Source organism: Streptomyces sp. 17_S59 (assembly GCF_056930295.1).
In genome coordinates this window covers 3887501-3943015 of the sequence record NZ_JBXOWD010000001.1, presented here as the reverse complement: position 1 = coordinate 3943015, position 55515 = coordinate 3887501, and the positions used below count along the sequence as shown (strand labels likewise).

General features: G+C 70.5%; 56 protein-coding genes and 2 rRNA genes (2 of these 58 only partly in view). 35 read left to right on the top strand and 23 right to left on the bottom strand.

Translation table 11 applies throughout. The annotated features are described in order from the left end of the window. From AC1Z4A_RS17665 to AC1Z4A_RS17645, 5 genes are all read right to left on the bottom strand, one after another. Positions 1-222 carry the 5' portion of a hypothetical protein gene (locus AC1Z4A_RS17665; protein ID WP_483679968.1) on the bottom strand. It extends 198 nt beyond the left edge of the window, so only the first 222 of its 420 coding nucleotides appear in the window; it begins with the start codon at positions 220-222; the stop codon falls past the left edge of the window. Positions 223-444: 222 nt separating this feature from the next. After that, positions 445-1470 (bottom strand): LacI family DNA-binding transcriptional regulator, encoded by a 1026-nt coding sequence (locus AC1Z4A_RS17660; RefSeq protein ID WP_483679967.1) that lies wholly within the window; start codon positions 1468-1470, stop codon positions 445-447. A gap of 24 nt (positions 1471-1494) precedes the next feature. Then, complete coding sequence (locus AC1Z4A_RS17655; RefSeq protein WP_483679965.1) at positions 1495-2328, bottom strand: response regulator transcription factor; 834 nt, start codon at positions 2326-2328, stop codon at positions 1495-1497. 488 nt (positions 2329-2816) lie between these two features. After that, positions 2817-4715 carry an ABC transporter ATP-binding protein gene (locus AC1Z4A_RS17650; RefSeq protein WP_483683629.1) on the bottom strand — a complete coding sequence of 633 codons (1899 nt, stop codon included), beginning with the start codon at positions 4713-4715 and terminating at the stop codon, positions 2817-2819. A gap of 110 nt (positions 4716-4825) precedes the next feature. Further along, positions 4826-6559: an ABC transporter ATP-binding protein gene (locus AC1Z4A_RS17645; RefSeq protein ID WP_483679963.1), complete on the bottom strand. Its 1734-nt coding sequence runs from the start codon at positions 6557-6559 to the stop codon at positions 4826-4828. Between the two features lie 226 nt (positions 6560-6785). On the opposite strand from AC1Z4A_RS17645, the gene AC1Z4A_RS17640 reads away from it, so the two are divergent. The 7 genes from AC1Z4A_RS17640 to AC1Z4A_RS17610 all read left to right on the top strand — a co-directional run bounded on the left by AC1Z4A_RS17640 (position 6786) and on the right by AC1Z4A_RS17610 (position 11804). After that, complete coding sequence (locus AC1Z4A_RS17640; RefSeq protein WP_483683628.1) at positions 6786-7073, top strand: MoaD/ThiS family protein; 288 nt, start codon at positions 6786-6788, stop codon at positions 7071-7073. Between the two features lie 10 nt (positions 7074-7083). Further along, entirely contained in the window at positions 7084-8508 is a 1425-nt protein-coding gene (locus AC1Z4A_RS17635) for a hypothetical protein (protein ID WP_483679962.1), read from the top strand. Between the two features lie 557 nt (positions 8509-9065). Continuing rightward, positions 9066-9773, top strand: a complete 708-nt coding sequence (locus AC1Z4A_RS17630) for an LmeA family phospholipid-binding protein (RefSeq protein ID WP_483679961.1) — start codon at positions 9066-9068, stop codon at positions 9771-9773. Positions 9774-9975: 202 nt separating this feature from the next. Continuing rightward, positions 9976-10056, top strand: coding sequence for a putative leader peptide (locus AC1Z4A_RS17625; RefSeq protein ID WP_356454418.1), 81 nt, complete (start codon positions 9976-9978; stop codon positions 10054-10056). Positions 10057-10239: 183 nt separating this feature from the next. Then, a complete protein-coding gene (locus tag AC1Z4A_RS17620) occupies positions 10240-11082 on the top strand; it encodes a sulfurtransferase (RefSeq protein ID WP_483679959.1) in 843 nt (280 codons plus the stop codon). Between the two features lie 46 nt (positions 11083-11128). Further along, complete coding sequence (locus AC1Z4A_RS17615; RefSeq protein ID WP_483679956.1) at positions 11129-11419, top strand: DUF1416 domain-containing protein; 291 nt, start codon at positions 11129-11131, stop codon at positions 11417-11419. A 52-nt stretch (positions 11420-11471) separates the two neighbouring features. Further along, positions 11472-11804, top strand: coding sequence for a DUF3099 domain-containing protein (locus AC1Z4A_RS17610; RefSeq protein ID WP_483679954.1), 333 nt, complete (start codon positions 11472-11474; stop codon positions 11802-11804). Between the two features lie 73 nt (positions 11805-11877). Here AC1Z4A_RS17610 and AC1Z4A_RS17605 read toward each other — a convergent pair whose 3' ends face one another. Beyond that, entirely contained in the window at positions 11878-12243 is a 366-nt protein-coding gene (locus tag AC1Z4A_RS17605) for a DsrE family protein (RefSeq protein ID WP_483679953.1), read from the bottom strand. 304 nt (positions 12244-12547) lie between these two features. On the opposite strand from AC1Z4A_RS17605, the gene AC1Z4A_RS17600 reads away from it, so the two are divergent. The 3 genes from AC1Z4A_RS17600 to ygfZ all read left to right on the top strand — a co-directional run bounded on the left by AC1Z4A_RS17600 (position 12548) and on the right by ygfZ (position 14713). Next, on the top strand, positions 12548-13153 hold the full coding sequence (locus AC1Z4A_RS17600; RefSeq protein ID WP_483679951.1) for a heme-binding beta-barrel domain-containing protein: 606 nt from the start codon (positions 12548-12550) through the stop codon (positions 13151-13153). A 125-nt stretch (positions 13154-13278) separates the two neighbouring features. Beyond that, positions 13279-13716 carry a Fur family transcriptional regulator gene (locus AC1Z4A_RS17595; protein WP_483679950.1) on the top strand — a complete coding sequence of 146 codons (438 nt, stop codon included), beginning with the start codon at positions 13279-13281 and terminating at the stop codon, positions 13714-13716. A gap of 19 nt (positions 13717-13735) precedes the next feature. Continuing rightward, positions 13736-14713 (top strand): CAF17-like 4Fe-4S cluster assembly/insertion protein YgfZ, encoded by a 978-nt coding sequence (gene ygfZ, locus AC1Z4A_RS17590; RefSeq protein WP_483683627.1) that lies wholly within the window; start codon positions 13736-13738, stop codon positions 14711-14713. 64 nt (positions 14714-14777) lie between these two features. Here ygfZ and dtd read toward each other — a convergent pair whose 3' ends face one another. Beyond that, the gene (dtd, locus tag AC1Z4A_RS17585) at positions 14778-15203 is read right to left on the bottom strand and encodes a D-aminoacyl-tRNA deacylase (RefSeq protein ID WP_483679948.1); all 426 of its coding nucleotides are present in this window, start codon (positions 15201-15203) and stop codon (positions 14778-14780) included. Positions 15204-15443: 240 nt separating this feature from the next. Here dtd and AC1Z4A_RS17580 point away from each other — a divergent pair, with 240 nt between their 5' ends. From AC1Z4A_RS17580 to AC1Z4A_RS17555, 6 genes are all read left to right on the top strand, one after another. After that, complete coding sequence (locus tag AC1Z4A_RS17580) at positions 15444-16019, top strand: RsiG family protein (protein WP_483683626.1); 576 nt, start codon at positions 15444-15446, stop codon at positions 16017-16019. Positions 16020-16083: 64 nt separating this feature from the next. Then, positions 16084-17118 (top strand): asparaginase, encoded by a 1035-nt coding sequence (locus tag AC1Z4A_RS17575; RefSeq protein ID WP_483679947.1) that lies wholly within the window; start codon positions 16084-16086, stop codon positions 17116-17118. Positions 17119-17228: 110 nt separating this feature from the next. After that, positions 17229-18470, top strand: a complete 1242-nt coding sequence (locus tag AC1Z4A_RS17570; protein WP_483679946.1) for a GNAT family N-acetyltransferase — start codon at positions 17229-17231, stop codon at positions 18468-18470. Between the two features lie 146 nt (positions 18471-18616). Continuing rightward, positions 18617-19210 (top strand): NADPH-dependent FMN reductase, encoded by a 594-nt coding sequence (locus AC1Z4A_RS17565; protein WP_483679945.1) that lies wholly within the window; start codon positions 18617-18619, stop codon positions 19208-19210. Between the two features lie 30 nt (positions 19211-19240). Beyond that, a complete protein-coding gene (locus AC1Z4A_RS17560; protein WP_483679944.1) occupies positions 19241-19642 on the top strand; it encodes a winged helix-turn-helix transcriptional regulator in 402 nt (133 codons plus the stop codon). A 139-nt stretch (positions 19643-19781) separates the two neighbouring features. Continuing rightward, positions 19782-20663: a putative protein N(5)-glutamine methyltransferase gene (locus AC1Z4A_RS17555; RefSeq protein ID WP_483679943.1), complete on the top strand. Its 882-nt coding sequence runs from the start codon at positions 19782-19784 to the stop codon at positions 20661-20663. A gap of 333 nt (positions 20664-20996) precedes the next feature. On the opposite strand, the gene AC1Z4A_RS17550 is transcribed toward AC1Z4A_RS17555, so the two are convergent. From AC1Z4A_RS17550 to AC1Z4A_RS17535, 4 genes are all read right to left on the bottom strand, one after another. Beyond that, positions 20997-22076: a pyridoxal-phosphate dependent enzyme gene (locus tag AC1Z4A_RS17550; RefSeq protein WP_483679942.1), complete on the bottom strand. Its 1080-nt coding sequence runs from the start codon at positions 22074-22076 to the stop codon at positions 20997-20999. Between the two features lie 103 nt (positions 22077-22179). Continuing rightward, positions 22180-22590, bottom strand: a complete 411-nt coding sequence (locus tag AC1Z4A_RS17545) for a VOC family protein (RefSeq protein WP_483679941.1) — start codon at positions 22588-22590, stop codon at positions 22180-22182. 34 nt (positions 22591-22624) lie between these two features. Continuing rightward, positions 22625-23008 (bottom strand): helix-turn-helix domain-containing protein, encoded by a 384-nt coding sequence (locus AC1Z4A_RS17540; protein ID WP_483683625.1) that lies wholly within the window; start codon positions 23006-23008, stop codon positions 22625-22627. Between the two features lie 112 nt (positions 23009-23120). Next, positions 23121-23888: a MerR family transcriptional regulator gene (locus AC1Z4A_RS17535; RefSeq protein ID WP_483679940.1), complete on the bottom strand. Its 768-nt coding sequence runs from the start codon at positions 23886-23888 to the stop codon at positions 23121-23123. A 173-nt stretch (positions 23889-24061) separates the two neighbouring features. Between AC1Z4A_RS17535 and AC1Z4A_RS17530 the strand changes: the two genes are divergently transcribed. The 3 genes from AC1Z4A_RS17530 (at position 24062) to AC1Z4A_RS17520 (ending at position 25503) form a co-directional block, all read left to right on the top strand. Next, entirely contained in the window at positions 24062-24457 is a 396-nt protein-coding gene (locus AC1Z4A_RS17530) for a helix-turn-helix domain-containing protein (RefSeq protein ID WP_483679938.1), read from the top strand. Positions 24458-24474: 17 nt separating this feature from the next. Continuing rightward, complete coding sequence (locus AC1Z4A_RS17525; RefSeq protein WP_483679936.1) at positions 24475-25053, top strand: hypothetical protein; 579 nt, start codon at positions 24475-24477, stop codon at positions 25051-25053. Positions 25054-25158: 105 nt separating this feature from the next. Continuing rightward, positions 25159-25503, top strand: coding sequence for a DUF2516 family protein (locus AC1Z4A_RS17520; RefSeq protein ID WP_483679935.1), 345 nt, complete (start codon positions 25159-25161; stop codon positions 25501-25503). Between the two features lie 7 nt (positions 25504-25510). Here the strand turns inward: AC1Z4A_RS17520 and AC1Z4A_RS17515 are convergent, their stop codons facing one another. Both AC1Z4A_RS17515 and AC1Z4A_RS17510 read right to left on the bottom strand, forming a co-directional pair. Further along, positions 25511-26764, bottom strand: a complete 1254-nt coding sequence (locus AC1Z4A_RS17515) for a PP2C family protein-serine/threonine phosphatase (protein WP_483683624.1) — start codon at positions 26762-26764, stop codon at positions 25511-25513. Between the two features lie 219 nt (positions 26765-26983). Beyond that, positions 26984-28138, bottom strand: a complete 1155-nt coding sequence (locus tag AC1Z4A_RS17510) for a C40 family peptidase (protein ID WP_483679933.1) — start codon at positions 28136-28138, stop codon at positions 26984-26986. Between the two features lie 321 nt (positions 28139-28459). On the opposite strand from AC1Z4A_RS17510, the gene pstS reads away from it, so the two are divergent. The 4 genes from pstS to pstB all read left to right on the top strand — a co-directional run bounded on the left by pstS (position 28460) and on the right by pstB (position 32596). Continuing rightward, the gene (gene pstS, locus AC1Z4A_RS17505) at positions 28460-29590 is read left to right on the top strand and encodes a phosphate ABC transporter substrate-binding protein PstS (protein WP_483679931.1); all 1131 of its coding nucleotides are present in this window, start codon (positions 28460-28462) and stop codon (positions 29588-29590) included. Positions 29591-29730: 140 nt separating this feature from the next. Further along, positions 29731-30705, top strand: coding sequence for a phosphate ABC transporter permease subunit PstC (gene pstC / locus AC1Z4A_RS17500; protein WP_483679929.1), 975 nt, complete (start codon positions 29731-29733; stop codon positions 30703-30705). Next, a complete protein-coding gene (gene pstA / locus AC1Z4A_RS17495; RefSeq protein ID WP_483679927.1) occupies positions 30702-31784 on the top strand; it encodes a phosphate ABC transporter permease PstA in 1083 nt (360 codons plus the stop codon). Before pstC ends, pstA begins: the two co-directional genes overlap by 4 nt. A gap of 32 nt (positions 31785-31816) precedes the next feature. Beyond that, a complete protein-coding gene (gene pstB / locus AC1Z4A_RS17490) occupies positions 31817-32596 on the top strand; it encodes a phosphate ABC transporter ATP-binding protein PstB (RefSeq protein ID WP_483679925.1) in 780 nt (259 codons plus the stop codon). A 213-nt stretch (positions 32597-32809) separates the two neighbouring features. Here pstB and AC1Z4A_RS17485 read toward each other — a convergent pair whose 3' ends face one another. Continuing rightward, positions 32810-33808, bottom strand: coding sequence for an anion permease (locus AC1Z4A_RS17485; protein WP_483679923.1), 999 nt, complete (start codon positions 33806-33808; stop codon positions 32810-32812). A gap of 6 nt (positions 33809-33814) precedes the next feature. Beyond that, the gene (locus tag AC1Z4A_RS17480; RefSeq protein WP_483679921.1) at positions 33815-34435 is read right to left on the bottom strand and encodes a DUF47 domain-containing protein; all 621 of its coding nucleotides are present in this window, start codon (positions 34433-34435) and stop codon (positions 33815-33817) included. A 289-nt stretch (positions 34436-34724) separates the two neighbouring features. Between AC1Z4A_RS17480 and AC1Z4A_RS17475 the strand changes: the two genes are divergently transcribed. Continuing rightward, positions 34725-35105 carry a metal-sensitive transcriptional regulator gene (locus tag AC1Z4A_RS17475; protein WP_483679920.1) on the top strand — a complete coding sequence of 127 codons (381 nt, stop codon included), beginning with the start codon at positions 34725-34727 and terminating at the stop codon, positions 35103-35105. A gap of 125 nt (positions 35106-35230) precedes the next feature. Here AC1Z4A_RS17475 and AC1Z4A_RS17470 read toward each other — a convergent pair whose 3' ends face one another. Then, on the bottom strand, positions 35231-35383 hold the full coding sequence (locus AC1Z4A_RS17470) for a hypothetical protein (RefSeq protein ID WP_483679919.1): 153 nt from the start codon (positions 35381-35383) through the stop codon (positions 35231-35233). A 194-nt stretch (positions 35384-35577) separates the two neighbouring features. After that, positions 35578-36621, bottom strand: a complete 1044-nt coding sequence (locus AC1Z4A_RS17465; protein WP_483679918.1) for an SCO4651 family lipoprotein — start codon at positions 36619-36621, stop codon at positions 35578-35580. Between the two features lie 90 nt (positions 36622-36711). On the opposite strand from AC1Z4A_RS17465, the gene AC1Z4A_RS17460 reads away from it, so the two are divergent. Beyond that, positions 36712-36897: a hypothetical protein gene (locus AC1Z4A_RS17460; RefSeq protein ID WP_483679916.1), complete on the top strand. Its 186-nt coding sequence runs from the start codon at positions 36712-36714 to the stop codon at positions 36895-36897. A gap of 87 nt (positions 36898-36984) precedes the next feature. Here the strand turns inward: AC1Z4A_RS17460 and AC1Z4A_RS17455 are convergent, their stop codons facing one another. Together AC1Z4A_RS17455 and AC1Z4A_RS17450 are read right to left on the bottom strand one after the other, a co-directional pair. After that, complete coding sequence (locus AC1Z4A_RS17455; RefSeq protein ID WP_483679914.1) at positions 36985-37719, bottom strand: phosphatase PAP2 family protein; 735 nt, start codon at positions 37717-37719, stop codon at positions 36985-36987. Between the two features lie 207 nt (positions 37720-37926). Next, positions 37927-38937, bottom strand: a complete 1011-nt coding sequence (locus AC1Z4A_RS17450; RefSeq protein ID WP_483679912.1) for a C40 family peptidase — start codon at positions 38935-38937, stop codon at positions 37927-37929. Between the two features lie 131 nt (positions 38938-39068). Between AC1Z4A_RS17450 and AC1Z4A_RS17445 the strand changes: the two genes are divergently transcribed. Together AC1Z4A_RS17445 and AC1Z4A_RS17440 are read left to right on the top strand one after the other, a co-directional pair. Then, a complete protein-coding gene (locus AC1Z4A_RS17445; RefSeq protein ID WP_483679911.1) occupies positions 39069-39710 on the top strand; it encodes a hypothetical protein in 642 nt (213 codons plus the stop codon). Between the two features lie 110 nt (positions 39711-39820). Next, positions 39821-40156 carry a hypothetical protein gene (locus AC1Z4A_RS17440; RefSeq protein WP_483679910.1) on the top strand — a complete coding sequence of 112 codons (336 nt, stop codon included), beginning with the start codon at positions 39821-39823 and terminating at the stop codon, positions 40154-40156. Here AC1Z4A_RS17440 and AC1Z4A_RS17435 read toward each other — a convergent pair. Beyond that, entirely contained in the window at positions 40153-41349 is a 1197-nt protein-coding gene (locus tag AC1Z4A_RS17435) for a serine/threonine-protein kinase (RefSeq protein WP_483679909.1), read from the bottom strand. The two genes, AC1Z4A_RS17440 and AC1Z4A_RS17435, sit on opposite strands and share 4 nt — an antisense overlap. 331 nt (positions 41350-41680) lie before the next feature. Between AC1Z4A_RS17435 and AC1Z4A_RS17430 the strand changes: the two genes are divergently transcribed. From AC1Z4A_RS17430 to AC1Z4A_RS17400, 7 genes are all read left to right on the top strand, one after another. Continuing rightward, positions 41681-41989 carry a hypothetical protein gene (locus AC1Z4A_RS17430; protein WP_483679908.1) on the top strand — a complete coding sequence of 103 codons (309 nt, stop codon included), beginning with the start codon at positions 41681-41683 and terminating at the stop codon, positions 41987-41989. Positions 41990-42193: 204 nt separating this feature from the next. Next, the gene (locus tag AC1Z4A_RS17425; protein ID WP_483679907.1) at positions 42194-43072 is read left to right on the top strand and encodes a DUF8175 domain-containg protein; all 879 of its coding nucleotides are present in this window, start codon (positions 42194-42196) and stop codon (positions 43070-43072) included. Further along, positions 43062-44465 carry a hypothetical protein gene (locus tag AC1Z4A_RS17420; protein WP_483679906.1) on the top strand — a complete coding sequence of 468 codons (1404 nt, stop codon included), beginning with the start codon at positions 43062-43064 and terminating at the stop codon, positions 44463-44465. The genes AC1Z4A_RS17425 and AC1Z4A_RS17420 overlap by 11 nt, the downstream gene beginning before the upstream one ends. A 2-nt stretch (positions 44466-44467) precedes the next feature. Continuing rightward, complete coding sequence (locus tag AC1Z4A_RS17415) at positions 44468-46021, top strand: SCO6880 family protein (protein WP_483683623.1); 1554 nt, start codon at positions 44468-44470, stop codon at positions 46019-46021. A gap of 10 nt (positions 46022-46031) precedes the next feature. Beyond that, positions 46032-47447, top strand: coding sequence for an ATP-binding protein (locus tag AC1Z4A_RS17410; RefSeq protein ID WP_483679905.1), 1416 nt, complete (start codon positions 46032-46034; stop codon positions 47445-47447). A gap of 1 nt (position 47448) precedes the next feature. Beyond that, complete coding sequence (locus AC1Z4A_RS17405) at positions 47449-49047, top strand: DEAD/DEAH box helicase family protein (RefSeq protein WP_483679903.1); 1599 nt, start codon at positions 47449-47451, stop codon at positions 49045-49047. Positions 49048-49274: 227 nt separating this feature from the next. After that, positions 49275-50825 (top strand): amidohydrolase family protein, encoded by a 1551-nt coding sequence (locus tag AC1Z4A_RS17400; RefSeq protein WP_483679901.1) that lies wholly within the window; start codon positions 49275-49277, stop codon positions 50823-50825. Between the two features lie 7 nt (positions 50826-50832). Here AC1Z4A_RS17400 and AC1Z4A_RS17395 read toward each other — a convergent pair whose 3' ends face one another. Continuing rightward, positions 50833-51390 (bottom strand): GNAT family N-acetyltransferase, encoded by a 558-nt coding sequence (locus AC1Z4A_RS17395; protein WP_483679899.1) that lies wholly within the window; start codon positions 51388-51390, stop codon positions 50833-50835. 71 nt (positions 51391-51461) lie between these two features. Here AC1Z4A_RS17395 and AC1Z4A_RS17390 point away from each other — a divergent pair, with 71 nt between their 5' ends. Then, a complete protein-coding gene (locus AC1Z4A_RS17390; protein ID WP_483679897.1) occupies positions 51462-52445 on the top strand; it encodes a hydroxyacid dehydrogenase in 984 nt (327 codons plus the stop codon). Positions 52446-52521: 76 nt separating this feature from the next. On the opposite strand, the gene rrf is transcribed toward AC1Z4A_RS17390, so the two are convergent. Next, positions 52522-52638 (bottom strand): 5S ribosomal RNA (gene rrf / locus AC1Z4A_RS17385). A gap of 76 nt (positions 52639-52714) precedes the next feature. Beyond that, a 23S ribosomal RNA gene (locus tag AC1Z4A_RS17380) occupies positions 52715-55515 on the bottom strand; it runs 320 nt beyond the window's last position.

The following is a 55515-nucleotide window of genomic DNA, read 5'->3' as shown; positions in this document are numbered from 1 at the left end:
GCCGTCGGTGTTCTTCAGCTCGCCCTGGAACTTCAGAATGTGCTGGCCGCTGCCGTCCCAAGCACTCGTGCCGGAGGCCGATGCCCCGCCGTACTGAGCCGACCACACCGGATCGCCCGCGGCCTGCGGCGTGGTGGCGGCCGAGGCGGCCTGCGGGGTGAGGCAAAGGAGCGCCGCGGATCCCGCTGTTGCAGCGGCGTAAGCAAGCTTGCGTATACGCATGATGCCGATTCCTCGTTTCATCGATTGCCGGTCGGTCGTACCGGCAAACGACACCAAACCCGGTCGGAAATACACCGTCAATCGATCTCGGAGGCAGCTACGTGCCACGGCCCGGAACGCACCGAAAGCCGCAGGCGGGCAGTGCCGGAACCAACGGCGAGGTGATCGCCGTCACAGGGCGATCGAGCAGTTGTCCCCCGTGCGTGCCGCAGTCGCCCGCGCTCAGCCCCCGCAGCCGCACGAGCGGCGGATCACCAGCGCAGAGGGGAACTGCTTCAGCCGCTCCCGGCGGGTGCCGGTGAGGCGGAGGGTGTCGTCCAGGACCAGGTCGACGGCCGAGCGGGCCATCGCCTGGCGGTCGGAGGCGACCGTGGTGAGGGGCGGGTCCGTGAGGGCCGCCTCCTTCACGTTGTCGAAGGCCGCCACGGCCAGGTCGCCCGGCACGTCGATGCGCAGCTCGCGCGCGGCGCGCAGGACGCCGATGGCCTGGTCGTCCGTGGCGCACATCAGGGCCGGCGGACGGTTCGGGCCGGAGAGCAGCTCCAGGGCGACCTTGTAGGCCTCGTAGCGGTTGTACGGGGCCGGGAAGAGCCGGCCCTCCAGCGACTTGCCCGCCTCGCGCATGGCGCGGCGCCAGCCCTCCACGTGGTCCGTGACCGGGTCGCCGACGGCCGGGGTCACCTCCGTGCCGCCGAGGCAGGCCACGTACGGGTGGCCGTGCTCCAGGAGGTGCCGGGTGGCGAGCTGGGCGCCGCCGACGTCGTCCGTGACGACGGCCACGTCGTCGATGGCGTCCGGCCTGCGGTGCATCAGCACCACGCGGGCGTCCCACGCGTCGATCTCCAGCGCGGCTGTCTCGCTCGGGCCCTGGCTGATCAGGATCAGGCCCGAGACGCGCATCCCGAGGAATGCGCGCAGGTAGTGCACTTCGCGTTCGTCGAGGTAGTCGGAGTTCCCGACGAGGACCATCTTCCCGCGCTCGGCCGCCGCCTGCTCGACCGCGTGCGCCATCTCCGCGAAGAAGGGCTGGCGCGCGTCCGGGACGATCAGGCCTATGAGGTCCGTCCGTCGTGACGCCATCGCCTGGGCGACCCGGTCGGGCCGGTACCCCAGCTCCTTGATCGCGGCCAGCACCCGCTCCCGCGTCGCCGGTGCCACCGGGCGCGGTCCGTTGTTGATGACGTAGCTGACGACCGCGGTCGACGTCCCCGCAAGCCTCGCCACATCGTCCCGCGTCACCTTGGCCACGGGCGGCAGTCTACGCGGGTCCACCTACCGCTTCACCGGGCGTGCGGCGTCGGCCTCCACGGCCTCCGGCCGCTCCGTGCGCGACCGGCCGCCGTTGTCTCCGGCATCCGCGGAAGCAGAGCCGGAACCGGAACCGGGCCGCTTGGACTGCTTGGCCTCCTCGGCCGGGCGGTCGGTCTTCTCCGGCTTCTCCGGCAGCACGAAGCGGTAGCCGACGTTACGGACCGTGCCGATCAGCGACTCGTGCTCCGGGCCGAGCTTGGCGCGCAGCCGCCGGACGTGGACGTCCACCGTACGCGTGCCGCCGAAGTAGTCGTAGCCCCACACCTCCTGGAGGAGCTGGGCCCGGGTGAACACCCGGCCCGGGTGCTGGGCGAGGTACTTGAGCAGCTCGAACTCCTTGAAGGTCAGGTCCAGGACCCGGCCCTTGAGCTTGGCGCTGTACGTCGCCTCGTCCACGGAGAGGTCGCCGGTGCGGATCTCCATGGGGCTGTCGTCCGTGACGATCTGCTGGCGGCCCATGGCGAGCCGCAGCCGGGCCTCGACCTCGGCCGGGCCGGCGGTGTCGAGCAGGACGTCGTCCACGCCCCACTCGGCCGTCACGGCCGCCAGGCCGCCCTCGGTGACCACCAGGATGAGCGGGCAGCCCGGCCCGGTGGAGCGGAGCAGCTGGCAGAGGCTGCGGACGTGGGGCAGGTCGCGGCGGCCGTCGATCAGTATGACGTCGGCCCCGGGGGTGTCCACCAGGGCCGGGCCCTCGGCGGGGGCCACCCGGACGCTGTGCAGCAGCAGGCCGAGCGCGGGGAGCACCTCGGTCGACGGCTGGAGGGCATTGGTGAGGAGCAGCAGGGAACTCATCGGCCGCCACCCGCCCCGCTCGTACGGATCTGGCTCTCTCGCGCGCTTCGCTCGCCCATGACGTCGGCTCCTCCTCGGTCCCGAGGACGTATAGCGGCACTGCTTCGTACGGTTTCACCGACTTCGGCCGGTTTCAACAGCTGCGGTCTCCGTAGCCGGAGCACGCATGCGCTCATCCGCGCACGTACGCACGCGTCCGAATGCACAAAAGGACCCGGGGGCTGCGTTGCCCGGATCCTCTCTGCGCAGCAGGATAACCCACCCTCCTTCCGGAGGCCCGCATGATTTTGCACAACGTTGTGTTCCGTCGATCACTTCGAGTGGTCGACGGATGGCGCGATTGACAGCGTAGTGCGGCGGGCGGGGGCGGGTGGGCGCCTGCGGCGCTTTCCCCTACCCGCCCCTTCCCGCTGTATCGATTTGCGGCTCCGCCGCGTGGGGGGCTCTGCCCCCGGTTTCGGGAAGGGGCGGGATCGGGGAAGGCCCCCCTACGCCTCAGCCACCGGCTCCGCGAATTGCGCGTCGTACAGCCGCGCATACGCCCCGCCCTCCGTCAGCAGCGCCTCATGCGTGCCCTGCTCCACGATCCGCCCCGACTCCATCACCAGGATCACGTCCGCGTCCCGGATCGTGGACAGACGGTGCGCGATCACGAAGCTCGTGCGGCCCGTCCGCAGCTGGGCCATCGCCTGCTGGATCAGTACCTCCGTACGGGTGTCGACCGAGCTGGTCGCCTCGTCCAGGACGAGGATCTCCGGCTCCGCCAGGAACGCCCGCGCGATCGTGATCAGCTGCTTCTCGCCCGCGCTGACATTCGAGCCCTCGTCGTCGAGGACCGTGTCGTAGCCGTCCGGCAGCGTCCGCACGAAGCGGTCCACATGCGTGGCCCTCGCCGCTTCGATGATCTTGTCCATCGAGGTGCCCTCGGGCGCCCCGTAGGCGATGTTGTCCGCGATCGTGCCGCCGAACAGCCACGTGTCCTGGAGGACCATGCCGATGTGGGAGCGCAGCTCCTCGCGCGGCATCGCGGCGATGTCGACCCCGTCGAGCGTGATCCGCCCGCCGCCCACCTCGTAGAAGCGCATCAGCAGGTTCACCAGCGTGGTCTTGCCCGCGCCCGTGGGGCCGACGATGGCCACCGTCTGGCCCGGCCGCACGGTCAGCGACAGGTCCTCGATCAGCGGCTTGTCCACCTCGTACCGGAAGGAGACCTTCTCGAACGACACCTGGCCGCGCACCCGCTCCGGCTTCGGCGCATCCGCCGCGTCCGGCTCCATCTCCTCCGCGTCCAGCAGCTCGAAGACCCGCTCGGCGGAGGCGACACCGGACTGCACCAGGTTCGCCATCGAGGCCACCTGCGACAGCGGCTGGCTGAACTGCCGCGAGTACTGCACGAAGGCCTGCACGTCACCGATCGACAGCGAGCCGCTCGCCACCCGCAGACCGCCGACCACCGCGACGAGCACGTAGTTCAGGTTGCCCATGAACATCATCGCGGGCTGGATGATCCCGGAGATGAACTGCGCCTTGAACCCGGCCTCGTACAGCGCCTCGTTCTCCTTGCGGAAGGTCTCCGCCGACTCCTTCTGCCGTCCGAACACCTTCACCAGCGAGTGGCCGGTGTACATCTCCTCGATGTGCGCGTTCAGCCGCCCGGTCGTCTTCCACTGCTGCACGAACTGCGGCTGCGCCCGCTTGCCGACCTTCGCCGCCACCACGACCGACACCGGCACCGTCACCAGCGCGACCAGCGCCAGCAGCCAGGAGATCCAGAACATCACGCCCAGCACGCCGGCCATCGTCAGCACCGAGGTCATGATCTGGCTCAGGGTCTGCTGGAGCGTCTGCGCGATGTTGTCGATGTCGTTCGTCGCCCGCGACAGGACCTCGCCGCGCTGCTGCTTGTCGAAGTAGCTCAGCGGCAGCCGCCCGAGCTTCTCCTCCACGTCCTCGCGCAGCCGGTACACCGCCCGCTGCACCACGTTCGTCGTGATCCGCGCCTGCACCAGCTGGAACAGCGAGGCGCCGACGTAGATCAGCAGGACCCACAGCAGCACCGTGCCGACCGCGTCGAAGTCGATGCCCTGCCCGGGCGTGAAGTCCACGCCGGACAGGACGTCGGCTATGCGGCCCTTGCCCTGCTGCCGTATGCCCTCCAGGACCTCGGCCTTCGTGCGGCCCTCGGCGAACTGCTCGCCGATGACGCCGCCGAAGACCAGGTCCGTGGCGTGGCCGAGGATCTTGGGGCCGATCACGGTCAGCGCCACGCTCGCCACGCCGAGGGCGAGCGCCAGCGCGATCACCGCCCGGTCGGGGCGGAGTCTCGCCAGCAGCCGACGGCCGGAGCGGCCGAAGTCCATGGACTTCTCGGTGGGCTGCCCGCCCATGAAGCGCGCGGCGCCGACCGCGGGGGCGGGCCCCCTGCGCGGCGCGGCGGCCGGGGCACCGCCGCCCGGGCCGCCCGGGCCGCCGGGCTTGTGGGGTTTGCCGGGGGACGTCACGCCGCTTCCTCCTCGGTGAGCTGGGAGAGCACGATCTCCCGGTAGGTCTCGTTCGTCCCCATCAGTTCGGTGTGGGTGCCCGTGCCGACGACCCGGCCCTCGTCGAGGACCACGATCCGGTCGGCATCACGGATGGTCGACACGCGCTGCGCGACCACGATGACCGTCGCGTCCCCGGTCTCCCGGGCCAGCGCCGCACGCAGCCGGGCGTCGGTGGCGTAGTCGAGCGCCGAGAAGGAGTCGTCGAAGAGATAGACCTCCGGCCTGCGCACCAGGGCCCGCGCGATCGCCAGCCGCTGCCGCTGCCCGCCCGAGACGTTCGAGCCGCCCTGCGCGATCGGCGCCTCCAGCCGCCCCTCCATCGCCTCCACGAAGTCCCGTGCCTGCGCGATCTCCAGCGCCTGCCACAGCTCCTCGTCGGTGGCGTCCGGGCGCCCGTACCGCAGGTTCGAGGCGACCGTCCCGGAGAACAGGTACGGCTTCTGCGGGACGAGCCCCACCGCCCCGGCCATCAGCTCCGGCTCGAGGTCGCGCACGTTCACTCCGTCGACGAGGACCTCGCCGGCCGTGGCGTCGAACAGGCGCGGGACCAGACCCAGCAGGGTCGACTTGCCGCTGCCCGTCGAGCCGATCACGGCCGTGGTCTCGCCGGGCCGCGCGATCAGGGAGACGTCCTTGAGGACGGGCTCCTCCGCGCCCGGGTATCTGAACTCCACGCCCCGCAGCTCGAGATGGCCCCGGCCGCGCAGCTCGGTGACGGGCGCGAGGGGCGGCACCACGCTGGAGTCGGTGGTCAGCACCTCCTGAATGCGCTCGGCGCACACCTCGGCGCGCGGCACCATCATGAACATGAAGGTGGCCATCATGATCGCCATGAGGATCTGCATCAGATAGGTGAGGAATGCGGTCAGCGCACCGACCTGCATTCCGCCGCTGTCGATGCGGTGGCCGCCGAACCACACCACGGCGACCGAGGAGACGTTCACGACCAGCATCACGGCCGGGAACATCAGCGACATCAGACGGCCGGCCCGCAGAGACACGTCCATCAGGTCTTCATTGGACTTCGCGAATCGTTTCCGCTCGTGCCCGTCGCGGACGAAGGCGCGGATGACCCGGATGCCGGCGATCTGCTCCCGCAGCACCCGGTTGACGGTGTCGATGCGCTCCTGGACACCGCGGAAGACCGGCCGCATCTGCCGGATGATCAGGCCCACGATGAGGGCCAGCGCCGGGACGATGGCCAGCAGCAGCGCCGACAGCGGCACGTCCTGGTTGAGCGCCATCACCACGCCGCCGACGCACATGATGGGCGCCGACACCATCAGCGTGAAGGTCATCAGGGCCAGCATCTGGACCTGCTGCACGTCGTTGGTCGTCCGCGTGATCAGCGAGGGGGCGCCGAAGTGGCCCATCTCGCGTGCGGAGAAGGACTGGACGCGGTCGAAGACCGCGGCCCGCATGTCGCGGCCGACGGCCATGGCCGTCCGGGCGCCGAAGTAGACCGCGCAGATCGAGCAGACGATCTGCGCAAGGGTCACGGCGAGCATCACGCCGCCGGTGCCGAGGATGTACCCGGTGTCGCCCTTGACGACGCCCTTGTCGATGATGTCCGCGTTGAGGGTGGGGAGGTAGAGGGTCGCGAGCGTCTGGACGAGCTGTAGCAGCACTACCAGCGATATCGCTCCGGAGTAGGGCCGCAGATGAGCCCGGAGAAGTCGCACCAACACACAAGAAGCCTATGCGAGCACCGCCTCGCCGGGCTTCTGCTTTATCGGCTGGGGAGCATGCCCCGCCCGGCACCCGTCATCATGGTGGACGGCGTACGACGCGGCGAGGAGAGTCGCGGAAGAGCCGCGAGGAAAGCAGCGGGACGGCCGCGGAAAAGCCGCGCGAATCCGGCAGAGACGAAAAGGGGTCGCCGTGGCGACGACACACACGGCAGGTCCGGCACGGCTGCCGGCCCAGGCCGGGCCGCCGGACCCACCGGCCGGCACGATCCGGTACTGGGCCGCGGCCAAGGCGGCCGCCGGCACGGCCGAGGAGCCGTACGCTGCGCGGACGCTCGCGGATGCGCTGGCGGCGGCCCGGCGGCGGCACGAGGCGGAGCCGGAGTTCGCGCGCGTGCTCGCGCGGTGCTCCTTCCTCGTGGACGGCGCGCCCGTCGGCACGCGCGACCACTCGACGGTCCAACTGGCCGAGGGCGGCACCGTCGAGGTGCTCCCGCCCTTCGCAGGAGGGTGACCCCGGCAGCATGAGCGATCAGCACCACCACAACCCGTACCAGCCGCAGGATCCCTACGCGCCGTACGAGCCCTACGGCGCGGAGGGGGCCCAGCCATCCCAGGCAGGGGCGCAGCCTCCGTACGGCTATGACTACGACTACGGCTACGGGCACGGACAGCAGGCGCAGCCCGCGCCTGCACAGCAGCATCATCAGCAGCAACAGCATCCGGCTCAGCCGACGGGTCCTGCGGCCTGGCCGCAGCACGACTACGACCTCCAGCAGGAGCCGGTGACCCAGACCTGGCAGACCCAGACCTGGGACACGGGCACCTGGCAGCAGCCGGCCGCGCCGGAGCCCCCCTCGTCCGGCTCGCCGTGGGGGGCGGGAACGGGTGGCGGTGCGGCGGCGGCTGGTGCGACCGGTGCGACCGGCGGCGATGGAGGCTGGGCGCAGCACCAGCCGCAGGCCCAGCACCTGCGTCAGCCTCAGACCCAGCACCCGCACCCGGCCCACTACCTGACCGAAGCCCAGCCCGCAGCGACGGCCTACGAGCCCACGCCGGCCCCGGCGTCGGCGCCCGTCCCCGTCTCCCCGCCCCTGCCGGACGCCTCCCTCCAGGGCGTCCGCCTCCTTTCGGATCCCGAACCCGTGCACGAACCCGCGGCCACCCCGGCCGAGCCCGTTCCCGACCGCCCCATGACGGCCGCCGAGAAGGCGAAGGCCGAGGGGCGGTCGCAGATCGTCCCGCCGGGCCTCCAGCCCGCGCTGGTGACGTCCGTCCTCGCGGCATTGCTGGCGGCAACGGCCCCGCTGGGGCGGCCCGCGCTGGCCGTGCCGGTGGTGCTGCTCCAGGCGGTGACGGCCGCGGGCTGGTTCCGGCTGAACGGCATGTGGCCCGCCCGCCAGGGCATCGCGCTGGCCTTCCTGGGCGGTGTGGTGGCCGACGCCGGCCTGCTGGCGACGGACGCGACCAAGGCGCCGACCGTCCTGCTCGGCACGCTGGGCGTATGGATCCTGTTGGTGATCGTCCTCCAGCTGCGCAGCCACGCCTCGCCGGACGAGCGGCTGTACGGGCTGACGGCGGCGACCGCCTCGGCGGCCCTGGCGGTGGTGGCCGCGGGTCACCTCGCGGCGGACTCGGACGCGGTGGTGGTCGGCGCGCTCGGCGTGGCCGCGGCCGCGCTGGCCCGCGCCCTTCCGCTGCCGTCCGTGGCCTCGCCGGTGGTCGCGCTGATCGCGGCCGCGGGTGCGGGGATCGCGGGCGGGCAGCTGACGGGGATGGGCGCGACGGCTGCGCTGCTGGGGCTGGCGGCGGGGGTATGCGCGCTGGTGGGCCTGCGGGTGGCGAGCTACGACTACCCGTCGCGCTTCGTGCACATGACGGCGGGCGTGGCCCTGCCGCTGGCTCTCGCGGCACCGGCGGTCTACGTGCTGGGGCGCGTGCTGGGGTGACGGCTGGGGGGCGGGGTTTCCTTTCCCCGATCCCGCCCCTTCCCGGCTGCATCGATGTGCGGCTCCGCCGCGTGGGGGGCTGCGCCCCAGACCCCGGACCGCGCTGCGCGCGCCGCGCGGCGGAGCCGCACATCGAGCGCAGCCTCAAACGCCGGACGGGCTGGAAAATCCAGCCCGTCTGGGGGCACCTCCTGGGGGCACCCCCAGCGGTAGCTGGGGGAGGTAGCTGGGGGAGTTTGAGGACCGGGGGTCCGGGGGCGGAGCCCCCGAGCCTTGCCCCCGCGCGAAGCGCGAGGGGCCCGGAGGGCGGGGCGGAGCCCCGGGTTTCGCCCCTGCGCGCAGCGCTAGGGGCCCGGGGGCAGGGGGCGTAGCCCCCGTTCCCACCCCCCGGGGGTCCGGGGGCTTGCCCCCGGTTACGGGAAGGGGCGGGATCGGGGAAAAAGCCCCCAACGGTTACAGACCGGTGACGTACACCCCTCCCCACCTCCCCGACCGCTCCGGTTAGGCTCGACCCGGCCGACTGAAAGCGACCGACCCGGGCGGGGGAACGACACGCAATGCGCGCGATACGGACGATATTGATCGTCGCCGTAATCCTGGCAGGCCTCTTCGTCGGTGCCGACCGCGCCGCCGTCTGGTTCGCCGAGAACCAGGCCGCCGACAAGATCCGCAACAGCCAGGGCCTCTCCGGCACCCCCGACGTCTCGATCAAGGGCTTCCCCTTCCTCACCCAGATCGCCGGCTCCGAGCTGGAAGAGGTCGACGTCAAGCTCGACGGCGTCACCGCCGGCACGGGCGACCGCTCGATCAAGGTGAGCGGCTTCGACGCCCAGCTGCACAACGTCCGTATCGACAGCAGCTTCTCCTCCGCCGTCGCAGGCCACGCCTCCGGCACCGCGCACCTCTCGTACGACGAGCTGACCAAGGCCACCGGCGACCCGGACGTCAGCGTCGGCTACGGCGGCAAGGACGGCGCGGGCAGCAACCAGGTCCAGGTGAAGGGCCGCGTCACGGTCGGCGGCCAGCCCCTGGAGCAGAGCGTCGTCTCCACGGTCACCGTCGTCGACGGCACCACCATCCGCGTACGGGCGAACGAGGTCCCGACCCAGGGCATCCCGGGCGCCGAGCGGAAGGTCCGCCAGAAGACCGACTTCGACCGGCAGATCACGGGCCTGCCCAAGGGCCTCAAGATCGAGAAGGTCGTCACCACCCCGACCGGCGTCGACATCACGCTGACCGGCACGAACGTCAACCTCGCGGGCTGAGACCGGTCCACAGTGCGAGACACGCACGTCCGTACTGCAACCCCCGCCGCCAGGCCACGGGCCGGGCGCGGCCGGGGCGGCACACGGGACACCGCACAGGTCACCGCACCTGACAGCCCGTCGTCCCACTTACCGAGACAATTCGTCTCAGCATGCGGCATACCGGTGACAGCGTCACCCACGCGTCCCTACGATCGGCCCCATGAAGCGACAGGCGGATCTCACAAAGCGGCGGGCAGTCGACCTGTGCCGCGTGGCCGCCATGCTCTGTCGCCGTGTCTGACGGAGCCGCTCTTCCCGCAGGCTCCCCTCCGGCCGCTCCGGCCCCCTCCTTGCACCACACGCATCACGCGCATCACTCGCATTACTCACTCCCACCCGCAGCGCGGCGCCGCGCCTCGCCCCGCCGCGCATTTCGCACACGCTGGTACACATCCGTTCCGCAACTGCCCCGGAGGAGAACAGCATGAGCCGCAGTGACGTCCTGGTGGACGCCGACTGGGTCCAGGCCCGCATCGACGAGGCCCACCCCAAGACCGTCATCGTCGAGGTCGACGAGGACACCTCCGCGTACGACAAGAACCACATCAAGACGGCCGTCCGGATCGACTGGAAGACGGACCTCCAGGACCCGGTCCGCCGCGACTTCGTCGACCAGGCCGGCTTCGAGAAGCTGCTGTCCGGGAAGGGCATCGCCAACGACGACACCGTCGTCCTCTACGGCGGCAACAACAACTGGTTCGCGGCCTACGCCTACTGGTACTTCAAGCTCTACGGCCACCAGGACGTCCGCCTCCTCGACGGCGGCCGCAAGAAGTGGGAGCTGGACTCCCGCGACCTGGTCGCCGAGGTGCCGCAGCGCGCACAGACCGACTACAAGGCCAAGCCGCAGGACGCCTCCATCCGCGCCTTCCGCGACGACGTCGTGGCCGCCATCGGCGAGCTGAACCTCGTCGACGTCCGCTCCCCCGACGAGTTCAGCGGCAAGCTGCTCGCCCCGGCACACCTGCCGCAGGAGCAGTCGCAGCGCCCGGGCCACGTGCCGACCGCGCGCAACGTCCCGTGGTCGAAGTCGGCCAACGACGACGGCACGTTCAAGTCGGACGACGAGCTGAAGGCCCTCTACGAGGGCGAGGGCGTGGATCTGGCCAAGGACACCATCGCGTACTGCCGCATCGGCGAGCGCTCCGCGCACACCTGGTTCGTCCTGCACGAGCTGCTGGGCCAGCCCAACGTCCGCAACTACGACGGCTCCTGGACCGAGTACGGCTCCCTCGTGGGCGTGCCGATCGAGCTCGGCGCCAACTGACCCCCGCGCCACCGCAGTCATACGGAGCCAACGGAAAGGAACGCACATGTGTGGAGCAAAGGCCGGCGGCCCGGACGCCTCGTCCGCCAAGACCGGTGAGACCACGATCCAGGGCTCGGTGACCCGCGACGGCGAGCCCGTCGCCGGTTACGTGCGCCTGCTGGACAGCACGGGCGAGTTCACGGCCGAGGTGCCGACGTCCGCGACCGGGCAGTTCCGCTTCTACGCGGCCGAGGGCACCTGGACGGTGCGGGCCCTGGTGCCCGGCGCCACGGCCGACCGCACGGTCGTGCTCACCGAGAAGGGCGCCCTGACGGAGATCGCCATCGCCGTCTGAACCGGCCCGCAGACCCGAAGGGCCGCACCCCGGGGTTGGACGCCACAAGGGGGTGCGGCCCTTCGCGCCGCCCGCCTCACGGTCGTACCGTAAAGATGTGTACGCGAGGCGTAGGCACCTCTATTTCGCCATGATGGGGACCTGCATCTTCCTCTTCGTCATGGCATGGGCGGTCGTGCGCCTGTGGTCGGTGCCGGCCGCCGTGGGGCTGTGCCTCTTCGCCATGGTCATCCCACCGGTCGCGGCCATCGTCGCGAACCGCCGGGGGCCCGACGACCGCTGGTGGGACGACCCGTCGGGGGACCCGAAATCGGACGAGTGGTGGGACGAGCTGGACGGCAAGCGCCACCCGGGGCCACGCGACCCATGGGGCCGCGACCGGTAGACCCCGGTAGACGCCGGTGGACGTCGGCGGACGATCAGCGGATGGTCGGCCGGCGGACGGCGGACGGCAGGCGTCAGTAGACGAGCGCCTGCACCCCGTCGCCCATGGCCTCGCTCACGAACACCTGCGCCCCCGCGATCCGCGCGCCCTCGATCAGGTCCTTCTCCTCGATCCCGCGCCGCGCCGCGCACTGCGTGCACAGGGTGATCATCCCCCCGCCGGCCTTGATCCCCTCGATCAGCTCCGGCAGCGGCGCCGCATGCGGAAGCTCGAATTCCGCCGCTCGGCCCGGCAGCGCGAACCAGGACGACTCGCCGGTCAGCCACAGCGACACCTCGACGCCACTGGCCACGGCGACCGCCGCCACCGTGAACGCCTGCGAGCACCGCTCGGGCGCGTCCGCACCCGCCGTCACCTTGATCACGAGCTTCTTCGCCATGCGGCCACTCTAGGTCCCCCGGGAGGTCCCCCGGGGCGAAAGGGAACGCCCACGATCAACCTCACAGCGCCGGGCAGGAGGGGGCCGACTAGACTCGTCCCGGTCCGTACATCCCCGTACACCACACACACCTCACTCCGACCGAGGAGCGCGCTCGTGCTTGAGGCCTTCTTCACCACCCTGCTCGTCCTGGTCGCCGTCGGCGTCCTCGCCTTTGCGGGACTGACCTTCAAGAAGCTGTTCCAGGGCCAGCGCTGACCCCCGGTCCCCGGTCCCTCCGCACCCCTACAGATCGACTGAGCTCATGATCGAGATTCCGTCCGACCTCCACCCGGACCTCGTGCCCCTCGTCTTCCTCCTCGGCAAGTGGGAAGGCGCGGGCGTCGCCGACTTCCCCGGTGCCGAGAAGTGCAACTTCGGGCAGGAAGTCGTCTTCACGCACGACGGCCGGGACTTCCTCGAGTACGTCTCGCACTCCTGGGTGCTGGACGCGGAGGGCAAGCCCGTCCGCCCGCTGGAGACCGAGAGCGGCTACTGGCGGATCGACAAGGACCGCAAGGTCGAGGTCGTCATGATCCGCGACCAGGGCGTCGCGGAGGTCTGGTACGGCGAGCTGGCCGACCAGAAGCCGCAGATCGACCTGGCGACGGACGCCGTCGCGCGGACCGAGGCCTCCGGCCCGTACTCGGGCGGCAAGCGGCTGTACGGGTACGTCAAGGGCGACCTGATGTGGGTCGGCGAGAAGGCGACCCCCGAGGTGCCGCTGCGGCCGTACATGTCCGCGCACCTGAAGAAGGTCGCCGACCAGCAGAGCCTCCAGGAGTGGGCGCAGAACCTTCCGGACGACATGCCGGACGGCGTCGCCTTCTTCCGCCCGGACGGCACGCCGTACAACCCCGAGCAGCAGTAACGCCGCCCGTCCTCCTCAGCCTCGTGTCCCGCGCGGGGCGGCGGCCGGAATCCGGCGCCGCCCCGGGTGGGCCGTGGTCCCGCGGGGCCCGTACCGACCCGTCGGGCCCGCCCTAGACTGGGAGCGTGGTGGACACCGACTGGCAGAGCGACCTCCGTAAGCGCGGCTACCGGCTGACCCCGCAGCGACAGCTCGTGCTGGAGGCGGTGGACCGTCTCGAGCACGCGACACCGGACGACATCCTCACCGAGGTCCGCAGGACCGCGGGCGGCGTGAACATCTCCACGGTCTACCGGACGCTGGAACTGCTGGAGGAGCTGGGCCTGGTCAGCCATGCCCACCTCGGGCACGGCGCCCCCACCTACCACCTCGCCGACCGGCACCACCACATACACCTGGTCTGCCGCGACTGCACCGGGGTGATCGAGGCCGATCTGTCCGTGGCCGCCGACTTCACGGCGAAGCTGCGCGCGGAGTTCGGCTTCGACACGGACATGAAGCACTTCGCGATCTTCGGCCGGTGCGCCGAATGCTCCTCGAAGGAGCCCTCCACCGAGCCGTAGGCTGGTCGGCATGCGTCCCATGCGTCCTTCGAAGAGCCCGCTGCTGTCGCTGCCCGGCGCCGTCCCCGCCGAGGGTCCCGACGACGGCGTCGCCGCGCACTACGGCGATCTGTTCCGCGAGCAACGCCTGCTCGCCGGCGGGGCCGGTTTCGTCGACCTCTCGCACCGGGGGGTCGTCACCGTCACCGGCTCCGAGCGGCTGAGCTGGCTGCACCTGCTGATCACCCAGCACGTGAGCGATCTGCCCCCCGGGCAGGCCACCGACGCGCTGATCCTCTCCCCGCACGGCCACATCGAGCACGCGCTGTACCTGGTGGACGACGGCGAGACCACCTGGATCCACGTGGAGCCCGGCACCCAGGAGGCGCTGCTCGCCTACCTGGAGAGCATGAAGTTCTTCTACAAGGTCGAGACGGCCGACCGCACGGACGACTTCGCGGTGGTGCACCTGCCGGCCGGTTCGATCGCCGAGGTCCCCGCGGGCGTCGTGGTGCGCGAGACGGCGCACGGCCGCGACCTGTTCCTGCCGCGCGCGGACCTCGAGTCGTTCGCCGCCGCGCACGGCCCGGCGGCGGGCGTCCTCGCCTACGAGGCGCTGCGCGTCGAGGCCCACCGCCCGCGGCTCGGCCTGGAGACCGACCACCGGACGATCCCGCACGAGCTGGGCCTGATCGGGGTGGCGGTCCACCTCCAGAAGGGCTGCTACCGGGGCCAGGAGACGGTCGCCCGCGTCCACAACCTGGGGAAGCCGCCGCGCCGCCTGGTCTTTCTGCACCTGGACGGCAGCGAGGTCCACCTCCCCGCGCACGGCGCCCCCGTCCGCCTGGCCGCGGACGGCCCGGAGGGCCGCCAGCTGGGCTTCGTGACGACATCGGCCCGGCACCACGAGCTGGGCCCGATCGCCCTGGCCCTGGTGAAGCGGAACGTTCCGGTGGATGCGGCCCTGCTGGTGGGCGAGGCGACGGCGGCATCACAGGAGGTCGTGGTCGAGCCGTAGGGAGTGCGCGGCGTTCCGGGTACCGACCGGTTCGGCACCGCCGGGCCGGGCGGTGCCGAACCGCTCAGACCTCCAGCAGCACCGTGAACGGACCGTTGTTCGTCAGCGACACCTTCATGTCCGCCCCGAACCGCCCCGTCTCCACCCGCGCCCCCAACCCCCGCAGCGCAGCCACCACCTCGTCGACGAGCGGCTCCGCCACCGGCCCCGGCGCCGCCGCGTTCCACGTGGGCCGGCGCCCCTTCCGCGCGTCACCGTAGAGAGTGAACTGCGAGATCACCAGCAAGGGTGCGCCCACGTCGGAGCAGGACTTCTCGTCCTCCAGCACCCGCAGGGACCACAGCTTGCGCGCCAGCTGGGCCGCCTTCCCGGGGGTGTCGTCGTGCGTCACACCGACCAGCACGCACAGACCCTCGCCGATGATCTCGCCGACCACCCGGCCGTCCACGGCGACGCTTGCCCCGTCCACCCTCTGCACCACAGCACGCATACGGACCATGATGCCCTGCGCCCGAACAGGTCCGTTCGGGTGGAGAGGCCCTGCGCCGGGGGCGCACTCGGTGGCACGATGCGTGCAGGCGGTGCTTTATGCGGGCAACGGCAAGGTGATCCGGCCGCACACCGCCCGAGGGGACGGAACCGCATGACCACACCCACCGAGGAAGGCCCCGTGCTCGAAGCGGCCGCGGCGGACCGCACGGCCGTGGAGCTGAAGGGCCTCCCGGAGCTGATGCACCTGAAGGGCCTCACGTCTGTGGACAGCCTGCACGCCAGACCCCCGAGCCAGCGCTCCGGGCCCCTGGCGGACGTCCCCGGCCGGGCGCTGAGCGAGCTGCGGCTGGCGGAGCTGCGCGCGCTGCGCCGCGAGTCGCAGCGCGAGGAGGCGGACCTCAGCTATGTGCGGCGCCTGCTCCAGGGCCGCATCGACATCCTGCGGGCCGAGCTGGCCCGCCGCGCCGCACCGGCCGGGTCGGCGGTGGAGCGGCTGCTGGTGGACCGGCTGTCGGAGATCCTCGCGGACGGCCCGTCCACGCACCGCTCCTCCGCCCGGCACGTGACGGTGGGCCCCCCGCACGGCGAGGAGTACCGGCGGCTGGCCGAGGACATGCTGTCCGAGGTGGCGCTGTCGGACCCGGGCGCCCGCACCGAGCCCGAGCTGCACGAGGCGATGCGCCGCCTGGCCGTGTACGAGCGGCAGGTCTCGGTCCGCCGCCGCAGGCTGCAGTGCACGTCCGACGATTGCGGAGCGGAAATCGCACGCAGGTACCGTGAAGGAGAAGCACAAGTAGACGACCTGCTCTCGTGAGACCGGTGGGGCACGGCCCCACCCGCCGGGGAACGGTCGCCGCACCACCCCCGGAAGGCCGACGATGACCTCCTCGACCCTTGCACCGCACGCGTCCGCCACGGCCACCGCGTCAGCCCCTGCCACTGCCACTGCGGCCACCGTCAGCGATATACCGGGCATACCCCCGGTCCTCGCCGAGGTCGTGCGCTCCGGCTTCGTCGAGGGCCACCACCGCGGCTCGCTGGTGGTGCTCGCGCCCGACGGCAGCGTGGAGACGGCGCTCGGCGACCCCTCGGCCCTGGTCTACCCCCGCTCCGCCAACAAGCCGATGCAGGCGGCCGCCGTGCTGCGGGCCGGGCTGGAGCTGTCCGGCGAGCGGCTGGCCCTGGCCGCCGCCAGCCACTCCGGAGAAACGTTCCACCTGTCGCTGGTGCGCACCATGCTCGCCGAGTTCGGCATCCCGGAGAGCAGCCTCCAGACCCCGCCGGACCTGCCGCTGGACCCGGTCGAGGCCGAGTCCTACCTGGCCTCCGGCCTGGTGCGGGACCGCATCACCATGAACTGCTCCGGCAAGCACGCCGCCATGATCGCCGCCTGCGCCGCGAACGACTGGCCGCTGGAGTCCTACCTCTCCCCCGACCACCCGCTCCAGCGGCTCGTGCTGGAGGTCGTGGAGGAGGCGAGCGGCGAGCCCGTCCACCACGTCGGCACGGACGGCTGCGGCGCGCCCCTGATGGCGCTCTCCCTGACCGGCCTGGCCCGCGCCTTCCGCAGCTTCGTGCTGGCCCCCGAGGGCACCCCGGAGCGCAGGGTGGCGGACGCGATGCGCGCCCACCCCGAGTACGTGGCCGGCACCCGCCGCCCCGACACCTGGCTGATGCGCGAACTGCCGGGCACGTTGTCGAAGATGGGCGCCGAGGCCGTGCAGGCCGTGGCCCTGCCGGACGGCCGGGCCCTCGCCTTCAAGATCTCCGACGGCGCCGGGCGCGCCCTCGGGCCCGTACTGGCGCGCGCCCTGGCCACGATGGGCGTGGAGGCACCGGTCCTCGCCCGGATCGCCGACCAGCCGCTGCTCGGCGGCCCGGAGCGGGTCGGGGAGATCCGCGCGGCGTTCTGAGCCGGGAGGAGCCGAGAGGGGCCGGGAGGAGCCGAGAGGCCGTCCCGCGGCGGGCGCCCGGCCCGGGTAATTCCGGTGCGCCCGCCCCGTACGCCACCTAGCGTGCTCGCATGAGTCCCGAGGTCCGTACGATCGACGACGCCGATCTGCCCGACTGGATCCGTGCCGTGCACACCGGTTTCCTGAAGCCGCCCGTGGCGACGAAGGAAGAGGTGGCCATACGCCGTGCGGGCATCGAACTGTCCCGCACCCAGGGCGCCTTCGACGCCGGGCGCTGCGTCGGCACCTTCCGCAGCTTCGCGCAGCGGATCACCGTGCCGGGCGGCGCCACGGTGCCGGCCAATGCCGTCTCCAACGTCACCGTGTCGCCGACGCACCGCCGCCGGGGGCTGCTCAGCCGCATGATGGACGGCGACCTGCGGGCCGCCAAGGAGCGCGGCGACGCCGTCGCGACCCTCATCGCCGCCGAGTACCCGATCTACGGGCGCTTCGGCTTCGGCCCCGCCACCCGCACCACGGAGTGGACGGTGGAGGTGGCCCGCGCCGGGCTCGACCCGCGCTACGCCGGACCGGCGGACGGCGGGCGCGTGGACTTCGCGGACGGCGCCGCGGTGCGGGAGTCCGGTCCCGCCCTGCACGAGCGGCTGTGCGCAGGACAGCACGGCGCCGTCGACCGCACCGAGCGCTGGTGGCGGCTGGCCACGGGCGACATCCCCCGGCCGGGCAAACCCTGGACGGAACCGTTCCACGCCCTCTACCGTGCCCCCGACGGCACCGTCGAGGGCCTCCTGGCCTACACCGCCGACGGCACCTGGGAGGCCAAGCTCCCGCAGAACACCGCCACCGTGCACGACCTGATCGCGGTCTCGACGGAGGCCCAACGCGCCCTGTGGCACTTCCTGTTGTCGGTCGACTGGATCACCACGGTCAGGACCGGCCTGCGAGCCCCCGACGATCTTCTCCCGCTGCTGCTGCCCGACCCGCGCGCGGCCAGGATCACCACCGAGGCCGACTACCTGTGGGTCCGCCCGCTCGACGTGCCGACGCTCCTGGAGGCGCGCACGTACGCCTGTCCAGGCTCGCTCGTGCTCGACGTCGCAGACCCCGGCGGCCTGGCGGGCGGGCGCTTCCTGCTGGAGGCGGGGCCGGACGGGGCGAGCTGCACGCCCACGGCCCGCCCGGCCGAACTCTCGCTCGACGTGGGCGATCTGGGCGCGCTCTGCCTCGGCGGCGGGTCCGTGGCGCAGCTCGCCGCGCTGGGCCGGGTGGCGGAGGAGCAGCCGGGGGCGGCCGCCCGGGCCGAGCTGATGCTGCGCACGGCGCGGCAGCCGTGGTGCCCGGACATCTTCTGAGCCGCTCGGGAGGGGCTGTTTCCACGAACGCTTGACCTCAACCTCGGTTGAGGTCGGAGGCTTCTTCTCGCAAGCGCGGTGCGGGGCTCCGGCCCCGCACCGCGCGACACCGCCGCAACCTCCCGTCCCGAGAAGAGGACCCCGTCATGTCCGACGCCCCCTACCGCCTGGCCGTCGTCGTCGCCTCCACCCGCAGCGGCCGCTTCGCCCCCACCGTCACCAACTGGCTGACCGCGCAGACCGATCAGCGCGACGACATCGAGGTCGACGTCATAGACCTGGCCGACCACCCGCTGCCGCTGCACCTCAGCAAGGAGCCCGGCCCGGAGGACGCGGCCGCCCTCGCCGCCGTGACCCCGCGGCTCGCGCAGGCCGACGCGTTCGTCGTCATCACCCCCGAGTACAACCACAGTTACCCCGCCTCCCTGAAGAACCTCATCGACTTGCACTACACCCAGTGGCAGGCCAAGCCGGTCGCCTTCGTCTCCTACGGCGGCCTCTCCGGCGGCCTGCGCGCGGTCGAGCACCTGCGCCCGGTCTTCGCCGAGCTGCACGCGGTCACCATCCGGGAGACCGTCAGCCTCCACAGCCCCTGGGGCAAGCTGGACGGCTCGGGCCGCCACCTCGACGAGGAGGCGGGCGCGGCCGCCCGGGGCGCCGCGAAGGTCATGCTCGACCAGCTCGCCTGGTGGGCCGTCTCCCTGCGCGAGGCGCGCGCCGCACGCCCGTACGGGAACTGACGCGCCGTTTACGACGTTTACGGTGGAAGGATGAGCAAACAGTCACTGCCTTACGTGTGCGGACTCGACGCCGCCGTCGACGTCATCGACGGCAAATGGAAAGTGCTGATCCTGTGGGCACTGCACGACCGGCCCCGCCGCTTCGGGGAGACGCGGCGACTGCTGCCGGGCGTCAGCGAGAAGGTCCTGGCCCAGCAACTGCGCGAGCTGGAGGCGGACGGCATCGTGCACCGCGAGGTGTACGACGTGGTGCCGCCCAAGGTGGAGTACTCCCTCACCGCGCAAGGCCGCTCCCTGCACGAGGCGCTGGTGCCCCTGGGCGCGTGGGGCACGCAGCGCCTCGCCCTGATGCAGGCGGAAGCGGACGCGGGGGATGCGGGGGATGCGGGGGCAAACACATTTCCGCACGGGAGCGCGGCTCGGGTAAGGTGACCGCCCTCAGCAGTGAACGACCCAGGAGGTGAGCCCCATTACCGCTGCAGCAGGCCGGGTGCTCTCACCTCGCGCGAGTCAGGTCCCTCACGGGTTGAGGTGACCGCGAGGGCGCCCTTCGGCTTCCCGAAAGGCTCTCATGTCACTTCCTGCTCTCTCCGATGTCCCCGGCTTCCGCGACATCGTCACCACGCTCCGGGCGGCGGGCTGTGTCTTCGCCGAGGACGAAGCGGAACTGCTCGTCACCACGGCACGGACCCCTGACAACCTCGCCGCCATGGTGGATCGGCGCGTTTCCGGACTGCCCCTTGAGCACGTGCTCGGCTGGGCGGAGTTCTGCGGGCTGCGCATCGCCGTGGACCCCGGCGTCTTCGTGCCGCGCCGCCGCACGGAGTTCCTCGCCCGCCAGGCCGCGGGCCTCCTGACCGGGCCGCGCCCGGTCGTCGTCGACCTGTGCTGCGGCTCGGGCGCGGTGGGCGCGGCACTGCTCGCGTCCGGCGTCGAGCTGCACGCCGTGGACATCGACCCCGCGGCGGTGCGCTGCGCCCGCCGCAACGTCGCCGGGGCGGGCGGGGGCCGCGTGTACGAGGGCGACCTGTACGGGCCGCTGCCCGCCGCCCTGCGCGGCCGCGTCGACGTGCTGATCGCCAATGCGCCGTACGTCCCCACCGACGACATCGCGCTGCTGCCCCCGGAGGCCCGGGTGCACGAGCCGCGCGTCTCGCTGGACGGCGGTTCGGACGGCCTCGACGTGCAGCGAAGGGTGGCGGAGGCGGCCGGTCACTGGCTGGCGCCGGGCGGCCACTTGCTCATGGAAACGAGCGAGCGCCAGGCGCCGCGGACGGCGGAGGCGTTCAGGCGCGGGGGCCTGGTCCCGAGGCTGGCAACGTCGGAGGAACTGGACGCGACGGTGGTGGTCGGGGTTCTTTCCCCCACCCCGCCCCTTCCCGTAACCGGGGGCAAGCCCCCGGACCCCCGGGGGTGGGAACGGGGGCTACGCCCCCTGCCCCCGGGCCCCTAGGCCCTGTCGTCAAAATAGCGCCGTCCGCCCGGAGGGCGGGCCCCGCGGCGTCTGGTGCGTGCGATCGCAAGGCGGAGGGAGGAGAGCGCAGCGGGCTGCGCCGACGACCGACAACGCGGCGTGGGGGCACCTCCTGGGGGCACCCCCAGGAGGTGCCCCCAGACGGGCTGAAATTCAGCCCGTCCGGCGTTTGAGGCTCCGCCCGATGTGCGGCTCCGCCGCGCGGCGCGCGCAGCGCGGTCCGGGGTCTGGGGCGCAGCCCCCCACGCGGCGGAGCCGCACATCGATACAGCCGGGAAGGGGCGGGACCGGGGAAAGGAAACCCCCAACCCCTCAACGCGGATTCGCCGCCACCCCCTCCGTGCTGAGCAGCACCACCACCGCCCCCGCACCAACCCCCAGCTCCTCCCGCCGCCCCTCCGCCCCGCTCCCCGTGAGAACGGCCCGCACCCCCGCCAGCGAAGCCGCCCCGCACGGCCCCGCGTCCACGCCGAGTGCCGCCAGGTCCCGCCCCGCACGCGCGCTGTCCGCGTCGGAGACGACCGTGGCCGCGTCCAGCCCCTTCCGCAGGAAGGGCCAGGCGAGCCGCGACGGCGTACCGCAGTTCAGCCCCGCCATGGCCGTCCTGCCCGTGGTCACGCTCACCGCCTCGCCCCGCAGGAGGCTCTCCAGCACGCAGGCCGCCGCGTCGGGCTCGACGGACAGCAGCGCGGGCGCGGCCCCGGACCGGAGCCGGCTGCGGTAGTGCGTGATCGCGGCCTGGGCGAGCGAGCCCACGCCGACGGGCACGGCCACGAGGCCGGGGGGTTCGACTGCCCTGTCGGTCAGTTGCTCGTCGATCTCGGCGAACAGCGTGGAGTAGCCCTCCACGATCCAGCCGGGAATCCGCTCGTACCCGGCCCAGGCGGTGTCCTGGACGAGCACCGAGCCGGGCTCGCCGGCGGCGCGGGCCGCCTGCCGGACGGCTTCGTCGTAGGGGCCGTCGACCCGGGTGATCCGCGCCCCCTCGCCGGCGATGGCCGACACCGCGGCCGGGTGCACGCCCGAGGGCACGAAGACGTGGGCGCGCTGCCCGAAGCGGCGGGCCATGTGGGCGACAGCCCGCCCGTGGTTCCCCTCGGTGGCCGTCACCAGCGTGATCGCCCCGCCCTCCCGTTCGGCGAGGATCCGGTGCACCGCCCAGGAGGCGCCCAGCGCCTTGAACGCGGGAAGTCCCAGCCGGGAGGACTCGTCCTTGACGAAGACCCGCCCGACGCCGAGCTGCTGGGCGAGCGAAGGGAGTTCCACGAGCGGGGTGGGCGCGTAGCCGGGCAGCGCGGCGTGGAACTCCCGCACTTCGGCGGGCGCGGGAGCACAGGTCCAGTCCCGGGCGGCGGGACGGGCGTACCAACGGGGCGCGGAAAGTGATGACATATCGGGCACGCCCCAAGCCTGCTACGTGATCGTCCCCGCGGTCCAGCAGGACCGGGTCCCCAAACAGGCCGCCCGGAAGGGCGGAAACGGGGAACCGGGGAAACTACGCCTTCGGCTGCGTGAAGCGGATGCGGTTGCCGAACGGGTCGCGCAGTCCGCAGTCGGTCCCGTAGGGGCGCTCGGTCGGCTCCTCGGTGAACTCGACGCCGCGCGCCAGCAGCGTCTCGTAGGTCTTGCGGCAGTCGTCCGTGGTGAGGATGAGCCAGCCGCCCATCGCTCCCTTGGTCACCAGATCGCGGACCTGCGCGGCCGTCTCCTCGGACATCATGGGCCCGCCCGGCTGCTCCAGCAGGATCTGCCGGCCCGGCTCACCGGGGACGCTGACGGCCAGCCAGCGCATGAAGCCCAGCGGGACGTCGGCGGCGATCTCGAGGCCGAGCTTGCCGACGTAGAAGTCGAGGGCCTCGTCCTGGTCCAGGACGTAAATCTGCGAGTGCGTGATGGCGTTGAACATGTCCATCACACTATGCGGCCGCCGCTCCGGAAACTTATCCAAAACTGCTCGGCCCGCTCGGCCCGCTCGGCCGCATCCACGCCATCGCGAAGCACGTCGGGACGCCCGCGGCCGCCGCGCTCTTGCGGTACTCCCGCGGCGACATGCCGACGATGTCGCGGAAGGTCCTGCTGAAGGTGCCCGGGCTGCCGAAGCCGACGGCGAAGCAGATGTCCGTCACACTGCGGTCGGTCCCGCTCAGCAGGGACATGGCCCGCTCGACACGGCGGCGCTGAAGGTAGCGGTGCGGCGTCTCGCCGAACGTGGCCCGGAAGGTCCGGGTGAAGTGCGCCTCGGACACATAGGCGATCCGGGCCAGCGCGGGGATGTCCAACGGCTCTGCGTAGCCGCGGTCCATCGCGTCGCGCGCCCGCAGCATCCGGCGGTTGGAATCCTCGGTTTCACGGCTCACCGCGTCATCAGACCACAGTCCGGAGCGCGGTCCCGGAGCAGCCGGGGGTCTGCAGCCCCCCGGCCGTACGGTCCGACGGTCAGCTCAGCCGGGCGTCGGCGTAGACGGCCATCGCGTCACGCTGGTATGCGGCCAGCCCGTCCGCGATCCTGTCGAAGTTCGCACGGAACTGCGGGTCGTCGGCATAGGTCCGGCCCAGCCCCTTGTACGCGGCCGCGTTCGGGGTCCAGAACCGGCACACGCCCTGGTAGTGGACGTCCACCTCGGCCTGCACCGCGGGGTCGGCGACCGGCGTGCCCGCCACCATGAACTCCGCGAAGCGGATCATCTGCGCCGTCACCTCGCGCTGCCACCGCTCGGTGTCCTCGCCGGTCATCGACTCGACGGCCTGCCGGGACTGCTCCCAGTGCTCGGGCCACCGCTCCCGCACCTCGGCCTCGGTCTCGGCGTTCGAGGGCTCGAAGCCCTCGAACAGGTTCTCCGGCCTGTTGATCTTTGCCATGTCGCTGTTGTCCTTGCCTTCCTCCAGTTCGGCGATGGTGCGGCCGACCGTGCGGGCGAGCGTCTCCAGCCGGTCCCGCTCCCCCAGCAGCCGCCGGTGGTGCTCACGGAGCACGGCCACCTGATCGACCTGACTGTCCAGCACCGCCCGGATCTCGCGCAGCCCCACCCCCAGCTCCCGCATCAGCAGGATCTGCTGCAACCGCAGCAGACCGGCCTCCTCGTAGTAGCGGTGCCCGTTGCTCCCGATCCACGCGGGCGGCAGCAGACCGATCTCGTCGTAGTGCCGGAGCGTCCGGGAGGTCACCCCGGACATCCGGGCCACATCCGCGATCGACCAGGCCATTGCCCCTGCCTCCCATCGCCGGGCCGGTCCTTCCGGCCACACGTACGACCGTAGGAGTTGACGCAGCGGAAAGCGCAAGCCGGAACGGCGTCCGGATCGCGCCGTGGCCGATAACCGCAACTATTGCAAGCACCTGCTTGCAATAGTTAGCACGATGCGGCAGCATCGCCCCCATGGCTTCACTCAACGTCGGCAACCTCGGCGAATACCTGCGCGAGCAGCGGCGCAATGCGCAGCTCACGCTGCGGCAGCTCGCCGATGCCGCCGGAGTGTCCAACCCGTACCTCAGCCAGATCGAGCGCGGTCTGCGCAGGCCCAGCGCCGAGATCCTGCAGCAGCTGGCCAAGGCGCTGCGGATCTCCGCCGAGACCCTGTACGTCCAGGCCGGGATCCTCGACGAGCGGGATCGGGACGAGGCGGAGGTCCGCAGCGTGATCCTCGCCGACCCCTCGATCAACGAGCGGCAGAAGCAGGTGCTTCTGCAGATCTACGAGTCCTTCCGCAAGGAGAACGGGCTCGCGACGGGCGATACGGGCAAGAAGGACGACCCCAGCACACCCACTAGCTGATCCGGGAGACCAACGCCATGGCCCTCACCCAGGACATCCGCAAGGCCGCCACCGACACCGGCTACGCCGTGGCCGGTGCCGCCGACCTCACCGCCGAGAAGATCGGGCAGTTCGTCGCGGACGCCCCCGAGCTGCTCGACCAGCTCCGCAGGACCGACCCCAAGGCGGCGGGCGCGCGGCTGACGCAGCAGGCCAAGGACGTCCGGACCCAGGTGACCGGCAAGGTCACCACCTTCATCGGGTCCCTCGACACGGACGTGCGCAAGATCGGCCAGACCGCCCAGGACGTGGCGCTCCAGGGCGTCGGCCAGGCCGTCGGCTTCGCCGCGAAGGCCGGCGAGACCTTCGACAAGCTCTCCGAGCGCGGCCGCGAGGCCGTGAAGACCTGGCGGGGCGAGCAGGAGCCGCAGCAGACCTCCGAGATCGCCGTCGCCGTCGAGCCGCGCAGCGAGGAGCAGGCGCCCGCGGAGGGGCAGGACAAGGAGGCCGGCGCCGCCGAGGGCTCCGACGCCAAGCCGGCCGCCGCGCGCCGCACCACGACCGCCACCCGCAAGCCCGCCGCCAAGAAGACGGACGCGAAGACCGGCGACCAGTAGCAGGCCTGCAAGCAGGAGCGGAACAGCGGTCCGGGCACGTGCCGCGTGCCCGGACCGTTCACCCGGTACGGTGGGCAGCAGGAGCGCAGCGAAGAGGTGGACGGCATGCTCGTAGAAGGCTTCGGCGAAATCCTGTACTGGATCTCCATCGGTCTGCTCGTCTTCACGGTCGTCGCGTTCGCCGACGCCGCGGTACGCCGCGAGGACGCCTACCGGGCGGCGGACAAGCAGTCCAAGGGATTCTGGCTGATCATCCTCGGCATCGCGGTCCTGGTGAACCTCTTCTTCGGGATCCTGAACTTCCTGCCGATCCTCGGCCTGATCGCCACGATCGTCTACATGGTGGACGTGCGCCCGGCGCTCCGTCAGGTCACCGGCCGGGGCGGCCCGCGCAGGCGCGGCGGCTCCAGCTCGGACGGCCCGTACGGCCCGTACAACGGCGGGCGTTGACCCTCCCTCAGGCAGGGTGCGGTCGGCCGCGCTCCAGCAGCAGGACCGCCAAGTCGTCCGTCAGCTCACCGCCGTTGAGGGCCTGGACCTCCACCACGGCCGCCTCCAGCAGCTCCTCGCCTCGCAGCCCCTCCTTGACCTGACGGGTGATCAGCTCGATCATCCCCTCCTGGCCCAGCAGCCGCGCGCCGTCCCCGACCCGGCCCTCTATCAGGCCGTCCGTATACATCATCAGGCCCCAGGAGTCGCCCAGTTCGACCTCCTGCTGCGGCCAGCGGGCGCCGCGCAACAGCCCCAGCGCCGGGCCGCCGCCATCCTGCGGCAGCAGACCGGGGGCCGCTCCGGGGCGTACGAGCAGCGGGGCCGGGTGACCGGCCAGGCAGAGCGTGGCCGAGCGGCCGTCCGGCGCCAGGTCGACCGTGCACAGGGTCGCGAAGATCTCCTCGTCGGCGCGCTCGTGCTCCAGCACTTGCTGGAGCGTGCCCAGCAGCTCGTCACCGCAGAGCCCGGCCAGCGTCAACGCCCGCCACGCTATGCGCAGTTCGACGCCCAGGGCCGCCTCGTCGGGGCCGTGTCCGCAGACGTCGCCGATCATCGCGTGGACCGTGCCGTCGGGCGTGCGCACCGTGTCGTAGAAGTCCCCGCCGAGCAGGGCGCGGCTGCGGCCGGGCCGGTAGCGGGCGGCGAACCGCAGGTCGGAGCCGGCCAGCAGCGGGTGGGGCAGCAGGCCGCGCTCCAGCCGGGCGTTCTCCTGCGCGCGCAGCCGGGTCTCGGTGAGCTGCCGCTGCGCGAAGTCGGCCCGCTTGCGCTCGACGGCGTAGCGGATGGCCCGGCTGAGGACGCGGCCGTCCAGCTCGTCGCGGAAGAGGTAGTCCTGCGCGCCCACGCGCACCGCCTCCGCCGCCCGCTCGGCGTCCGCCTCGGCCGTCAGCGCGAGCACGGCGTGGTGCGGGGCGAGCCGCAGCACCCGGCGCAGGGTGTCCAGCTCGTCCGGGACGCCGGGGGCCACGGGGGCGCAGTCGACGGACGGGAGGGCCAGGTCGAGGAGGATGCACTGCACGTCGTCGGTGAGCAGCCGCTCCGCCTCGGTGAGGTTGCGGGCCGTGCGGATGCGCACGGGCTTGCCCGCGACCCCGGTCATCTCGGCCATGTCCGGGCCCGACAGCGCCCCGCCGGGGTCGTCCTCGATCACCAGCAGGGTCAGCCCGGCGTCGGGCAGCACGGCGGGCGGCTCCACCGGCCTCGGCGCGGGTACGGGCATCATGTCGATCCTTCCCTCCCCCCGAGGGCACGGCAGCTCGCCGACAGGCGAGTACCGAACGTGACCCTAGCGCCAGAGCCCTGTCGAACGGAATGGTACGCAGCCACCCGCCTCTGTCATATGCCCTTGTCGGGAAGGGAGTTGACGTCTCCGTGATGACATACATCACGTCCTACGATGGTATGGACCATGCCCCTCTGAGGCCCGTCCGCGCCCGGTCTACGGACGTACGACCCCGAGAATCGGCATGGACCCTGCCCCCGCGAGCATCACCTGCCGCCCCGGCCGCGGCGCGTGGACGATCATTCCGTCGCCCACGTACATCCCCACGTGGCTGGCGTCGGCGAAGTAGATCACCAGGTCGCCCGGGCGCATGTCCTTGACGTCGACCTTCGGCAGCTGCCGCCACTGCTCCTGCGAGGTGCGCGGTATGGCCCGCCCCGCCGCCTCCCAGGCCCTGAGCGTCAGGCCCGAGCAGTCGTAGGTGTCCGGGCCCTCGGCGCCCCAGACGTAGTCCTTGCCGATCTGCGCGACGGCGAAGTCGATCGCGCGCCGGGCCTCGCCCGTGGCGGAGGACCGCCCGGCGAGGCCCTTCGCGGCGTCGGAGGCCAGCCAGCGGTCCTGGGCCTGCCGGGCCCGTTCCTCCTCCAGCTGCCGCAGCCGCTCCCGCTCCTTCGCCGCCAGCCGCTCCTCGAGCTTCTTCGCGGCGTCCAGCTTCGCCTCGATCTCCTTCTTCGCCTCTTCCTTCTTCTTCCGGTCGGCCGCGAGGGTCTGCCAGCGCTCGCCGGCCGCCTTGGTGTAGGTGTCCAGCTCGGCCTTGGTGGCCGTGACCTGCGCCAGCAGGTCGCGGGTGGCCTGCTGGCCCTTGCGGGCGAGGGAGACCCCGTCGAGGAAGGACTCGGGCGAGCCGCTGAGGAAGAGCTGGGCCTGCGGCGGCATCCCGCCGCTGCGGTACTGGGCGCGGGCCAGGGCCCCGGCCAGGTTGCGCAGCTTGTCCATGCGCTCCTGGGCGGCGGTCGCCCGGCCGGTCAGCTCGGCGACCGTCTTCTCCTGGTAGTGCTCCTGCTCGCTCACGGCGTTGTACGCGTCCGTGGCGGCCTCGGCCTGGCGGTAGAGGGTCTCGACCTCCCGGTGCACCTCCTCGAGGTTCTGCCCGGGCTCCTGCGGGCCGCCGGAGGGGCCGGGAGAGGCCGCGGAGTCCTGCGGAGGTCTAGGGTCCGCATACGCCGCGCCCGGGGCGCTCAGCATCCCGGCCCCGGCGACGCACACCAGCGCCGCGGCGACGAGGAGCCGCCGCCCGCCCCGCCCGGCGCTCCCGCGCTCTGCCTTGCCGACCTCGTCCGCCTCGTCCACCCCGTCGCCCACCGCGCTCATGCCGCAGCTCCACCCCCATGCCTTACATGCCGTCACGCAGAGTTCGGATCGTGTCATGCCCACCCGTAAACCGACAGAGGGCTGCATCACACCAAGGAACGAACCGGCCGTCCTGCAAGGCCACCACCCTGACGGACGAGGTTCACCCTCCGTTCACTCTTCCCCATCGACCGCTTCACCTGATCTGCCTAATTTCGGCCGTGCAAGGTGCGGGGAACACGTCCAGAGACGCCCCGGCCTCCATCCGCGGACCGCACTACCGAGCACCGCAACCTCTCGCACGCCGCCCCAGCGGCGGCTCCCGGAAGGAACACCCCCAAAGTGAAGCTTCAGCGCAAGAACCGGCTTCGCACCGTGGCCCTCGGCGCCATCGCCGTCTCCGGCGCCCTGGTCCTCACGGCGTGCGGCTCCGACGACAACAGCGGCAACGGCTCCGGCGGCAACGGCACCACCAAGGCCGCCGGCAACATCAAGTGCGAGGGCAAGGGCCAGCTGCTGGCCTCCGGCTCGTCCGCGCAGAAGAACGCCATGGACCTGTGGGTCAAGAACTTCATGGCCGCCTGCAAGGACGTCCAGATCAACTACAAGCCCACCGGTTCGGGCGCGGGCATCCAGGAGTTCCTCCAGGGCAAGACCGCCTTCGCGGGCTCCGACTCGCCGCTGAAGCCGGAGGAGGTCGCCAAGTCCAAGGAGGTCGTCAAGGGCGGCCAGGGCATCAACCTCCCGATGGTCGGCGGCCCCATCGCCATCGGCTACAACGTGCCCGGCGTGGACAACCTCGTCCTCGACGCCGACACCCTCGCCAAGATCTTCGACGGCAAGATCGAGAAGTGGAACGACGAGGCGATCGCCAAGCTCAACAAGGACGCCAAGCTTCCTGACCTCAAGATCCAGGCGTTCCACCGCTCCGACGAGTCGGGTACCACGGACAACTTCACCAAGTACCTCAAGGCCGCCGCCGACAAGTCCTGGCCGTACGAGCCCGCCAAGGCGTGGAAGGCCCAGGGCGGCCAGTCGGCCGACGGCTCGGCCGGAGTGTCCTCGCAGGTCAAGCAGACCCAGGGCGCCATCTCCTACTTCGAGCTGTCCTACGCCACCGCCAACCAGATCAAGACGGTGAAGCTCAACACCGGCGCCTCCGCCCCGGTCGAGGCCACCTCCGACAACGCCTCCAAGGCCATCGCCGAGGCGAAGATCGTGGGCACCGGCACCGACCTGGCCCTCAAGCTCAACTACACCACCAAGGCCGAGGGCGCCTACCCGATCACCCTGGTCACGTACGAGATCGTGGGCGACAAGGGCAACAAGGCCGAGTCCCTCCCGGCCACCAAGTCCTTCCTCACCTACGTCGCCAGCCAGGACGGCCAGGCGGTCCTCAAGGACATGGGCTACGCCCCGCTGCCCGCCGAGATCGCCCAGAAGGTCCGCGAGGCCGTCGCGAACCTCTCCTGACACACGGGGCGGGTGCACCGACACCCGCCCCGTCCGGTGCACCGCCGCGCCAGGAGCCGGCCGCCGGGCGAACCGCCGGGACGCACAGCCGTCCGGACGGTCCACCCGGCGGCGGCCGGCTCCGCAGACCGGAGAAACCCATGGACATAACCTCAGCCACGACAACCGATCCCCCGGCCCGCGCCGAGCAGGGCAGGACCGTCACCCGCGCGGGTGACCGCATCTTCCTCGGCCTCTCCCGGGGCTCCGGCATCCTGCTCCTGGTGATCATGGCCGCCATCGCGGTCTTCCTCACCATCCGGGCCGCCAGCGCCCTCTCCCACGACGAGGGCAACTTCTTCACGACGTTCGAGTGGAACGCCAACGCCACGCCGCCGGTCTTCGGCATCGCGGTGCTCGCGTTCGGCACGGTCGTCAGCTCCCTCGTCGCGATGCTCATCGCGGTGCCCGTGGCCATCGGCATCGCGCTGTTCATCTCCCACTACGCGCCGCGCAGGCTCGCCGCGCCGCTGTCGTACGTCATCGACCTGCTCGCCGCCGTGCCGTCCATCGTCTACGGCCTGTGGGGCGCCCTGTTCCTGGTGCCGCACCTCGGCGGCCTCTACAGCTGGCTCAACGACTACTTCGGCTGGACCGGCATCTTCGAGTACCACGACGGCGCCGCCCGCTCGCTCTTCACCATCGGCATCCTCCTGGCGATCATGATCCTGCCGATCGTCACCAGCGTCAGCCGCGAGGTCTTCCTCCAGGCGCCGAAGATGCACGAGGAGGCCGCGCTCGCCCTGGGCGCGACCCGCTGGGAAGTCATCCGGATGTCCGTCCTCCCCTTCGGCCGCTCGGGCGTCATCAGCGCGTCCATGCTGGGCCTGGGCCGGGCGCTCGGCGAGACCATGGCCGTGGCGACCGTCCTCTCCCCCAGCTTCACCATCGGCAAGAGCCTGCTCGACCCGGGTGGCGGAACGTTCGCTCAGAACATCGCCAGCAGCTTCAAGGAGTCCGGCGAGATCGGCAAGGACGCCCTGATCGCCTCCGGCCTCGTCCTGTTCGTACTGACCCTGCTGGTCAACGGCGCCGCCCGGTTGATCATCGCCCGCCGCAAGGAGTACTCGGCATGAGCGACGTGACGATCGACAAGACCGCGATCGCCGACAGCGCCCCTCAGCCGGGCACCTCCCTCCACCAGCCCCGCCTCCCCCGCTGGGCGCCCGCCGCCCTCGCGGCCGGCGCGGCGGCCACCGGCACCGCCATCGGCCTCGGCGCCGGGCTGGGCAACCGCATCCAGTGGGGCCTGATCGCCGCCCTGCTCTTCATCGCCGGGATGTACGCCCTGGCGAGCGCGGTCGAGGGCCGCCGGCAGGCCAAGGACCGCCTCGCCACCAGCCTGGTGTGGGTCTGCTTCCTGCTCGCCGTCGTCCCGCTGGTCTCCCTGATCTGGGAGACGGTCTCGCGCGGCAGCAAGGTCCTGGACGGGAACTTCCTCTCCCACTCCATGGGCGGCGTGCTGACCATCCAGCCCGGCGGCGGCGTCTACCACGCCATCATCGGCACCCTGGAGCAGGTCGGCATCGCCACCGCCATCGCGGCCCCCATCGGCCTGCTGACGGCGATCTACCTGGTGGAGTACGGCCGCGGCCGCCTCGCCAAGGCCGTGACCTTCTTCGTCGACGTCATGACGGGCATCCCGTCGATCGTCGCGGGCCTGTTCGTCCTCAGCTTCTGGATCCTGATGCTGGACAACGGCTACTCCGGATTCGCCGGGTCGATGGCCCTGGCGATCCTGATGGTGCCGGTGGTCGTCCGGTCCACGGAGGAGATGCTCAAGCTCGTCCCGAACGAGCTGCGCGAGGCCTCGCTGGCGCTCGGCGTGCCGAAGTGGCGCACGATCCTCAAGGTCGTCCTCCCCACGGCCATCGGCGGCATCGCCACCGGCGTGATGCTGGCCGTCGCCCGCATCGCCGGCGAGTCCGCCCCGATCGTCCTGCTGGTCTTCGGATCCCAGATGATCAACAACAACCCCTTCGAAGGCGCCCAGTCCTCCCTGCCGTACTACATCTACGAGCAGTGGGCGGCGGGCAACGCGGCGAGCTACGACCGCGCCTGGGCGGCAGCCCTGGTCCTCATCGCCTTCGTCATGATCCTCAACCTGGTGGCCCGCGGCATCGCCCGCTGGAAGGCCCCCAAGGCCGGCCGCTGACGCGGTTTGATTTCCCGAAAGTAGTGATCCCCATGGCCAAGCGAATCGACGTCAGCGGCCTGACTGCCTACTACGGCTCCCACAAGGCCATCGAGGACATCTCGATGACCGTGGAGCCCCGCTCCGTGACCGCCTTCATCGGCCCCTCCGGCTGCGGCAAGTCCACCTTCCTGCGCACCCTCAACCGCATGCACGAGGTCACCCCCGGCGGCCGCGTCGAGGGCAAGGTGATGCTGGACGACGAGAACCTCTACGGGGCCGGGGTCGACCCCGTCTCCGTCCGCCGCACGGTCGGCATGGTCTTCCAGCGGCCGAACCCCTTCCCGACCATGTCCATCTACGAGAACGTGGTGGCCGGCGTCCGCCTCAACGGCGGCCGGCTCCGCAAGCCGGAGCTGGACGCGATCGTGGAGAAGTCCCTCAAGGGCGCCAACCTCTGGAACGAGGTCAAGGACCGCCTGAACAAGCCGGGCGCCGGCCTCTCCGGCGGTCAGCAGCAGCGCCTGTGCATCGCCCGCGCCATCGCGGTCGAGCCGCAGGTCCTGCTGATGGACGAGCCCTGCTCGGCGCTCGACCCGATCTCCACGCTTGCCATCGAGGACCTCATCGGCGAGCTGAAGGAACGGTTCACGATCGTCATCGTCACCCACAACATGCAGCAGGCCGCCCGCGTCTCGGACCGCACCGCCTTTTTCAACCTCGCGGGTGTCGGCCAGCCGGGCAAGCTGATCGAGATCGACGACACGGAGCGCATCTTCTCCAACCCGTCGGTCCAGGCCACGGAGGACTACATCTCCGGCCGCTTCGGGTAATCCCCGACCACGGTCGCCTTGCGGCGCTGCATGGCGGTGCCGCCGCAAGGCAAAGGGCCCGGCCCCCTGCTCGTAACAGGGGGCCGGGCCCGTTGGCTATTTCAGCCCGTCCGGCGTTTGAGGACCGGGGGTCCGGGGGCAGAGCCCCCGGTTCGGGAAGGGGCGGGGTGGGGAAAACCGCCGGAGGCCCCGCCGGCCCGCCACCCGGGACCGCTACCCGAACGCCAGCCTGACCAGCCAATAGCTGAGCGCGGCCACACCGGCCGCAGCCGGCATCGTGATGAACCAGCCGAGAATGATGTTCTTGGCCACACCCCACCGCACCGCATTGACCCGCTTGGTCGCCCCGACACCCATGATCGCCGAAGTGATCACATGCGTGGTCGAGATCGGCGCCTTGAACAGGAACGCCGTGGTGAACATGACCGACGCACCGGTCGTCTCCGCGGCGAAGCCCTGCGGCGGGTCCAGCTCGATGATCTTGCGGCCCAGCGTGCGCATGATGCGCCAGCCGCCCGCGTACGTGCCCAGCGACAGCATCAGCGCACAGGCGATCTTCACCCAGATCGGGATGGCGTCACCCTTGTGCTGCACATCGCCGATCACCAGCGCCATGACCACGACGCCCATGGTCTTCTGCGCGTCCTGGAGGCCGTGGCCGAGCGCCATGCCGGCGGCCGAGACCGTCTGGGCGATCCGGAAGCCGCGCTTCGCCTTGTGCGGGTTGGTCTTGCGGAAGATCCACATGATCACGACCATCACCAGATAGCCCAGCACCAGGCCGACCAGCGGCGAGAGGACCATCGGGATGATGATCTTCTCGATCACGCCCGACCAGATGACGGCCGTGCCGCCCGCGAGCGCCGCGCCCACCATGCCGCCGAACAGGGCGTGCGAGGAGGACGAGGGCAGGCCGAAGTACCAGGTGACCAGGTTCCAGGCGATCGCACCGACCAGCGCCGCGAAGAGGATGCCCATCCCCTTGTCGCCCGTCGGCGTCTCGATCAGGCCCTCGCTGACGGTCTTGGCGACCCCGCTGCCCAGGAAGGCACCGGCGAGGTTCATCACGGCCGCCATCGCGAGGGCCGCACGCGGAGTCAGCGCCCGCGTCGAGACCGAGGTCGCGATGGCGTTGGCGGAGTCGTGGAAGCCATTCGTATACGTGAAACCGAGCGCGACCCCGATGGTCACGACTAGAGCGAACGTGTCCACCGGGGGTCAGGACTCCTTGACCGCGATGGTCTCGACGGTGTTCGCGACGTGCTCGAACGCGTCGGCGGCCTCCTCGAGCACATCCACGATCTGCTTGAGCTTGAGCACCTCGATGGCGTCGTACTTGCCGTTGAAGAGCTGGGCGAGCAGCTTGCGGTGAATCTGGTCGGCCTGGTTCTCGAGGCGGTTGACCTCGATCCAGTACTCGGTCAGGTTCGTCATGGTCCGCAGGTTCGGCATGGCCTCGGCGGTCAGCTCGGCGGCCCGTGCGAGGACCTCGATCTGCTGCTCGACGCCCTTCGGCAGCTCCTCGATCTGGTAGAGGACCACCAGGTCGACGGCCTCCTCCATGAAATCCATGATGTCGTCGAGCGAACCGGCGAGGGAGTAGATGTCCTCGCGGTCGAACGGCGTGATGAAGGAGGAGTTCAGCTGGTGGAAGATCGCGTGGGTCGCGTCGTCCCCGGCGTGCTCCGCTGCCCGCATCCGCTCGGCGATCTCGGCCCGGCCGGACGCATCCGCTCCGAGCAGTTCCATCAGGAGCTTGGAGCCCGTGACGATGTTGTCCGCGGAGGCGGCGAACATGTCGTAGAAGCTCGTCTCCCTGGGGGTCAGACGAAAGCGCACGTGGGATCCTCGGGGTGCAGCGGATTCGGTCTCGTCGATGCTAGGCGCATCATCCAGCCACAGCTAACTGGCATTCCCTCAGTGTCGCCCATCGGGAAGAGTGCTCATGAATGCGGTACGCACCTCTGGCGGGAAATTTCGGTACGATATACCCGCCGGGGGTATATGCGGCGGATACGGCCGGAGAGCCGCCGCCAGGGGGCGGCAACTGCCGCAGAGCCCGGAATCCCGCTGATGACCAGCGTGGACGGTACCGTCGGGACGACCCGGCAGGACAACGGAGGACGCCATGACGAGCACGGATGCCACCGTGACCAGCACCACTGATCCGGCCGACCCGGCCGCGGCGTCCTGCCACGGCGACGCAGCCGCCGCCTCCCCGCAGGGCCCGCACGGCTACAGCAAGCAGAAGGACCAGCACCTCAAGCGACTGCGCCGGATCGAGGGCCAGATCCGCGGCCTCCAGCGCATGGTCGAGGAGGACGTCTACTGCATCGACATACTCACCCAGGTGTCGGCCAGCACGAAGGCGCTCCAGTCCTTCGCCCTCCAGTTGCTCCAGGAGCACCTCCGCCACTGCGTGGCCGACGCGGCCGTCAAGGGCGGGACGGAGATCGACACCAAGGTGGAGGAGGCGAGCGCGGCGATCGCGCGCCTGCTCCGCACCTGAGCGCTCCGCTCGGTGTGCGGTCATGGGATGTGCGGTCATCGGATGTGCAGTCGTTCGACTGCGGGCCGTCTGTGGCCGGTCGCGCAGTTCCCCGCGCCCCTTGGGGGCGCGGTACCGCGCCGGACTCAGCTCCCGTCCGCTTCCCCCTCCGGCCCGACGGGCCGGCGCCGCACGACCCGCAGCACCTCATCGATCCGGTCGAAGCTGAGCCGCTCCTCAGCCGCACTGGACGCGGCGATCATCAAGTCGCCGTAGAGATCGATCTCGATGAGGGCCACGGGATCCTGCCCTCCGCCCGTACCGCACGAACCGCCCGTACCGCACGTACTGCGCCGCGGAACCACGTGATTCACCTCCTCGGGTCTGCTCGGGGCATCGGCCTTTGAGCTACCGCTTTCCAGCGTAGTGATCGGTACACACGCCGCGCATGGCACAGATGGACCATTTCCATGGCCAACTACGCCCTCCCGCGTTATTTCTGCGGCGAAGCGACCGTGCCCGCATAGATTTCCCCGGGTTCGGGCAGGACAATGGCCGGCCGGTATCCGAAGGAGAACAACTCGACGGTCGACACCACGGTCATCGGGGCGGTGGGCTCGGCGGGGGCCGGGGCCGGGGCCGTCGCCATCGGACGGTGGCCGTCCGATGCCCTGTGCACCGTGGTGCCCCGGGCCTCCAGCCGGTCCTCGAGCCGCCTCTCGACCGGGTCCGCGGGCCGCTCCTCGGCCGGGTCCTCGACCCCGAAGCGGTAGCGCAGCAGGCAGGGTCTGCCCGCCCGGTCGAGGTAGGCGTCGAACGCCACCGTTCCTCTGGAGAACCCTTTCGCCGCCGCGGCCAGCGCGGCCCGGTCCCGGGCGGGCGCCGCACGCGCGGCCCGGGCGAGGTCGACCGTCCCCCAGTAGTGCGCCACGGGCACGCCGTGGACCCGCTCGTCCCGCACGTACGCCGCCTCACGGGCGCCGCCGAGCAGTTCGGCGGCGGCGAGGGGGTCGGTGGCGCCGCTGGTGAGCAGGTCGCCGTCGGCGAGGTCGCCCGTGTCGAGCCGCACCCACTTGTCGGCGGGCACGCCCGCGCCGCGGTTCTTCATGTACAGCGCGCCGGGGGCGAAGATCTCGGTGATCGGCCGGTGCTCGGCCGTGCCGGCCGCGTCCTCGGGCAGCAGCACGGTCAGCCGCCCCAGCGGACGGGCGAAGTCGTAGGCCCCGCGCCCCTGGATCGTGAGCCGCGTGCCGCCGCTGACGGTCTCCATGGACGTACGGACCCGTGCACCGCCCGCCCTGGCCAGGACTCCGGCGGCGCGGTGCACTGCGGCGAGCGCCCGGGCGGGATCGGCGGCGGCCCGGTCCGTCAGCTCATGGACCTGACGGACGCCGCTCGCCGCGCCCCTGCCGTCCTGGCCCTCGTCGGGCGGATCCTGCTCGGCGCAGCCGGCCACCGCCAGCAGGCCGAGGGCGAGGCCACCCGCGACCGCGGTGCCGACGACAGCACCTCTGCGTCTGTGCAGCTGCACAGCCATGACCGTCAGCCCCCTGACGAATCGCTAGTGGAACCCGTTCTTTTCAACGACTGCGGCGGGGTCGCCGTCACGGCCCGGTAGCGTGGTGGCGTGTCCGATCCCAGCACCGTGCCGTCCGGCGCGGACCACGCGACCAGCACCAGCGAGCGCGGCTCCTTCTGTACCGCGCGCTGCACCTGCGGCTGGCACGGCCCGGCCCGCCGCGCCCGCTCCCTGGCGAGGGAGGACGCGGCAGCGCACACGGCGGGGGAGGAATTCAGCCCGTCCGGCGTTTGAGGACCGGGGGTCCGGGGCGGAGCCCCCCACGCGGCGGAGCCGCAAATCGATACAGCGGGAAGGGGCGGGGTGGGGAAAGAAAAACCCTCAAGCCGCCAGGTCGCTGTCCCGGTGCCGCACCCCGTACTCGGCCCCCGGCCGCGCCGAATCCGCCGCAACCAGCGGCACGGGCCCACGGCCCGAACGAACGAGCCACCCCGCCCGCGTCCCCGCGACCCACCCCGCCAGCGGCGTGAGCAGCATCATCGCCAGCGGAGCCAGCAGCAGCGTCACCGCCGTGCCGAGCGCCAGCCCCCCGACCACGTCCGTCGGATAGTGCACCCCCATGTACACCCGGCAGAACGCCTCCAGCAGCGCCAGCCCGATTCCGATGAGCCCGTACTTCCGGTTCGCCACGAACAGCCCGACCCCCAGCGCCATCGCCAGCGTCGCGTGATCGCTCACGAACGAGAAGTCGGTCTTCCCCTTCACCAGGACGTCGATCCCCTGGTGATCCAGGAACGGCCGGGGCCTTCTGACGAACCCTCGGATCGGAACGTTGACCAGCAGCGCGATCCCGGCCGCGATCGGCGCCCACACCAGCGCCGCCACCCCACCGAGCGCATCCGCGCCCTTCCGCACGCTCCACCACGCACACAGCATGAGCACGGCGAGCCCGAGCACGATCCCGTACTCGCCGATGAACTCCATGACGCGGTCCGCCCAGTGGGGCGCGTCCTTGGCCAGGCCGTTGATGTCGTAGAGCAGGTTGACGTCGGGGTTCGAGGGGCTCGCCGCTCCGGTGGCCGCCGGCATGGGATACCCCGTCACGAGTCCAGCCATCTGCCGTGACCCCTTATCTGTCGCCCGTCACTACGCCCAGCTGCCGACCCCCGTGGTCCGTGCGGTCCCTGCGCCTCCGCCCAACCGGCCGGCGCCGCTCCCCGCTTCCATGGAACGCCCGGCTCCGGCCAACCGTTCCACTCTCCACTCAATGATCACCATCACGTTATCGAAGGGTGACCCACCGTCTGCTCCAAGGCCGAAAGGTCACACTCCATTCGCCTTGGGGAGCGCTTTCGCGCCATCCTGGGTGACCCTCGTGGCCCCGATGTAGTCCGGCTGCGAGTCGACCTTCTCGAACCGGATCACGGCTCCCGTGCGCGGCGCATGGATCATGTAGCCGCCGCCCACGTACAGCCCCACGTGGTGAATACTGCGCGGGTCCTTCAAGTCGTGGGCGAAGAACACCAGATCGCCGGGCAGCAGCTCGTTCCGCCCCGGGTGCGGTCCTGCGTTCCACTGGTCGTTCGCCACGCGCGGCAGCTCGATGCCGACCGACGCGTACGCGGCCTTCGTCAGCCCCGAGCAGTCGAAGCGCCCGTTGTCCTCCTTGGTCCCCTCGCCGCCCCACAGGTAGGGGGTGCCGAGCTTGTCCTGTGCGTAGTAGATGGCTCCGGCCGCCTGCTGCGAGGGGGCGACGCGGCCCACGGGGCGGGCGAAGCTCTTCTCCAGGCTGCGGATGGACTTCACATAGCCCCGGGTCTCGGAGATCGCCGGCACCCCGCCCGCCTGAATGACCCGGTAGGGACCGGCGTTGTAGGCGGCGAGCATGTTGTCCGTGACGTCGCCCGGGACGCCCTTCACATCTCCGGACAGCTGGCAGTCGTAGGAGGCGGCGGACGGAATGGCATCGGCCGGATCCCATATGTCCTTCTTGCCGTCGCCGTTGCCGTCGACCGCCTCGATCGCCCATGTCTCGGGGATGAATTGCGCAATTCCCCGGGCGTCGGCAGGGCTCACGGCCTTCGGGTCCCAGTTGCTCTCGGTGTAGAGCTGTGCGGCGAGCACGGCGGGGTTGAGCGCGGGGCAGAGGTTTCCCCACTGCTGCACCAGCGCCTGATACTGCGCCGGAACCGACCCTTCCGCCAGCCCGACCCGGCCACTGCCCGCACCCCCGCCCAACTTCCAGGCGGCCGAGTACACCCCGATGACGAGCAGCGCGAGAAAGCAGAACACCAGGCCGACTGCGACCCCACCCGCAACCCAGAACTTCCGCACCCGTCAACCTTCCCCCATGCCGCCCGGTTACACCGGGGTTTTCACGGATCCTCACACACCTGATCGGAACGACAACTTCACCGCGGCACTGCCCTCAAGCCTCCGGATACCGGGAGTTAAGCTGCCGGACCATGCAACGCAAGCACGTCTTCGCCGGTCTCATAGGTCTCAGCCTTCTCGTAACGGGATGCTCCGGTTCGAAGAGCAACAGCGCCGAGCCCGAGCCCTCCGTCTACGGAACCCCGTTCGGCGCCCCGGTTCCCTCCCCCACCGCCGAGGGGCCCGGCTCTCAGCCGACGCTCTCGCCCTCGCCCGACAGGTCCGAACCGCTCGTCGAACAGCTGAAGTACGACCTCCGGCAGAAGACCGTGGCCATGGCCGGGGCCATGGGCAAGACGGAGGCCGAGTGCGACAAGACCTCGGTCGGCTCGAACGACGGCGAGAAGGTCAACTGCACGGTCACCTACGAAGGGGTCAAGGTGCAGTGGCCGGTGACCTTCAAGGGGTCCGCCGGCATCGGCAGCCTGGTCAGCTACGAAGCGAGGCCCAGCGTCGGCATCCTCACCAGCGAAGGTGTGCAGCGCGACTTCTGGGCCAACCACAAGACCAGCAAGGGCCTCCGCTGCGACAACATGCCGAAGGCCGAAGCCGTACCGCTCAACCAGCCGACCAAGTACCGGTGCGAGTACCTCTCGGACAGCCTCTACCACGGCAAGCCGATGTGGAACGATCTCAAGGTGTCGGTGACGGAGATAGGCCCCCAGTCCAACTGACCCCCGAGGGCGGCCTGAACCATGGCCGTCCCCGCTGCCGTGGGCGCCCGGATCAACTACGGTCATCCGAAGATCCCATGAGGCGCATCCCACGAGGGGGAACGGACACCATGGCGGAAGAGGCAGAAGAGACCGACGAGACGCACACGGTCGAAAATGCCAAAAAGGTCGAGAAGTCCGGCAAGGCGGAACTCGATTGGATCAAGGCCGCCGAAGAGGGCGACACCGAGTACTTCGAGATCGCCTTCGGCGGTGACGGCAACGTCTACATCCGGGTGAACACCGACCCCGAGAACATCGTCGTCACCACCGACGCCAAATGGGACGCATTCGTCCTCGGGGTGAAGGCGGGCGAGTTCGACCACTTCGTGGAGGACGTGGAGGGCACGGAGGTCGTGGCGGACGTGGACGACCCGGGCGTCGGGGCGCCGGACCCTCAGGGCTAGTGCCGCGCCTTGTGCGGCGGAGGCGTCGCGTCCGCCGGGACCGCGTGCGGAGCCCGGTGCCCCGGCTTGGCCCCGCCGTTGCCGTCTCCCTCGAACAGCACCGCTCCGGCCAGCGCCGCCAGCACGAAGGCGGCTGCACCGGCGGCCGCCCCCAGCACCACCTTCGGCCTGCGGCGCAGCCCCGCCCGCAACGGCGACGAGGGCGGCAGGGCGTACGTGGTGGCCGCCGCCTGCCGCGGGCCGGACGGACCGGGCGGGACCGGCGGGGCGGCCGGGACGGGTGAGACAGGCGGCGGCACGGGCCGCGGCGCAGTCGTCGGCATGGGCGGAACGTGCGCGGCGGGCGCCGGGGCCGTGACCGGCGGGAGCGGCTGCGGCCTGTCCTGCCAGGCATCGCCCGAGAAGAAGTCCGTGACCTCCTGCGCCGACGGCCGCTCCTCCGGCTCCTTCGACAGCATGCGCAGCAGGTAGGCGTCGAAGGGGTAGGGCACCTCCGGGCGGTGCTGCCGCGGCGGCACGGGCGGGGCGTCCACGTGCAGGTAGAGGAGCGACGTCGAGCTGTCCGCCCAGAACGGCGGCCGCCCCACCAGCAGCTGGTACAGCACGCACCCCAGCGCGTAGACGTCCGACTCCGGGCCGGCGATGCGGCCGAGCGCCCGCTCCGGGGCGAGGTAGGTGCTCGTGCCGACGATCTGGCCCGCCCGGGTCAGGTTGGCCGAGGTTTCGTCGACGAAACGCGCGATGCCGAAGTCGCCGATCTTCAGGGTGTCGGTCGTGGCGTCGACCATCAGGTTCCCGGGCTTCACGTCGCGGTGCACCACGCCCTGCCGGTGGGCCGCCGCCAGGCCGGAGGCCGCCTGGGCGGCGAGCCGGGCGACCCGGCGCGGCCGCAGCGGGCCGTGCGCGCTCAGCTCTGCGGCCAGGCTCGGGCCCTGGACCAGCTCCATGACCAGGTAGAAGCGGCCCTCCCACTGCCCGAAGTCGTACACGGCGACGACCTGGGGGTGGTTGAGGCGGGCGGCCGTCTGCGCCTCCATGCGGAAGCGCATGGCGGCATTCTCGTCGGCGTCGTCGCCCAGGAGCAGCTTGACGGCCACCTGACGGCCCAGCACCTCGTCGTGCGCCTGAAGGACTTCGCCCATGCCGCCGCGGCCGAGCGGCTCCCCCAACCGGTAACGACCGGCAACCAGCACCCGTACCACCCTTGATCTCGATGCATGCGCTGATCGAGAAGCGTACCCACCGAACGCACAGGCGTTTGAACATCTCCGCGGCCCCCGTCCCGCCGAACATTGCTCGGCGTCCATACGCGTGATACACAGAGTCACCTTAGGAGGCCCCACTGACAACGGAACTCCGCCGCAGGTCAGGCGGCAGCCGCGCACGCATACGGGTTCCGGCAAAAATTGCCGCCAAATCGACATGCAGGGGCGGGATCTTCAGCGAAGATAGGTCCTGACCTTTGCCGTGCGGCAGAGCGGCAGAACGGCGGAACAACTACCCACAAGGGGCGGTGAGTTAGACATGTTTTTGGCGGCCGGCAAGGGCGACATCAACACCATTATTGGCGGAATCGCCCCGAACTGGGGGCCGTTCGGTCAGCTCGGCAGAGAGGCGCGCGTGATGATCGAGGTCATCATGGCCGTGGCCATCCTGCTGTGCATGGCGATCGCGATCTGGGGAGCGGCAAAGCAGCGGATCGGCGCGACGGCGCTGCGCGACACGTTCAGCGCGGAGCAGGGCAAGGGCCTGATCGTCGCCGGTCTGACCGGAGTCTTCATCATCGGCTCGCTGGGCACGCTGTTCACGATCGTCTACGGCATGGCGGTCTGACCGGCTCCGCGCGCCCCCGCACGCCCTGCTCGCCCCACCGCGCATCGTCCCGCGCAGACCCTCTCGTCCCCGAGTCCACCCGCACCGAGGCCGCCACCTGATGCCCCCTCACTCCCCCACGTCCTCCCCCCGGATTCCCTCCACACCGCTACCGTCATATACGGGCGGCAAGCCAGCCACGACGTATGAGGGAGCGGGCGAGCGATGAGTCTCGGCGACGACGGCTACGGCAGCGGCCAGGGCGGCTACGGCGACGACCACCACCTGACCCGTACGCGGCTTCCCGAGGGCGAGGTCGACCCGTACGCGGCAGCGCGGCGCGGGCGCGCGGGCCGCGCGGGCCGCGGCGGCCGCCCGGGGCGGTCCTCCAGCCGGAGCCTGATGACGGTCGTCGGGGTCGTGGTGCTGCTCGTCGCCGCCATCGCCTTCGCCAACAGGGGCGGGGACTCCGGTTCCGGCAGCTCGGACGACGGAAGCGGCAAGGCCGCGAGCAGCCAAGCCACGGCGCCGACGGGTACGAAGCCGGTGGAGGGCAAGACCGGAGGCATCGCTTCCGGATTCGCCCATTCGGAGCAGGGGGCGCAGTCGGCGGCGGCGAATTTCGCGGTGGCGCTGGTGTCCGCCGACATCCTCAAGCCGGACAGACGGCACGAGCTCGTTCCGCAGATCTTCGTCAGCGAGAAGGTGACAGAACTTCAGAGCAAGCTGGACAACGCCTATTCGAAGGACTTCCTGTCGAAGATCGGCCTCAACGAACGGGGCGAAGCAGCCAAGGGCATGACCTATGTGTCACGCACCGCTCCCGTCGGGACCACGGCCACCGAGTACGGCGACTCCGCTGCAACCGTCGAGGTCTGGTGCACCGGACTCTTCGGCACGGCCGGAACCAGCTCGAAGAACCCCGTGGCCAACGACTGGTTCACCATGACCATCAAGCTGCGCTGGGTGAACGACGACTGGAAGGCTGAGAGCTTCGCTCAGAAGGACGGCCCGGCGCCGGTCAACAGCGACCGCACCGCTTCCACTGCTGACGAGATCGCGAAGGCAGTCGAGCAATACGGAGGGTTCACTTATGCCCGGTAGGCCCCGCCACCGTACTCTCGCGCTGACTGCCACGCTGGCGAGCATCCAAGCGAGCGCCATCCTCCTGGCAACACGCGCAATCGCCGCACCGACACCGACTCCGGCACCCGGGACTCCCACGCCGGCGCCGTCGGGTACACCGGGCGCCACACCGACGCCCACTCCGTCTCCGTCCGCCAAGGACAACTGCGACCTCATCGTCGGCCCCGCCAAGGACTACTGCCAAGGCGGCAAAGGCAACACCGGCAGCAGCGGGCTCTCCCCCAACGACCCCCAAACCGCCCTGGACCCCCTTGCCTCCCTCGCCAAGGGCTGTGCCGACGCCGCCTCCTGGATCATTCACAAGCTCTCCACCGCCGTCCGCTCCACCGGCACCGTCGACTTCACCAACACCCCCTTCCTCCGCCAGTACGCCGTGGTCTTCGCCGCCTCGACCATCCTCACCCTGGTGCTGTGGATCCTGGCCGTCGCCAAGCGGGCCGTGCGCGGCGTGCCGGTCACCGAGGCGGTCACCGAGGCCGTGGGCTTCCTCTGGCTCACCGTGCTGGCCTCCGCCTTCACGCCGCTGATCCTCTACACCGTCGTATCGGCCACCGACGCCGTCACCGACGTCATCGCCAGCGGCGGGTCGACGAACAACGACACGTTCTTCGGCGGCTTCGCCGACGCTCTCCAGAAGGGCAACGACATCGGCGGCGGGCCGATCATGCTGATCGTCGTGTCGCTGGTCTCCGTGCTCGCCGCCGGCGTGCTCTGGCTGGAGCTGGTGATCCGGGCCGCGCTGCTCTACGTGGGGGCGCTGCTCGGAACCGCCGTCTACGCGGGGCTCGTGGACAAGAACATGTGGGGGCACGTCCGCCGCTGGGCGGGCATCATGATCGCGGTCATCCTGGTCAAGCCGATCATCATGATCGTGCTCGGGCTCGCCGGGGCGCTGTCCGCGGGGAAGGGCGGCCCCAACTCCTTCTCGGCCGTGGTGTCCGGGCTCGCCATCATCATCCTCGCCATCTTCGCCAGCGCGATGATCTACCGGTTCGTGCCCGGCTTCGGCGACGAGATCGTCAGCAGCCGCAACGCGAGCCGGGACGTGGCGTCCCGGCAGGCGGCCGCCGTGATCTCCTCGCCCGCCGCGCTCGTCAAGCAGGGCATCACCACCCACAGCGCCCGCGGCAACGGCGGTGGCGGAGGCGGCGGACAGCAGCCCCGCCCCACGACCCCGGTAGCCGGGGGCGTCGCCGCGCACAGCGCCCGTCCCGCCGCCCCGGGCCCGGGCGCAGGACGGAACGGAAGCGCTCCCTCCGGGACCGGCGGAACCCCCGCCCCCGCACCAGCGCCCGCCCCGCGCGGGCAGAACAACGGCAAGAGCAATACATCCGGAGGTGAGCGGAGTTGACGATCCCGGCGCAGTCCCAGCCGATCGCGGCCCGCCGTACGTATCTGATCGGTCGCGCACGCCCCAATGCGGTCGTCGGCAAGAACCGGGAGACCGGCGAGATCGCGCTGATCATCGCGGGCGCGTTCCTGGGCATGATGTGCGGGCTGCTCGTGCCGGTCCTCCCGCTGCGGATCTTCACGCTCACCGGGTTCCCCGCCCTCGCCCTGGCCGCCGTGTACGTCCCCTACAAGGGGCGCACGTTCTACAAGTGGTTTGAAATCAACCGCTCCTACAAACGGACGCTGCGCCGGAACGCCGTCTACCGCTCGGCCGCCATCGAGGCCGGCACGAGTCTGGACGGACGGGAGGTCGAGATCGGGCCGCCGCCCGGGATCGGGCGCATCAGCTGGCTGGCCGCGCCCTTCGGGCCGGACGAGATCGCGGTCCTCCTCCACGCCGACCGGCGCACCGTCACCGCCGCGATCGAGATCGAGGGCCCGGGCGTCGGCCTGCGCGATTCGGAGGACCAGGAGGCCCTGGTCGAACGATTCGGCACGCTGCTCAAGCACGTGGCCAACGGCGACGGCTACGTCACCCGCATCCAGATGCTCGCCCGTACGCTGCCCGCCGACCCGGACGCGCACGCCAAGGACGTCGAGCGGCGCGGCGACGAGCGGGCGCCGGACTGGCTCAAGGACTCCTACGACCAGCTCCAGTCGATGGTGTCCACGTCGTCCGAGCAGCACCGGGCGTACCTCGTCGCCTGCATGCACTACGGCCGCGAACTGGCCGCCGAGGCCCAGGCCATCGCCCGCGCCTCCCGCCAGGAGGGCGGCAAGCGCCGCCTGGACCGCGACGCGGGCCTGGCCGTGGTCATGGCGCGCGAGCTGACGGACATCTGCGCCCGGCTGGCCGAGGCCGACATCCGCGTGCGCCAGCCCCTCGGGCAGGCGCGGCTGGCCTCGCTCGTGCACTCGATGTACGACCCCGACCACCCCATCGACCACATCCAGGCGATGACCAGGCGCAACGCCTGGCCCGCCGAGCTGGACGCCATGGAGCCCACCTACCTCCAGGCGAAGACGCGCGAGTCCAGCACCCGCGCGCCCTGGTGTCACGCCACGGCGTGGGTCAAGGAGTGGCCGATGACACCCGTGGGGGTGAACTTCCTCGCCCCGCTGCTCGTCCACACCCCGGATGTGATCCGCACGGTCGCCGTCTGCATGGACCTGGAGCCCACCGACGTGGCCATCGAGCGGATGCTGACGGAGAAGACGAACGACGACGCGGACGCCTCCCGTGCCGCCAAGATGAACCGCGTCGTCGACCCGCGCGACGTGGCCCACCACTCCCGCGTCGACCAGCGCGGCGAGGACCTCGCCAGCGGCGCGGCCGGCGTCAATCTCGTCGGCTACATCACTGTGTCGTCCCGCTCCCCGGAGGCCCTGGCGCGCGACAAGCGGACCATAAGAGCCTCGGCCGGCAAGAGCTACCTCAAGCTCGAGTGGTGCGACCGCGAGCACCACCGGGCGTTCGTCAACACGCTGCCGTTCGCAACCGGCATCCGACGATAGGGGCAACGCCGTGCTCGACCCGCTCGCCACCGTCACCGACGCCTTCACCAGCTTCCTCTTCGGGAAGGTGGAGACCACCCGACTGCCCGTGCGCACCTCCACCGGTCAGGCGCAGGCCGTCTATCTCCCCACCGCGGCGCCGGGCCTCGGCGACTCGGGCGTGATCATCGGCCGCGAGGTGTACTCCGGCAAGGGCTACATCTACGACCCCTTCCAGCTGTACGGCCAGCAGTTGCCCGCCCCGCACTGGCTCGTCCTGGGCGAGTCCGGCAACGGCAAGTCGGCGCTGGAGAAGACGTACGTCCTGCGGCAGCTGCGCTTCCGCGACCGGCAGGTCGTCGTCCTGGACGCCCAGGGCGAGGACGGCGTCGGCGAGTGGAACCTGATCGCCCAGCAGCTGGGCATAACGCCCATCCGGCTGGACCCCATGGCCGCCCTCGACGGCGGCATCCGCCTCAACCCGCTCGACCCGGCCATCACGACGACCGGCCAGCTCGCCCTCCTCCGTACGATCATCGAGGTCGCGACCGGACGGGGGCTCGACGAGCGGGCCGGTTTCGCGCTCAAGGTCGCGCACGCGTACGTCAACGAGACCATCCTCGACCGTCAGCCGGTGCTGACGGACATCGTCGAGCAACTGCGGCACCCGGAGGCCGAGTCCGCGGAGTCGATGAACGTCGACATAGACGACGTACGGGCCTGGGGCCTGGACGTCGCGCTGGTCCTGGACCGGCTGGTCGACGGCGACCTGCGGGGCATGTTCGACGGGCCGACGACGGTCGGCATCGACCTCGACGCCCCGCTCATCGTCTTCGACCTCTCGCACATCGACCGCAACTCCATCGCCATGCCGATCCTGATGGCGATCGTCGGCGTCTGGCTGGAGCACACCTGGATCAGGCCCGACCGGAAGAAGCGGATCTTCCTGGTCGAGGAGGCCTGGCACATCATCAACTCGCCCTTCGTCGCTCAGCTCTTCCAGCGGCTGCTGAAGTTCGGGCGGCGGCTGGGCCTGTCGTTCGTGGCGGTGGTCCACCACCTCTCGGACGTCGTGGACGGCGCGGCGGCGAGGGAGGCCGCCGCGATCCTCAAGATGGCCTCGACGCGCACGATCTACGCGCAGAAAGCCGACGAGGCCCGGGCCACCGGCCGCGTGCTGGGCCTGCCCCGCTGGGCGGTCGAGATCATCCCGACCCTCACCCCCGGCATCGCGGTCTGGGACGTCAACGGCAACGTCCAGGTCGTCAAACACCTGGTGACGGACGCCGAACGCCCGCTCGTCTACACCGACCGGGCCATGACGGAGGACGGCGACCGCTCGCACGAACTGGCGGAGGAGGCGGCCGCCGCGGAACGGGCCGCGGCGGCCATGGAAGCGCACTACGCGGACGGGGCGTACGGGTCCTCCGAGTCGACGGTGGCCTGAGATGGCGCCGCCATCGCCGATACGGGAGCAACGAGGCCCGGAGCGCGGCATTCCGGACGGCCTGCTGGTCAGCATCCTCGCCTTTCTGCTGGGCCTGACCCTGCTGGTGTGGACGGCGACGGGCCTCGCCGCGTACATCGCCCACGGCGACTGGCCCGAGGGCGTGACCCTCACCCACACCCCCCAGGCCCTCCGCCGCCTGATGACCCAGCCCCGCGACCTGCCCTCCGCCTGGCCGGAGACCCCACCGGACGCACTGTCGGGGTACGGGCTGTTCTGGGGGATCCTCATCAGCGAGCTGCTGGTGGCGGTGGTGCTGATGACGTTCGCGATCGGCACGGTGGCGCGATGGCGGGGAGTTCGCGCGCGACGGGTGGCGGAGGCGAAGACCGAGGGGCAGGCGGCGGCCTTGGCGGTGCCGCGTGCGGGGGCGGACGGCGAGGCCGCCGCAGAGGTCGCAGTGGCCCCGAGCGTCGCCCCTGTGGCGGCGGTCGCCGCGGACGAGGCCGCGCCACCAGCCGTGGAACCCGAGACTGCCGCCGAGCCGGCAGCGGCCGCGGCTGCCGCTGTCCCCGTCGCTGCCACAGGGGCGACGCCAGTCCCCGGACAGGCATCTACGCCTGCGCCTGCCCCGGCGCCCGCGCCACGCCTCGTCTACGGCACCGACCGGCGTGGTCCCGCTACGCGTGCGGTTCTTGAGGCAGCCGGGCCCCTGCTCGTCGTCACCAGTGACCACGGACTCTGGACGGAGACCAAGGGGGCGCGGGCGAAGCTGGGCCCGGTGCACGTCTTCGATCCGAGCCATCTCCTGGACACCCCGGACCGTCTGCGCTGGAGCCCCACCACCGGCTGCGAGGCGCGCGAGACGGCTGCCGGGCGCGCGGCCGCCCTCCTCACGCCCGTACGCCCGCACAGCCCCCTCGACTCGGCCACCGCCGACACCGCGGAGACGCTGCTGCGGTGCTGGCTGCACGCCGCCGCGGTCGACGGGCGCCCCTTCCGTCAGGTGCACCGCTGGGCACAGGGGACGTCGGCCCACGAGCCGGTACGCATCCTCCGTACGAACCCCAAGGCCGTCGCCGGAACGGCGGGGGAGCTGGAGTCGGCGCTCACCGGGCACCCCGAGCGGCGGGACATGGCCCAGGAGTTGACCGCGCGGGCCCTCGGCGCCCTCAGTTCGATCCACATCCGGGACGCGTGCAACCCCAATCGAGCCAATTCGCTCGCCTTGGAGTCATTCATCGCCGAGGGGGGAACGCTCTACGTGGTGGGTGAGGCGATTGAGGATCCGCGAACCCGCCCGGGTGCGATGCCTCTGCTGACCGCACTCGCCGCAAGCGTGGTCGAGCACGGCCGCCGCATGGCCGAACGGTCATCCGCCGGCCGGCTCGACCCACCACTCACGCTGGTGCTGGACGACGTGGCGGCGGTCGCCCCCCTGCCCGAACTGCCGGTGCTGCTGGCGGAAGGCGAAGCACAGGGGCTGCCGACCCTGGCCCTGATGCGCTCGGAAGAACAGGCGCGAGCACGCTGGCCGCGGGTTTCTTTCCCCGACCCAGCCCCTTCCCGAAACCGGGGCTTCGCCCCGGACCCCAGTTGAGATTCTGGGGGCAATTTCAGCCCCTCCGGCGTTTGAGGAGCGGGGGTCCGGGGGCGGAGCCCCCCACGCGGCGGAGCCGCACATCGATACAGCCGGGAAGGGGCGGGGTGGGGAAAGAAAACCGACCCCAACCCACCCCACCCAAAGCCACCCCCACCGCCCCCACTGCGCCAAAGTGGTAGAAACCACTCACCACCGGACAACCCAAGGGCAGGCACCCCATGTGCATGTGCGGAAGGCGCCAATTCCTCGGAGGAACCGCCGCCCTGGCCGGCGCCCTCGCCCTCCCCGCCAACCAGTCCGCCACCGCGGCCCCGGCACCGGCCCCGGCACCCGAGCCCAAGGACCACACCCACCCCCGCCCCCTCGCCCTCACCCACGCCACCCTGATCGCCGCCCCCGGCACCCGGCAGCCCGAGCCCGACACCACCGTCCTCGTCGACCAGGACCGCATCCTCGCCACCGGCCCCACCGCCCGGCTCCGCGTGCCCGACGGCGCCCACGTCGTCGACCTCTCCGGCAAGTACGTCATCCCGGGCCTCATCGACTCGCACGTCCACAACAGCGGCCCGGAAGACATCCTTCCGCCGCTCTACCCCCTCACCGGCGTGACGACCGTCCGCGAGATGTGGGGCATGCCCACCGTCCGCGCCTGGCGCGACAAGGCCGACCGCGGGCAGCTCCTCGGCCCCCGCTGGGTGATCGCCAGCACCATTGTCGACAGCCCCCCGGGCCTCTGGACCGCCGACGCCTGGCCCGTCCCCACCATCGAGCTGCGCACCGAGGCACAGGCCCGCCAGACGGTGCGCCGGCTCAAGGCGGAGGAAGGCACGGACTTCATCAAGGTGTACTCGCGCCTGACCCGCGAGGCCTACTTCGCCCTCGCCGACGAGGCACTGCGCTGGCGCATCCCCTTCGCAGGCCACTGCCCCGACGCGGTCGCACTGACCGACGCCTCCCAAGCGGGCCAGCACTCCATCGAGCACCTCCACCCGCTCCTCGCCTCGACCTCCGCCCACGAGCAGGAGATCCGGCGCGGCCTCGACGCCGTACGCGTCGACCCCAAGGACCCCACCACGGCCGGCCGCGTCCGCAGCTGGTTCCGGCAGGTCCGCCGCCTGGAGTGGACGGCAGCGCGCTCCTACGACCCCAACCGCGCCCACCGCGTCTTCGACGTCCTCGCCGGAAACGGCACACGCGTCACCCCCACCCTCGTCGTGAGCCGCACGATGGAGCGCCCCGACGCACTGTCCGCCCAGGAGCCGGAGTGGACGTACCTCCCCCGCTGGCGGACCGCCGCCTGGCCGGGCCAGCTCGAGCAGCTGACCGGCACCCGCACCCAGGAGGAAGCAGGCCACCTCCGCGACCTGGACGCCCACCGCTCCCGCCTCGTGGGAGAACTCCAGCGACGCGGAGTGCCCCTCCTCGCCGGGACCGACACCGGAACGCCCTACCTGGTCCCCGGCTTCGCCCTGCACCACGAGCTGGAACGCCTGACCGAGGCCGGCCTGACCCCGGCCCAGGCCCTCCGCGCGGCCACCACCGAACCCGCCGAGGCCCTGGGGCTGGGGGCGGCTGTCGGCACGGTCGAGGCGGGCAAGGCCGCCGACCTGGTCGTACTGGACGCCGATCCGCTGCGCGACATCCGCAACACCCTCCGGATCGACTCGGTGCTGACACGCGGCCGTCTCATCGACCGCGCCGAGCGGCGCCGCCTCCTCGCACAGGTCGAGAAGGCGGCAGCGGACGCCAAACCACCCGTCCTACTGCCGACCTGAACCACCATCAGCCACCGGGACGGGAAATCGCCATTTCGTACTCGATGGCCGAGGGGTCGGACGGCATGGGCGACGTCGTCCCCGTCCGTTCGAACCCCATCTTCCGGTACAGCGCCTCCGCCCGGCCGTTCCGCTCGTGCACATAGAGGCGCACGCGCTCCAGACGGGGTTCGGAACACGCCCACACCCAGTCGATCGCGGCGTCGAACAGCGCCTGCGCCACACCCGTCCCACGATGCCCAGGACGCACATAGACCCCGACGATGTGCGCCTGGGGTACGGACGGGGCGCCCCCGAAGACGCCTTCCGTGCCGGGCAGTTCGACGAGGACGGTCACGCTGCCGGCCCACTCGCCACCGGGGGCCTCCGCGACGAACGTGACGACGGACCTGCCCTCCGCCGCATCGGCGGTCCGCTGCTGCCAGTGGCTGTCGGGCCGCACGGACGCCTCCTCGTATGTGTCGAGGAAAGCAATCGACGCGACGGGGTCGAGGAGGGAGGTCAGCCTCAGCTCCTTCGCCTGCCGCCATTCGTCGGCCCGGACGGTTCGAATGATGTGTTCCATCCGCCGATGGTCGCGTCGGCGCGAGGAGCGGGCAATGTGTTTTCGGTCTCCGGGGTGGGGACGAATGGCCCATGAGTGACGCCTGCACCGTTGTGATCGCCATGGGTACGGACGAAGCGGAGGCCGCGCTGCCGACCGACCTCCGCGCCCGGCTGGCCGAGTCCGCCACGGTCGTCACGGGCTGGGCCGAACGGGCCCGGGCGGACCTCCTGATCACGGGCTGGGGCTCCCCCGTGCTGACGGCGGAAGCTCTCGCCGACACTCCCCGGCTGCGGGTGGTGGTGCATGCCGCCGGATCGGTCAAATGGCTTGTCACACCGGCTGTTTGGGAACGGGACATCGTCGTCTCGTCGGCGGCGGAGGCCAATGCGGGGCCGGTGGCGGACTACACGTACGCGACGGTGGTCCTCGCGATGAAGCAGGCCCTGGCCACGGCGGCCCGGTACGCGGCCCGGGGCGGCAGTGGGGGCTGGCCCGCCTTCCGCGAGCGCCGGGGCGGCGACGGCCGGACGGTCGGCATCGTGGGGGCCTCGCGCATCGGCCGCCGGGTCATGGACCGCCTGCGCTCGGCGGCCGCCGGCTACCGGATCCTGCTCAGCGACCCGCATGTGTCCCTGGGCGAGGCCGCCCGGCTGGGCGTCGACCTGGTGGACCTCGACACCCTGTGCAGCAACAGCACGGTCATCACGCTCCACGCACCGGAACTCCCGGAGACCCGGCACATGCTGAATGCCAAGCGATTGGCCCTCATTCCGGACGGCGGGACGGTCATCAATACGGCACGGGGCTCGCTCGTCGACACGGACGACTTGGTACGGGAATGCGCCCCGGGGCGCCTCAGCGCCTTTCTCGACGTCACCGATCCGGAGCCGCTGCCGAACGGGCATCCGCTGCTCGGGCTGCCGAACGTGCTGGTGACTCCGCATATCGCGGGGGCCCAGGGGAGCGAGGTACGGCGGTTGGGGACGTATGCCGTGGAGGAAGTCGAACGCTGGGTCCGGGGACTGCCGTTGCTGGGCCGGGTACGGAGGAAGGACCTGGGCCGACTGGCGTGAAATGCCGACAGGTAAAGGCGTGGAACGCAAGAAAGCCCCGGCAGGTAATCCCTGCCAGGGCTTTCTCTCACAATTTGTTCGGCGGCGTCCTACTCTCCCACAGGGTCCCCCCTGCAGTACCATCGGCGCTGAAAGGCTTAGCTTCCGGGTTCGGAATGTAACCGGGCGTTTCCCTAACGCTATGACCACCGAAACACTATGAAGTTAACCAACCGGAGCATGACTCAACAGTCGTTACTTCAGAACCTACACAGTGGACGCGAGCAACTGAGGACAAGCCCTCGGCCTATTAGTACCAGTCAGCTCCAACCGTTACCGGTCTTCCACACCTGGCCTATCAACCCAGTCGTCTACTGGGAGCCTTACCCCATCAAGTGGGTGGGAGTCCTCATCTCGAAGCAGGCTTCCCGCTTAGATGCTTTCAGCGGTTATCCCTCCCGAACGTAGCCAACCAGCCATGCCCTTGGCAGGACAACTGGCACACCAGAGGTTCGTCCGTCCCGGTCCTCTCGTACTAGGGACAGCCCTTCTCAAGACTCCTACGCGCACAGCGGATAGGGACCGAACTGTCTCACGACGTTCTAAACCCAGCTCGCGTACCGCTTTAATGGGCGAACAGCCCAACCCTTGGGACCGACTCCAGCCCCAGGATGCGACGAGCCGACATCGAGGTGCCAAACCATCCCGTCGATATGGACTCTTGGGGAAGATCAGCCTGTTATCCCCGGGGTACCTTTTATCCGTTGAGCGACGGCGCTTCCACAAGCCACCGCCGGATCACTAGTCCCGACTTTCGTCCCTGCTCGACCCGTCGGTCTCACAGTCAAGCTCCCTTGTGCACTTACACTCAACACCTGATTGCCAACCAGGCTGAGGGAACCTTTGGGCGCCTCCGTTACCCTTTAGGAGGCAACCGCCCCAGTTAAACTACCCACCAGACACTGTCCCTGATCCGGATCACGGACCCAGGTTAGACATCCAGCACGACCAGAGTGGTATTTCAACGACGACTCCACACACACTGGCGTGCATGCTTCACAGTCTCCCACCTATCCTACACAAGCCGAACCGAACACCAATATCAAGCTGTAGTAAAGGTCCCGGGGTCTTTCCGTCCTGCTGCGCGAAACGAGCATCTTTACTCGTAGTGCAATTTCACCGGGCCTATGGTTGAGACAGTCGAGAAGTCGTTACGCCATTCGTGCAGGTCGGAACTTACCCGACAAGGAATTTCGCTACCTTAGGATGGTTATAGTTACCACCGCCGTTTACTGGCGCTTAAGTTCTCAGCTTCGCCCCGTCGAAACAGAGCTAACCGGTCCCCTTAACGTTCCAGCACCGGGCAGGCGTCAGTCCGTATACATCGCCTTACGGCTTCGCACGGACCTGTGTTTTTAGTAAACAGTCGCTTCTCGCTGGTCTCTGCGGCCACCCCCAGCTCAAGCAGCAAGTGCTATCACCAGGAATGGCCCCCCTTCTCCCGAAGTTACGGGGGCATTTTGCCGAGTTCCTTAACCATAGTTCACCCGAACGCCTCGGTATTCTCTACCTGACCACCTGAGTCGGTTTAGGGTACGGGCCGCCATGAAACTCGCTAGAGGCTTTTCTCGACAGCATAGGATCATCCACTTCACCACAATCGGCTCGGCATCAGGTCTCAGGCTGCATGTTGTGCGGATTTGCCTACACAACGCCCTACACCCTTACCCCGGGACAACCACCGCCCGGGCTGGACTACCTTCCTGCGTCACCCCATCGCTTACCTACTACAAGTCTGGTCCGTCGGCTCCACCACTCCCCTTCACCCGAAGGATCCAGGACGGCTTCACGGACTTAGCATCGCCTGATTCGATATTGGGCGTTTCAAAGCGGGTACCGGAATATCAACCGGTTGTCCATCGACTACGCCTGTCGGCCTCGCCTTAGGTCCCGACTTACCCTGGGCAGATCAGCTTGACCCAGGAACCCTTAGTCAATCGGCGCACACGTTTCCCACGTGTGTATCGCTACTCATGCCTGCATTCTCACTCGTGAACCGTCCACAACTCGTTTCCACGGCTGCTTCACCCGGCACACGACGCTCCCCTACCCATCACAGCAACCGTTAGGTCTCATGCTGCAATGACACGACTTCGGCGGTACGCTTGAGCCCCGCTACATTGTCGGCGCGGAATCACTTGACCAGTGAGCTATTACGCACTCTTTCAAGGGTGGCTGCTTCTAAGCCAACCTCCTGGTTGTCTCTGCGACTCCACATCCTTTCCCACTTAGCGTACGCTTAGGGGCCTTAGTCGATGCTCTGGGCTGTTTCCCTCTCGACCATGGAGCTTATCCCCCACAGTCTCACTGCCGCGCTCTCACTTACCGGCATTCGGAGTTTGGCTAAGGTCAGTAACCCGGTAGGGCCCATCGCCTATCCAGTGCTCTACCTCCGGCAAGAAACACACGACGCTGCACCTAAATGCATTTCGGGGAGAACCAGCTATCACGGAGTTTGATTGGCCTTTCACCCCTAACCACAGGTCATCCCCCAGGTTTTCAACCCTGGTGGGTTCGGTCCTCCACGAAGTCTTACCTCCGCTTCAACCTGCCCATGGCTAGATCACTCCGCTTCGGGTCTTGGGCACGCTACTCAAACGCCCTGTTCGGACTCGCTTTCGCTACGGCTTCCCCACACGGGTTAACCTCGCAACATACCGCAAACTCGCAGGCTCATTCTTCAAAAGGCACGCAGTCACGACCGCCAAGCAAGCTTGGCGGCGACGCTCCCACGGCTTGTAGGCACACGGTTTCAGGTACTATTTCACTCCGCTCCCGCGGTACTTTTCACCATTCCCTCACGGTACTATCCGCTATCGGTCACCAGGGAATATTTAGGCTTAGCGGGTGGTCCCGCCAGATTCACACGGGATTTCTCGGGCCCCGTGCTACTTGGGTGTCTCTCAAACGAGCCGCTAATGTTTCAGCTACGGGGGTCTTACCCTCTACGCCGGACCTTTCGCATGTCCTTCGCCTACATCAACGGTTTCTGACTCGTCTCATGGCCGGCAGACCATGAAAGAGAGATCCC

Excerpts from the sequence above, each read along its gene's own strand:
- AC1Z4A_RS17655 (WP_483679965.1), bottom strand. The coding sequence starts at position 2,328 with ATGAGTTCCCTGCTGCTCCTCACCAATGCCCTCCAGCCGTCGACCGAG.
- AC1Z4A_RS17650 (WP_483683629.1), bottom strand. The coding sequence starts at position 4,715 with ATGGGCGGGCAGCCCACCGAGAAGTCCATGGACTTCGGCCGCTCCGGC.
- AC1Z4A_RS17635 (WP_483679962.1), top strand. The coding sequence starts at position 7,084 with ATGAGCGATCAGCACCACCACAACCCGTACCAGCCGCAGGATCCCTAC.
- AC1Z4A_RS17630 (WP_483679961.1), top strand. The coding sequence starts at position 9,066 with ATGCGCGCGATACGGACGATATTGATCGTCGCCGTAATCCTGGCAGGC.
- AC1Z4A_RS17625 (WP_356454418.1), top strand. The coding sequence starts at position 9,976 with ATGAAGCGACAGGCGGATCTCACAAAGCGGCGGGCAGTCGACCTGTGC.
- AC1Z4A_RS17620 (WP_483679959.1), top strand. The coding sequence starts at position 10,240 with ATGAGCCGCAGTGACGTCCTGGTGGACGCCGACTGGGTCCAGGCCCGC.
- AC1Z4A_RS17615 (WP_483679956.1), top strand. The coding sequence starts at position 11,129 with ATGTGTGGAGCAAAGGCCGGCGGCCCGGACGCCTCGTCCGCCAAGACC.
- AC1Z4A_RS17605 (WP_483679953.1), bottom strand. The coding sequence starts at position 12,243 with ATGGCGAAGAAGCTCGTGATCAAGGTGACGGCGGGTGCGGACGCGCCC.
- AC1Z4A_RS17600 (WP_483679951.1), top strand. The coding sequence starts at position 12,548 with ATGATCGAGATTCCGTCCGACCTCCACCCGGACCTCGTGCCCCTCGTC.
- ygfZ (WP_483683627.1), top strand. The coding sequence starts at position 13,736 with ATGCGTCCTTCGAAGAGCCCGCTGCTGTCGCTGCCCGGCGCCGTCCCC.
- dtd (WP_483679948.1), bottom strand. The coding sequence starts at position 15,203 with ATGCGTGCTGTGGTGCAGAGGGTGGACGGGGCAAGCGTCGCCGTGGAC.
- AC1Z4A_RS17580 (WP_483683626.1), top strand. The coding sequence starts at position 15,444 with ATGCACCTGAAGGGCCTCACGTCTGTGGACAGCCTGCACGCCAGACCC.
- AC1Z4A_RS17575 (WP_483679947.1), top strand. The coding sequence starts at position 16,084 with ATGACCTCCTCGACCCTTGCACCGCACGCGTCCGCCACGGCCACCGCG.
- AC1Z4A_RS17570 (WP_483679946.1), top strand. The coding sequence starts at position 17,229 with ATGAGTCCCGAGGTCCGTACGATCGACGACGCCGATCTGCCCGACTGG.
- AC1Z4A_RS17565 (WP_483679945.1), top strand. The coding sequence starts at position 18,617 with ATGTCCGACGCCCCCTACCGCCTGGCCGTCGTCGTCGCCTCCACCCGC.
- AC1Z4A_RS17560 (WP_483679944.1), top strand. The coding sequence starts at position 19,241 with ATGAGCAAACAGTCACTGCCTTACGTGTGCGGACTCGACGCCGCCGTC.
- AC1Z4A_RS17555 (WP_483679943.1), top strand. The coding sequence starts at position 19,782 with ATGTCACTTCCTGCTCTCTCCGATGTCCCCGGCTTCCGCGACATCGTC.
- AC1Z4A_RS17550 (WP_483679942.1), bottom strand. The coding sequence starts at position 22,076 with ATGTCATCACTTTCCGCGCCCCGTTGGTACGCCCGTCCCGCCGCCCGG.
- AC1Z4A_RS17545 (WP_483679941.1), bottom strand. The coding sequence starts at position 22,590 with ATGTTCAACGCCATCACGCACTCGCAGATTTACGTCCTGGACCAGGAC.
- AC1Z4A_RS17540 (WP_483683625.1), bottom strand. The coding sequence starts at position 23,008 with ATGCTGCGGGCGCGCGACGCGATGGACCGCGGCTACGCAGAGCCGTTG.
- AC1Z4A_RS17535 (WP_483679940.1), bottom strand. The coding sequence starts at position 23,888 with ATGGCCTGGTCGATCGCGGATGTGGCCCGGATGTCCGGGGTGACCTCC.
- AC1Z4A_RS17530 (WP_483679938.1), top strand. The coding sequence starts at position 24,062 with ATGGCTTCACTCAACGTCGGCAACCTCGGCGAATACCTGCGCGAGCAG.
- AC1Z4A_RS17525 (WP_483679936.1), top strand. The coding sequence starts at position 24,475 with ATGGCCCTCACCCAGGACATCCGCAAGGCCGCCACCGACACCGGCTAC.
- AC1Z4A_RS17520 (WP_483679935.1), top strand. The coding sequence starts at position 25,159 with ATGCTCGTAGAAGGCTTCGGCGAAATCCTGTACTGGATCTCCATCGGT.
- AC1Z4A_RS17515 (WP_483683624.1), bottom strand. The coding sequence starts at position 26,764 with ATGCCCGTACCCGCGCCGAGGCCGGTGGAGCCGCCCGCCGTGCTGCCC.
- AC1Z4A_RS17510 (WP_483679933.1), bottom strand. The coding sequence starts at position 28,138 with ATGAGCGCGGTGGGCGACGGGGTGGACGAGGCGGACGAGGTCGGCAAG.
- pstC (WP_483679929.1), top strand. The coding sequence starts at position 29,731 with ATGGACATAACCTCAGCCACGACAACCGATCCCCCGGCCCGCGCCGAG.
- pstA (WP_483679927.1), top strand. The coding sequence starts at position 30,702 with ATGAGCGACGTGACGATCGACAAGACCGCGATCGCCGACAGCGCCCCT.
- pstB (WP_483679925.1), top strand. The coding sequence starts at position 31,817 with ATGGCCAAGCGAATCGACGTCAGCGGCCTGACTGCCTACTACGGCTCC.
- AC1Z4A_RS17475 (WP_483679920.1), top strand. The coding sequence starts at position 34,725 with ATGACGAGCACGGATGCCACCGTGACCAGCACCACTGATCCGGCCGAC.
- AC1Z4A_RS17465 (WP_483679918.1), bottom strand. The coding sequence starts at position 36,621 with ATGGCTGTGCAGCTGCACAGACGCAGAGGTGCTGTCGTCGGCACCGCG.
- AC1Z4A_RS17455 (WP_483679914.1), bottom strand. The coding sequence starts at position 37,719 with ATGGCTGGACTCGTGACGGGGTATCCCATGCCGGCGGCCACCGGAGCG.
- AC1Z4A_RS17445 (WP_483679911.1), top strand. The coding sequence starts at position 39,069 with ATGCAACGCAAGCACGTCTTCGCCGGTCTCATAGGTCTCAGCCTTCTC.
- AC1Z4A_RS17440 (WP_483679910.1), top strand. The coding sequence starts at position 39,821 with ATGGCGGAAGAGGCAGAAGAGACCGACGAGACGCACACGGTCGAAAAT.
- AC1Z4A_RS17430 (WP_483679908.1), top strand. The coding sequence starts at position 41,681 with ATGTTTTTGGCGGCCGGCAAGGGCGACATCAACACCATTATTGGCGGA.
- AC1Z4A_RS17425 (WP_483679907.1), top strand. The coding sequence starts at position 42,194 with ATGAGTCTCGGCGACGACGGCTACGGCAGCGGCCAGGGCGGCTACGGC.
- AC1Z4A_RS17420 (WP_483679906.1), top strand. The coding sequence starts at position 43,062 with ATGCCCGGTAGGCCCCGCCACCGTACTCTCGCGCTGACTGCCACGCTG.
- AC1Z4A_RS17405 (WP_483679903.1), top strand. The coding sequence starts at position 47,449 with ATGGCGCCGCCATCGCCGATACGGGAGCAACGAGGCCCGGAGCGCGGC.
- AC1Z4A_RS17400 (WP_483679901.1), top strand. The coding sequence starts at position 49,275 with ATGTGCGGAAGGCGCCAATTCCTCGGAGGAACCGCCGCCCTGGCCGGC.
- AC1Z4A_RS17395 (WP_483679899.1), bottom strand. The coding sequence starts at position 51,390 with ATGGAACACATCATTCGAACCGTCCGGGCCGACGAATGGCGGCAGGCG.
- AC1Z4A_RS17390 (WP_483679897.1), top strand. The coding sequence starts at position 51,462 with ATGAGTGACGCCTGCACCGTTGTGATCGCCATGGGTACGGACGAAGCG.